Source organism: Mycobacterium sp. MUNTM1, from assembly GCF_054660795.1.
In genome coordinates, this window is the sequence record NZ_BAAGDE010000060.1 from 1 (window position 1) to 40430 (window position 40430).

General features: G+C 68.2%; 35 protein-coding genes, 1 pseudogene and 2 riboswitches. Of the genes and pseudogenes, 19 read left to right on the top strand and 17 right to left on the bottom strand.

What is annotated here, in order from left to right:
• The first annotated feature begins 246 nt into the window (after positions 1-246).
• From ACYQ8K_RS25295 to ACYQ8K_RS25305, 3 genes are all read left to right on the top strand, one after another.
• Positions 247-924 (top strand): SDR family oxidoreductase, encoded by a 678-nt coding sequence (locus ACYQ8K_RS25295; protein WP_459973367.1) that lies wholly within the window; start codon positions 247-249, stop codon positions 922-924.
• A gap of 52 nt (positions 925-976) precedes the next feature.
• Entirely contained in the window at positions 977-1894 is a 918-nt protein-coding gene (locus ACYQ8K_RS25300) for an LLM class F420-dependent oxidoreductase (protein ID WP_459973369.1), read from the top strand.
• A gap of 187 nt (positions 1895-2081) precedes the next feature.
• Positions 2082-3467: an NAD(P)/FAD-dependent oxidoreductase gene (locus ACYQ8K_RS25305; RefSeq protein ID WP_459973371.1), complete on the top strand. Its 1386-nt coding sequence runs from the start codon at positions 2082-2084 to the stop codon at positions 3465-3467.
• A gap of 71 nt (positions 3468-3538) precedes the next feature.
• Here ACYQ8K_RS25305 and ACYQ8K_RS25310 read toward each other — a convergent pair whose 3' ends face one another.
• Positions 3539-3967 carry a PaaI family thioesterase gene (locus ACYQ8K_RS25310; RefSeq protein WP_459973373.1) on the bottom strand — a complete coding sequence of 143 codons (429 nt, stop codon included), beginning with the start codon at positions 3965-3967 and terminating at the stop codon, positions 3539-3541.
• A 316-nt stretch (positions 3968-4283) separates the two neighbouring features.
• Here ACYQ8K_RS25310 and ACYQ8K_RS25315 point away from each other — a divergent pair, with 316 nt between their 5' ends.
• From ACYQ8K_RS25315 to mbtN, 7 genes and pseudogenes are all read left to right on the top strand, one after another.
• Positions 4284-4703, top strand: coding sequence for a BlaI/MecI/CopY family transcriptional regulator (locus tag ACYQ8K_RS25315; protein WP_007771350.1), 420 nt, complete (start codon positions 4284-4286; stop codon positions 4701-4703).
• 14 nt (positions 4704-4717) lie between these two features.
• A complete protein-coding gene (locus ACYQ8K_RS25320) occupies positions 4718-5668 on the top strand; it encodes a M56 family metallopeptidase (RefSeq protein ID WP_459973375.1) in 951 nt (316 codons plus the stop codon).
• Positions 5669-5769: 101 nt separating this feature from the next.
• Entirely contained in the window at positions 5770-7239 is a 1470-nt protein-coding gene (gndA, locus tag ACYQ8K_RS25325; RefSeq protein WP_459973376.1) for an NADP-dependent phosphogluconate dehydrogenase, read from the top strand.
• 52 nt (positions 7240-7291) lie between these two features.
• The gene (locus ACYQ8K_RS25330; RefSeq protein ID WP_459973378.1) at positions 7292-8728 is read left to right on the top strand and encodes a GuaB1 family IMP dehydrogenase-related protein; all 1437 of its coding nucleotides are present in this window, start codon (positions 7292-7294) and stop codon (positions 8726-8728) included.
• A 53-nt stretch (positions 8729-8781) separates the two neighbouring features.
• On the top strand, positions 8782-9057 hold the full coding sequence (locus ACYQ8K_RS25335) for an acyl carrier protein (RefSeq protein ID WP_459973379.1): 276 nt from the start codon (positions 8782-8784) through the stop codon (positions 9055-9057).
• A gap of 33 nt (positions 9058-9090) precedes the next feature.
• A pseudogene (locus ACYQ8K_RS25340) lies at positions 9091-9165 on the top strand (hypothetical protein); the annotation flags it as partial.
• Positions 9166-9180: 15 nt separating this feature from the next.
• On the top strand, positions 9181-10350 hold the full coding sequence (mbtN, locus tag ACYQ8K_RS25345; RefSeq protein ID WP_459973416.1) for a mycobactin biosynthesis acyl-ACP dehydrogenase MbtN: 1170 nt from the start codon (positions 9181-9183) through the stop codon (positions 10348-10350).
• Here the strand turns inward: mbtN and ACYQ8K_RS25350 are convergent.
• Positions 10317-10934 carry a GNAT family N-acetyltransferase gene (locus ACYQ8K_RS25350; RefSeq protein WP_459973380.1) on the bottom strand — a complete coding sequence of 206 codons (618 nt, stop codon included), beginning with the start codon at positions 10932-10934 and terminating at the stop codon, positions 10317-10319. The two genes, mbtN and ACYQ8K_RS25350, sit on opposite strands and share 34 nt — an antisense overlap.
• Before the next feature lie 320 nt (positions 10935-11254).
• Here ACYQ8K_RS25350 and ACYQ8K_RS25355 point away from each other — a divergent pair, with 320 nt between their 5' ends.
• The 7 genes from ACYQ8K_RS25355 (at position 11255) to ACYQ8K_RS25385 (ending at position 21343) form a co-directional block, all read left to right on the top strand.
• Positions 11255-12625 carry a hemolysin family protein gene (locus ACYQ8K_RS25355; protein ID WP_459973381.1) on the top strand — a complete coding sequence of 457 codons (1371 nt, stop codon included), beginning with the start codon at positions 11255-11257 and terminating at the stop codon, positions 12623-12625.
• Positions 12622-13662 carry a hemolysin family protein gene (locus ACYQ8K_RS25360; RefSeq protein WP_459973382.1) on the top strand — a complete coding sequence of 347 codons (1041 nt, stop codon included), beginning with the start codon at positions 12622-12624 and terminating at the stop codon, positions 13660-13662. Before ACYQ8K_RS25355 ends, ACYQ8K_RS25360 begins: the two co-directional genes overlap by 4 nt.
• A 281-nt stretch (positions 13663-13943) precedes the next feature.
• Entirely contained in the window at positions 13944-16148 is a 2205-nt protein-coding gene (locus tag ACYQ8K_RS25365; RefSeq protein ID WP_459973383.1) for a malate synthase G, read from the top strand.
• A gap of 97 nt (positions 16149-16245) precedes the next feature.
• Positions 16246-18399, top strand: coding sequence for a hypothetical protein (locus tag ACYQ8K_RS25370; RefSeq protein WP_459973385.1), 2154 nt, complete (start codon positions 16246-16248; stop codon positions 18397-18399).
• Between the two features lie 298 nt (positions 18400-18697).
• Entirely contained in the window at positions 18698-19588 is an 891-nt protein-coding gene (locus ACYQ8K_RS25375; protein ID WP_459973387.1) for an oxygenase MpaB family protein, read from the top strand.
• 32 nt (positions 19589-19620) lie between these two features.
• Entirely contained in the window at positions 19621-20586 is a 966-nt protein-coding gene (locus ACYQ8K_RS25380; protein ID WP_459973389.1) for an oxygenase MpaB family protein, read from the top strand.
• A 112-nt stretch (positions 20587-20698) separates the two neighbouring features.
• Complete coding sequence (locus ACYQ8K_RS25385; protein WP_459973391.1) at positions 20699-21343, top strand: TetR/AcrR family transcriptional regulator; 645 nt, start codon at positions 20699-20701, stop codon at positions 21341-21343.
• Between the two features lie 17 nt (positions 21344-21360).
• Here the strand turns inward: ACYQ8K_RS25385 and gcvP are convergent, their stop codons facing one another.
• The 12 genes from gcvP to ACYQ8K_RS25445 all read right to left on the bottom strand — a co-directional run bounded on the left by gcvP (position 21361) and on the right by ACYQ8K_RS25445 (position 34928).
• The gene (gcvP, locus tag ACYQ8K_RS25390; RefSeq protein ID WP_459973393.1) at positions 21361-24186 is read right to left on the bottom strand and encodes an aminomethyl-transferring glycine dehydrogenase; all 2826 of its coding nucleotides are present in this window, start codon (positions 24184-24186) and stop codon (positions 21361-21363) included.
• A gap of 52 nt (positions 24187-24238) precedes the next feature.
• Positions 24239-24364: riboswitch (glycine riboswitch) on the bottom strand.
• A riboswitch (glycine riboswitch) is annotated at positions 24365-24462 on the bottom strand.
• A 50-nt stretch (positions 24463-24512) separates the two neighbouring features.
• Complete coding sequence (locus ACYQ8K_RS25395) at positions 24513-25142, bottom strand: MerR family transcriptional regulator (protein ID WP_459973395.1); 630 nt, start codon at positions 25140-25142, stop codon at positions 24513-24515.
• Positions 25143-25408: 266 nt separating this feature from the next.
• Positions 25409-25903: a bifunctional nuclease family protein gene (locus tag ACYQ8K_RS25400; RefSeq protein ID WP_007771374.1), complete on the bottom strand. Its 495-nt coding sequence runs from the start codon at positions 25901-25903 to the stop codon at positions 25409-25411.
• A gap of 114 nt (positions 25904-26017) precedes the next feature.
• The gene (gene ftsR / locus ACYQ8K_RS25405) at positions 26018-26770 is read right to left on the bottom strand and encodes a transcriptional regulator FtsR (protein ID WP_459973396.1); all 753 of its coding nucleotides are present in this window, start codon (positions 26768-26770) and stop codon (positions 26018-26020) included.
• Complete coding sequence (garA, locus tag ACYQ8K_RS25410; protein WP_007771376.1) at positions 26770-27231, bottom strand: glycogen accumulation regulator GarA; 462 nt, start codon at positions 27229-27231, stop codon at positions 26770-26772. Before garA ends, ftsR begins: the two co-directional genes overlap by 1 nt.
• Positions 27232-27525: 294 nt before the next feature.
• Positions 27526-27924, bottom strand: a complete 399-nt coding sequence (gene gcvH / locus ACYQ8K_RS25415) for a glycine cleavage system protein GcvH (protein ID WP_459973398.1) — start codon at positions 27922-27924, stop codon at positions 27526-27528.
• Positions 27925-27952: 28 nt separating this feature from the next.
• Positions 27953-28717, bottom strand: coding sequence for a DUF881 domain-containing protein (locus tag ACYQ8K_RS25420; protein WP_459973418.1), 765 nt, complete (start codon positions 28715-28717; stop codon positions 27953-27955).
• 197 nt (positions 28718-28914) lie between these two features.
• Positions 28915-29247, bottom strand: a complete 333-nt coding sequence (locus ACYQ8K_RS25425) for a small basic family protein (RefSeq protein ID WP_064950365.1) — start codon at positions 29245-29247, stop codon at positions 28915-28917.
• Between the two features lie 55 nt (positions 29248-29302).
• Positions 29303-30229, bottom strand: coding sequence for a DUF881 domain-containing protein (locus ACYQ8K_RS25430; protein ID WP_459973400.1), 927 nt, complete (start codon positions 30227-30229; stop codon positions 29303-29305).
• Complete coding sequence (locus ACYQ8K_RS25435; protein WP_459973402.1) at positions 30222-30851, bottom strand: CDP-alcohol phosphatidyltransferase family protein; 630 nt, start codon at positions 30849-30851, stop codon at positions 30222-30224. The genes ACYQ8K_RS25430 and ACYQ8K_RS25435 overlap by 8 nt, the downstream gene beginning before the upstream one ends.
• Before the next feature lie 52 nt (positions 30852-30903).
• Positions 30904-33234, bottom strand: coding sequence for an accessory Sec system translocase SecA2 (gene secA2, locus ACYQ8K_RS25440; RefSeq protein WP_459973403.1), 2331 nt, complete (start codon positions 33232-33234; stop codon positions 30904-30906).
• A gap of 50 nt (positions 33235-33284) precedes the next feature.
• On the bottom strand, positions 33285-34928 hold the full coding sequence (locus ACYQ8K_RS25445; protein ID WP_459973405.1) for an acetolactate synthase: 1644 nt from the start codon (positions 34926-34928) through the stop codon (positions 33285-33287).
• Positions 34929-34998: 70 nt separating this feature from the next.
• Here ACYQ8K_RS25445 and ACYQ8K_RS25450 point away from each other — a divergent pair, with 70 nt between their 5' ends.
• The gene (locus tag ACYQ8K_RS25450; RefSeq protein WP_459973407.1) at positions 34999-36918 is read left to right on the top strand and encodes an ABC transporter ATP-binding protein/permease; all 1920 of its coding nucleotides are present in this window, start codon (positions 34999-35001) and stop codon (positions 36916-36918) included.
• Between the two features lie 3 nt (positions 36919-36921).
• Here ACYQ8K_RS25450 and ACYQ8K_RS25455 read toward each other — a convergent pair whose 3' ends face one another.
• From ACYQ8K_RS25455 to ACYQ8K_RS25465, 3 genes are all read right to left on the bottom strand, one after another.
• Positions 36922-38415, bottom strand: a complete 1494-nt coding sequence (locus ACYQ8K_RS25455; RefSeq protein WP_459973408.1) for an FAD-binding protein — start codon at positions 38413-38415, stop codon at positions 36922-36924.
• Between the two features lie 49 nt (positions 38416-38464).
• The gene (locus ACYQ8K_RS25460) at positions 38465-38962 is read right to left on the bottom strand and encodes a VOC family protein (protein WP_459973410.1); all 498 of its coding nucleotides are present in this window, start codon (positions 38960-38962) and stop codon (positions 38465-38467) included.
• Positions 38963-39091: 129 nt separating this feature from the next.
• Entirely contained in the window at positions 39092-39775 is a 684-nt protein-coding gene (locus tag ACYQ8K_RS25465) for a TetR/AcrR family transcriptional regulator (protein ID WP_459973412.1), read from the bottom strand.
• Positions 39776-39897: 122 nt separating this feature from the next.
• Between ACYQ8K_RS25465 and ACYQ8K_RS25470 the strand changes: the two genes are divergently transcribed.
• Positions 39898-40347, top strand: coding sequence for a nitroreductase/quinone reductase family protein (locus ACYQ8K_RS25470; RefSeq protein ID WP_459973414.1), 450 nt, complete (start codon positions 39898-39900; stop codon positions 40345-40347).
• Positions 40348-40430: the final 83 nt, after the last annotated feature.

Sequence of the window (40430 nt, forward strand, 5' to 3'; positions counted from 1 at the left end):
AACCACACCGATACCGGAGGTCCTCACCTACTTCCGCTCACCACGCCGTTCACAACCTGTCAAAGAGTTACACCTAGCCCGCCGACGATGCGGTCCGCTCGGCGGTTGAATCGCCGCAAGAAAGTGGCGGCCGAATAGTTACGCAACTGATCCGCGCGTCGCGCCGGCGAAAGTTTCGCCGACTAGCTACTGTCCAGTAACATATGTGGGAATTGATGCCATAACGCGCGTGAACACGAGGAGGTCATGGCAGTGGAGGTGCTGGTTACCGGCGGAGACACGGACCTGGGGCGCACGGTGGCCGAGAGCTTCCGCGATGACGGCCACAAAGTGACCCTCGTGGGCGCACGCAGGAGCGATCTGGAGATCGCCGCCAAGGAGCTCGAGGTCGAGGCGATCGTCTGCGACACGACCGATCCGGCCAGCCTCGAAGAGGCCCGTCCCCTGTTCCCGCATCATCTGGACACCATCGTGAACGTGCCGGCGCCCACCTGGGATGCCGGCGACCCGCGCACCTACTCCATCGCAGACACGGCGAACGCCTGGCGCAATGCCCTTGACGCGACGGTGCTTTCGGCGGTGTTGACCGTGCAGGCCGTGGGTGATCACCTGCGCTCGGGCGGCTCCATCATCAGTCTGGTGCCGGAGAACCCGCCGGCGGGCAGCGCCGACGCCGCCATCAAGGCCGCCCTGTCCAACTGGACCGCCGGGCAGGCGGGCATTTTCGGCACCCGCGGAATCACGGTCAACGTGGTGGCGAGCGGGCGCAGCGCCGAGGCCGGCTACGACGGGCTGTCCCGCACACCGGCGCCGGTGGCCACGGAGGCCGCCCGGTTGGCGCTGTTCCTGACCACGTCGGCGGCGCGGCACATCACCGGCCAGACGCTGCACGTGAGTCACGGCGCGCTGGCTCGTTTCGCCTGAGGCGTAGCGCGCACCCTTCTCCCGGGCGGGGCCGATCGCTACGGTAATTCTCGTGGCTATTCGACTCGGTCTGCAGATTCCCAACTTCTCCTACGGCACCGGGGTTGAGCAACTCTTCCCCACCGTCATTGCCCAGGCCCGCGAGGCCGAATCCGCCGGATTCGACTCGGTTTTCGTGATGGACCACTTCTACCAACTGCCGATGCTGGGATCGCCGGATCAGCCGATGCTGGAGGCTTACACCGCCCTGGGGGCGCTGGCCACCGCCACCGAGCGGGTGCAGCTGGGCACCTTGGTCACGGGCAACTCGTACCGCAACCCATCCCTGCTCGCGAAGACCATCACCACGCTCGACGTGGTGAGCCAGGGCCGGGCGATCCTGGGGATCGGGACCGGATGGTTCCAGCTCGAGCACGATCAGCTGGGCTTCGAATTCGGCACCTTCACCGACCGGTTCAACCGGCTCGACGAGGCCCTGCAGATCATCCTGCCGATGATCAAGGGCGAGCGGGCCACCTTCTCGGGCAAGTGGTACCGAGCCGATGAGGCATTCGCCAATCCCCGCTTCCGGGACCACATTCCGCTGATGATCGGCGGCAGCGGCGAGAAGAAGACGATCCCGCTCGCCGCACGGCATTTCGACCACCTCAACGTGATCGCGGGTTTCGACGAGCTGCCGCGCAAATTGGACGCGGTGCGCCGCGCCTGCGAAGAGGTGGGCCGCGATCCGGCCACCCTGGAAACCAGCACGCTGACCACGGTGCTGATCGACGACAACGCGAGCCTCGACCAGATTCCCGCCGAGATGACGCAACGCATGGTGGTCGGCACCCCGGATTCGGTCGCCGATCAGATCAAGACCAAGGTGATCGACGCGGGCATCGACGGCGTGATCATCAACCTGCCCTTCTACACGCCCGGCGTCATCGAGGCGGCCGGCGCGGCGCTGCGTCCGCTCGTGGGGCTGTAGGGATTTCGGCGCCTTTGCGGACCGGTCGGTTGGACATGACGAGTATCACGTTCGACGACCAGCAGTGATACTGACGATGTGTTTGATTACACATGTTGCCAGCTAGGTTTGCGGGTATTCGCCTGACTAGCGTGGTGGTTAATTGCAGTCGCGCGTCCAGAAGCCCCCCGTCAGGAGCAGCGGAAACATGAGCCCCCAGCCAGGTACCACAGCTGGACCGGAGCGCCGTCACCAGGTCGTCATCATCGGCTCCGGGTTCGGTGGACTGAACGCGGCGAAGAAACTCAAGCACGCCAACGTCGACATCAAACTGATCGCCCGGACGACCCACCACCTCTTCCAGCCGCTGCTGTACCAAGTGGCGACGGGCATTGTGTCCGAAGGCGATATCGCGCCGCCCACCCGGGTCGTACTGCGCAGGCAGCGCAACGTTCAGGTGCTGCTCGGCGACGTCACCCACATCGATTTGGAGGGCAAGTTCGTGGTGTCCGACCTGCTCGGGCACACCTACGACACCCCCTACGACAGCCTGATCATCGCCGCCGGCGCCGGCCAGTCGTATTTCGGCAACGACCATTTCGCCGAGTTCGCGCCCGGCATGAAGTCGATCGACGACGCCCTCGAGGTGCGGGGGCGCATCCTCAGCGCGTTCGAACAGGCCGAGCGGTCTCGCGATCCGGAGCGGCGAGCCAAGCTGCTGACGTTCACCGTGATCGGGGCCGGCCCCACCGGCGTCGAAATGGCCGGGCAGATAGCAGAATTGGCGAAGGACACGTTGAGGGGCTCGTTCCGGCACATCGACTCGACGAAGGCGCGGGTGATCCTGCTCGATGCCGCGCCCGCCGTGCTGCCGCCGTTCGGCGACAAGCTGGGTCAGCGCGCCGCGGCCCGGCTGGAGAAGATGGGCGTGGAGATTCAGCTGGGCGCGATGGTCACCGACGTGGACCGCAACGGCATCACCGTCAAGGATTCCGACGGCACCGTCCGGCGCATCGAGTCGGCCTGCAAGGTGTGGTCCGCCGGCGTGTCAGCCAGCCCGCTGGGCCGCGACCTCGCCGAGCAGTCGTCGGTCGAACTGGACCGGGCGGGCCGGGTCAAGGTGCTGCCCGACCTGTCGGTCCCCGGCCACCCGAACGTGTTCGTCATCGGCGACCTGGCCGCCGTGGAAGGCGTGCCAGGCGTGGCGCAGGGGGCGATTCAGGGCGCCAAGTACGTCGCGAGCGCCATCAAAGCCGAACTCGGCGGTGCCAACCCGGCCGACCGGGAGCCGTTCCAGTACTTCGACAAGGGCTCCATGGCGACGGTGTCGCGGTTCTCCGCGGTGGCCAAGATCGGCCCCCTCGAATTCAGCGGCCTGTTCGCCTGGTTCGCCTGGCTGGTGCTGCACCTGGTCTACCTGGTCGGGTTCAAGACCAAGATCAGCACGTTGCTGTCCTGGACGGTGACGTTCCTCAGCACCCGTCGCGGCCAGCTGACCATCACCGAGCAGCAGGCGTTCGCGCGGACGCGGCTCGAACAGTTGGCGGTGGTCGCCGCGGAGACCAAGCGGCCGGCGGCCAGGCGGGCCAGCTAGCCGATCGCCGCTGGCAACCTCCAATGGGGTTGCCGGACAACGCGTTTTATCGCGGGCCGGTCGAGCCTGGATCAGCCCTCGCGGATCTCGAGATTCTGCAGCCGCACCTGACCGCGGGCGACCACGCGGTCGTCGCTGTCGGTGATGGTGACCAACCACAACTGCTGGCTACGGCCGCGGTGGATCGGCTCGACGCGGCCGTACACCATGCCCGAGCCGATGGAACGCAGAAAGTCGGTGTTGTTGTTGACGCCCACCACGTTTCCGCCGCCGCGGGTGGCCAGCCACGTGTAGGCGGCCACGCTGGCCATGCTCTCGATCATCGAGCAGTAAACGCCACCGTGAACCAAACCCATCGGCTGCAGCAGTTTGGGCGTGACCTCCAGCTGAGCCCGGGCACCGTCCGGGCTGAGTTCGGTGAATTGCAGCCCGATCTCGCGGTCGAAGGGTGCGGCGAAGTCCGGCGGGAGGATCGTTTTCTGCGGCTCTGGCACGTCCATGTGTCTACACCATGGCCTCCGCGCGCCGTCGGGGCGGATTCTGGCCCAAAAAACGGCTGAGCCCCGTGCCTCGAAGGCACGGGGCTCGCCGATCGAGTAGACCGGGGGTCTCTGCAGCCCTCAGGACTCTCACTCGGTCCGTTATCGCTCGACTCGGTTAGCATAGGCAAGGCTGCCCTAACTTTGCAAGGGGTATTGTTTTTCTTGTTCGCGGCGGGGCGTGCGGTGGCCGGCACAGTGATTTGTCAGCCTTTCGTACGACCGTCGGTAGTAAGCCGGAGTACGCTTGATCCGACGCTCAGGAGATGAACGAACTATGGCCAAACTGACACGGCTGGGGGATCTGGAACGGGCCGTCATGGACCATCTGTGGTCCACGCCCGAGCCTCAGACGGTTCGCCAGGTCCATGAGGCGTTGTCAGCACAGCGCGACCTGGCCTACACCACGATCATGACCGTGCTGCAACGGCTGGCCAAGAAGAACCTGGTCTCTCAGATCCGCGACGACCGCGCCCACCGGTACGCACCGGTGCACGGTCGCGATGAACTTGTCGCCGGACTCATGGTGGACGCGCTGGCCCAGGCCGAGGATTCCGGTGGCCGTCAGGCCGCGCTGGTGCACTTCGTCGAACGCGTCGGCGCCGACGAGGCGGAGGCGCTACGGCGCGCACTCGCCGAACTGGAAGCCAATCAACGCAATAACTCGCCATCTGCTGGCGCTGCACCGGAGGGCTGAGGGACACTAACTGTGTGTCCGCGCTGGCTTTCACCATTCTCGCGGTGCTACTGACCGGCCCGGCGCCGGCGATGTTGGCACGCGCGCGCTGGCCGCTGCGCGCTCCTCGCGCCGCCATGGTGCTCTGGCAAGCCGTCGCGCTGGCCGCGGTGCTGTCGGCGTTCAGCGCCGGCATCGCGATCGCCACCCGGGTCCTGGTGCCCGGCCGCGATGGGCGCCCCACGACCAGCATCGTCGGCGCCGCCGACCGCCTGGGCTGGCCGCTGTGGACGGTCTACATCAGCGTCTTCGCCCTGACCGTGCTGGTCGGCGCGCGGTTGATGGTCGCGGTGGTGCGGGTGGCGATCGCCAACCGGAAACGACGGGCCCACCACCGCATGGTGGTCGACCTGGTCGGAGTCGGCCACGGCGCCGCGCTGTCCCAGCCCTGCGCCCGCACGCGCGATCTCCGTGTGCTGGACGTCCCGCAACCGCTCGCCTACTGCCTGCCCGGCGTGCGCAGCCGGGTGGTGGTCAGCGAGGGAACGCTGAGCACACTGGCCGACCCCGAGGTCGAGGCGATCCTCACCCACGAGCGCGCCCACCTGCGGGCGCGGCACGACCTGGTGCTGGAGGCCTTCACCGCCGTCCACGCGGCCTTCCCGCGGCTGGTCCGCAGCGCCAACGCGCTCGGCGCGGTCCAGCTCCTGGTCGAGCTGCTCGCCGACGATGCGGCGGTCCGCGCCGCGGGTCGCGCTCCCCTGGCCCGGGCGCTGGTCGCGTGCGCATCGGGGCGTGCCCCGTCGGGCGCGCTCGCGGCCGGCGGCCCCAGCACGGTGGTCCGGGTGCGCCGGCTGGGCGGGCGCGGCAACAGCCCGCTGCTTTCGGCTGCCGCATACCTGGCCGCGGCCGCGGTGTTCGTGGTGCCCACCATCGCGCTGGCCGTTCCGTGGCTCACCGAGCTGGAACGCTTGTTCAACCTCTGACGCAGCCGAGGGCCGATCACCCCGGGCGCGCGATTGTTCGCTGTGCCACAGTGTCACCGAAAGCTTTTGCCGAAAAGTTCTCCACATTGAGAGGCGAAAACATGAGTTCGTCGGATGCCCACTCCTGTTCCAAGACCGGCACCGCACAGATCGGCGTCACGGGCCTGGCCGTGATGGGTTCCAACCTCGCCCGCAACTTCGCCCGGCACGGCTACACCGTCGCGCTGCACAACCGCTCGATCGCCAAGACCGATGCGCTGCTCAACGAGCACGGCGGCGACGGCGACTTCGTCCGCTCCGAGACGATCGAGGAGTTTCTGGACGCGCTGGAGAAGCCGCGACGGGTGATCATCATGGTCAAGGCGGGCGAGCCCACCGATGCCGTCATCAACGAGCTCGCCGACGCCATGGAAGAAGGCGACATCATCATCGACGGCGGCAACGCGCTCTACACCGACACCATCCGCCGCGAGAAGGCGATCCGCGAACGCGGCCTGCACTTCGTCGGCGCCGGCATCTCCGGCGGTGAGGAGGGTGCGCTCAACGGCCCGTCGATCATGCCCGGCGGCCCGGCCGAGTCGTACAAGTCGCTGGGCCCGCTGCTCGAGGAGATCTCCGCGCACGTCGACGGCGTGCCGTGCTGCACCCACATCGGTCCCGACGGCGCCGGTCACTTCGTCAAGATGGTGCACAACGGCATCGAGTACTCCGACATGCAGCTGATCGGCGAGGCCTACCAGCTCTTGCGCGACGGCCTGGGCAAGACCGCTCCCGAGATCGCCGACGTGTTCGCCGAGTGGAACAAGGGCGACCTGGACAGCTTCCTGATCGAGATCACCGCGCAGGTGCTGCGCCAGACCGACGCCAAGACCGGCAAGCCGCTGGTCGACCTCATCCTCGACGAGGCCGAGCAGAAGGGCACGGGGCGCTGGACCGTGAAGTCGGCGCTCGATCTCGGTGTGCCGGTGACCGGCATCGCCGAGGCCGTGTTCGCCCGCGCGCTGTCCGGCTCGGTCGCCCAGCGCAAGGCCACCACCGGCCTGGCCTCCGGCTGGCTGGGTGAGAAGCCAAGCGACGCAACGCAGTTCATCGACGACGTGAGCAAGGCGCTGTACGCGTCGAAGATCATCGCCTACGCGCAGGGCTTCAACCAGATCCAGGCCGGCAGCGCCGAGTACGACTGGGGCATCACGCCCGGCGACATGGCCACCATCTGGCGGGGCGGCTGCATCATCCGGGCGAAGTTCCTCAACCGGATCAAGGAGGCGTTCGACGAGAATCCCGACCTGCCGACCCTGATCGTCGCCCCCTACTTCCGCAGCGCCATCGAGGAATCCATCGAAGGCTGGCGCCGGGTCGTGGTGAAGGCCACCGAGCTCGGCATCCCGATCCCCGGCTTCGCCTCCGCGCTGTCCTACTACGACGCGCTGCGCACCGAGCGACTGCCGGCGGCACTCACGCAGGGCTTGCGGGACTTCTTCGGCGCACACACCTACGGGCGCATCGATGACGACCCGGACAAGCGCTTCCACACACTGTGGAGCGGCGACCGCTCCGAGGTGCCTGCGTAGCCGGGCGACAACAGAGGGGCTGAAGGGGGCTTGAGTTGGTGGGGCGACGGCGGTGAGGTTTCTCGACGGGCACCGGCCCGCATACGACCTGACGTACAACGACGTGTTCGTGATGCCGAACCGGTCGGAGGTCGCGTCGCGCTTTGACGTCGACCTGTCCACCGGTGACGGCTCGGGCACCACGATCCCGGTCGTCGTCGCCAACATGACCGCGGTGGCGGGCCGGCGGATGGCCGAAACCGTCGCGCGGCGTGGCGGACTCGTCATCTTGCCGCAAGATCTGCCGATCACCGCGGTGCAGCAGACGGTCGAGTTCGTCAAGAGTCGCGACCTGGTGCTCGACACCCCGGTGGTGCTCGGCCCCGACGACTCGGTGTCCGACGCGACGGCGCTGATCCACAAACGTGCGCACGGTGTCGCGGTGGTCGCCTTCGAGGGCCGCCCACTGGGCCTGGTGAGCGAATCGTCGTGCCTGGGCGTGGATCGCTTCACCCGCGTGCGCGACGTCGCGATGACCGACTTCGTCACGGCCCCGGTGGGCACCGAGCCGCGCAAGGTGTTCGACCTGCTCGAGCAGTCGGCCATCGGTGTCGCGGTCGTGACGAACGCCGACGGCACGCTGGCCGGCGTGCTGACCCGCACCGGCGCCATCCGCGCGGGCCTGTACACCCCGGCCGTCGACGCGCGCGGCCGGCTGCGGATCGGCGCGGCCGTCGGCATCAACGGGGACGTCGGCGCCAAGGCGCGGTCGCTGGTCGAGGCCGGCGTCGACCTGCTGGTCATCGACACGGCGCACGGGCATCAGGTCAAGACGATCGAGGCGATCCGGACGGTCGCGGGGCTGCAGCTGGGTGTGCCGCTGGCGGCGGGCAACGTCGTCTCGGCGGAAGGCACCCGTGACCTGCTGGACGCCGGGGCGAACATCGTCAAGGTCGGCGTCGGACCGGGCGCGATGTGCACCACCCGGATGATGACCGGCGTCGGCCGCCCGCAATTCTCCGCCGTCGTCGAATGCGCCTCGGCAGCAAGGGAATCAGGCGGACATGTGTGGGCGGACGGCGGCATCCGCCATCCCCGCGACGTGGCGCTGGCGCTGGCCGCCGGCGCGTCCAACGTGATGATCGGGTCGTGGTTCGCCGGCACGTACGAGTCGCCCGGCGACCTGATGCGCGACCGCGACGACCAGCCCTATAAGGAGAGCTACGGCATGGCCTCCAAACGCGCCGTGGTGGCGCGCAGCGGGGCGGACACCCCGTTCGATCGGGCCCGCAAGGCGCTGTTCGAGGAAGGCATTTCGACATCCCGGATGGGGCTGGATCCGGCCCGCGGCGGCGTCGAGGACCTGCTCGATCACATCACCTCGGGCGTGCGCAGCACCTGCACGTACGTCGGCGCGGCCAACCTGGCGCAGCTGTACGACCGGGCCGTGGTCGGCGTGCAATCGACCGCCGGCTTCGCCGAGGGGCATCCGCTGCCGCAAGGTTGGTGACACACCGGGGTAAGGCTAGCCTTGCCTAAGTTTGGCTGCTAACGTTCTGCGCCATGACCTCCTCCTCACCCGCATCTTCGACTTCCCCTTCCCCGGTCGACGCCGAGCTGCTGAGCATCCTGCGCGACGAGCTCAACGTCGACCCGTCCCGCGTGACGCCCGATGCGCGCCTCGTCGACGACGTCGGGCTCGACTCGGTGGCCTTCGCCGTGGGCATGGTGGCGATCGAAGAGCGGCTGGGCGTCTCCCTGTCCGAAGAGGAGCTGTTGAACTGCGACACGGTCGGCGACCTGCAGGACGCGATCGCCGCCAAACCTCGCGATGAGTGAACTGGCCGCGGCGCTGACGGACGCGATGGCGCCGGGTCGCCGCCCCGAACGTCGTCGGGCAAACTCCGCCGGCTGGAAGTCCGGCGTTCCTTGGAGGCGATGGACTAAGTGACGACAACAGCGGTGACGGCCGAGACATCCGACACCACCCTCGATGACTACCGGGCGCTGCTCGGCGGCGCGTTCGACGACCAAGTCCTGGCGTGGACAGCCGAAGCCGAAGCGCAGCAACGCTTTCCGCGTGAGCTGATCGAGCACCTGGGCGCCCGCGGCGTGTTCAGCGAGAAGTGGGGTACCGGGCAGCTGCCCGACGTGGCCAAGCTGGTCGAGCTGGCGCTCGCGCTGGGCCGGCTGTCGTCGGCCGGCATCGGGGTCGGGGTCAGCCTGCACGACTCGGCCATCTGCGTGCTGCGCCGATTCGGCAAGTCGGATTACCTCAAGGACATCTGCGAGCGGGCGATCCGCGGCCAGGCCGTGCTGTGCATCGGGGCCTCCGAAGAGTCGGGCGGCTCGGACCTGCAGATCGCTCGCACCGAGATATCTTCTCGCGACGGCGGTTTCGCTGTGCGCGGGATCAAAAAGTTCGTGTCGCTGTCCCCCATCGCCGATCACATCATGGTGGTGGCGCGCAGCGTCGACCAGGACCCGACCAGTCAACACGGCAACGTCGCGCTGATCGCGGTGCCGACCGCCCAGGTCAGCGTGCAGCGGCCCTACACCAAGGTCGGCGCCGGTCCGCTGGACACCGCCGCCGTGCACATCGATACCTGGGTGCCCGCCGACGCCCTGGTCGCACGCGCCGGCACCGGGCTCGCCGCGATCAGCTGGGGCCTAGCGCATGAACGGACGTCGATCGCCGGGCAGATCGCCGCGTCGTGCCAGCGGGCGATCGGAATCACGCTCGCCCGCATGATGACTCGTCGGCAATTCGGCCACACGCTGTTCGAGCACCAGGCGCTGCGGCTGCGCATGGCGGATCTGCAGGCGCGGGTCGATCTGCTGCGACACGGGCTGAACGGCATTGCGGCCCAGGGCCGGCTAGACCTGCGGGCGGCCGCGGGCATCAAGGTGACCGCGGCCCGCCTCGGCGAGGAAGTGATCTCGGAGTGCATGCATATCTTCGGCGGGTCGGGGTACCTCGTCGACGAGACGCCGCTGGGGTCATGGTGGCGCGACATGAAGCTGGCCCGCATCGGCGGCGGCACCGACGAGGTGCTGTGGGAGTTGGTGGCCGCCGGGATGGCGCCCGATTACAGCGGCTACGAATCCGTGGTCGGCGCCTCGAGCGCGTAGAGCGCCATGCGCCGGTTCGCCGTGTCGTATTCGCCGAGGAACTTGCAGCCGGCGTATTCGCACAACCGGCGCGCGGTGGTGTTGCGGTGATCGGGGTCGAACATGATCCGCCGGCACCGCGGCTCCGTCGAGAAGACGCTGGCCACGATCCGGGGCAACAGCATCGGGCCCAGGCCGCGGTTCACCAGGTTCAGGTCGGCGATGGCGGCGTGCAGCCCCAGGTCGTAGGGCTCGGCATCGTAATAGCGGGATATCAGATCCTTTGCGCCCCAATAGAGTTCGAGGTAGGCACGCGGTATGCCTCGCATGCTGCCGAGCAGCGGCAGCGAGTACGTCCCGTCCAGCTGGGCGCCGAGGTGCTGGCGCCACCGCGGCGCAGGCCAGTCGTACTCCCACGCCTGCGCGAGGTGCGGGCGGTTCATCCACTCGGTCACCATGTCCGCGTCCTCGAGCCGCGCCACCCGCAAGTCGAACGGTGGGTCGAGGGTGGGAACCGGTGGGCGGGGAATGCGCGCCACCTTGTCGGGAATGTCGAAGCGTTCGCGCGGGAGGACCTGGATGGACGGCGTCTGAGCGTCGGGCATAGTGCGCAGAGCGTACCTGAGTAAGGGTAGCCATACTTTAGTTGGCCCGGGGCGGCGGTCGAATCCCACCAGCCACCGCGTCGCCGGGGTTCGGCGGCGCCGTGCGGCCGCGGCCCGGGCTAGCATATGACAGCAAAGACGGACGCAACCGCGACCGCTCAGCCACCAGGCAGCGAAAGGATCGACGTGCCGCAGGCACCCGTGCCAGCCATCGGCTTGCGGGCGCACGGGCCGTCAGCCGAAACGCTCGATGCGGAGCCTCCTTCCGCGCCGCCACCGCTCATCAAGCCCGTCCCCTCGCCCGGCCGGCGGCGTTGTTCATGAACGTCACCGTCACCGTGATCAGCGTTGTGGCGATCGCGGTGCTCATCTTCGGCAACGCCGTCTTCGTCGCCGCCGAGTTCTCGCTGACCACCCTGGACCGCAGCGCGGTCGAGGCCAACGCGCGTGGCGGCGGACGCCGCGACCGCTGGATCCGTCACGCGCACCACCGGCTGTCGTTTCAGCTCTCAGGCGCCCAGTTGGGCATCTCGATCACCACGCTGGCCGCCGGTTACCTGACCGATCCGATGGTGCAGGACTTGCCGCACCCCTGGCTGGACGCGATCGGCATCCCCGACAAGGTCGGCGACGCGATCATGGCCTTCCTGGTGCTGGTGATCGTGACGTCGGTGTCGATGGTGTTCGGCGAGCTCGTGCCCAAGTACCTGGCGGTCGCGCGTCCGCTGTCGGCGGCCCGCGCCGTCGTCGGCGCCCAGCTGTTGTTCTCGCTGCTGCTCACCCCCGCGATCCGGCTGACCAACGGGGCGGCCAACTGGATCGTGCGCCGGCTCGGCGTCGAGCCGGCCGAAGAGCTGCGCTCGGCCCGGTCCCCGCAGGAGCTGCTGTCGCTGGTGCGTTCGTCGGCGCGCAGCGGCGCCCTCGACGCCGCGACGGCGGCGCTGGTGCGGCGCTCGTTGCAGTTCGGCGCCCTGAGCGCCGAGGAGCTGATGACGCCCCGGTCCAAGATCGTGGCGCTGCAGACCGACGACACGGTCGCCGACCTGGTGACCGCGGCGGCCGAGTCCGGATTCTCCCGCTTCCCGATCGTCGACGGCGACCTCGACGAGACGGTCGGCATCGTGCACGTCAAGCAGGTGTTCGCCATCCCGCGCACCGAACGCGCCCGCACGCGACTGATCACCGTGGCCCAACCCGTTCCGAAGGTGCCCTCGACCCTGGACGGCGACGCGGTGATGGCCGAGATCCGGGCCAACAACCTGCAGACCGCGCTGGTCGTCGATGAGTACGGCGGCACCGCGGGCATGGTGACCGTCGAGGACCTGATCGAGGAAATCGTCGGCGATGTCCGCGACGAGCACGACGACGCGACCCCGGACGTCGTGCCCGCCGGCTCCGGCTGGCGGGTCTCGGGCCTGCTGCGCATCGACGAGGTGGCCGCCGCCACCGGCTTTCGGGCGCCCGAAGGCCCCTACGAGACCATCGGCGGGCTGGTGCTGCGCGAGATCGGTCACATCCCGGTGGCCGGCGACACGGTCAAGCTGCCCGCGCTGGACTCCGACGGCCTGCTGGACACGGGGACACGCTGGCAGGCGACGGTGATCCGGATGGATGGCCGCCGGATCGACCTGCTCGAGCTGATCGAACTGAGCAGTCACGGTGACCTCCCCGCGGCCGGGGTGCGGCGATGAGCGACACGATGGGCCTGCTGCTGGCCTGCCTGTTGATCGGGGTGAACGCGTTCTTCGTCGGGGCGGAGTTCTCGCTGATCTCGGCGCGGCGCGACCGCCTCGAGGCGCTGGCCGAACAAGGCAAGGCCGCCGCGGTCACGGTGATCCGCGCCGGAGAGCAGCTGCCGTCCATGCTGGCCGGTGCCCAGTTGGGCGTCACGGCCGCGTCTCTGCTGCTCGGGCGGATCGGCGAGTCGGCGGTGTCGAATTTGCTGCGAACGGCACTGGGGCTCACCGGAATCCACCCGGCGCTGCTGCACACGTTGTCGTTCGCGATCGCGCTGGCCATCGTGGTGACGCTGCACGTGCTGCTGGGCGAGATGGTGCCGAAGAACATCGCGCTGGCCGGCCCGGAACGCACCGCGATGCTGCTCGTCCCGCCGTATCTGGCCTACGTGCGGGCCGCGCGGCCGTTCATCGTGTTCTACAACAAGTGCGCCAACCTGGTGGTGCGCGCGTTCGGCGTCGAACCCAAGGACGAGCTGGAGATCACAGTCTCCCCCGTCGAGCTCAGCGAGATGATCGCCGAATCGGAGTCCGAGGGCTTGCTGGACCCCGAGGAACGCAGCCGGCTCACCCGGGCGCTGCAAATTCGTCACCGCGTGGTCGGTGACGTGGCCGTCCCCCTCTCCGGCGTGCATGCGGTGCCGGTCGCCGCGGCGGGCTCGGGCCCCACGGTCGGGGCGGTCGAGCAGGCCCTGGCCCAGACGGGTTACTCGCGGTTCCCGGTGGCCAGTGCCGGCGGCGCCTTCCTCGGATACCTGCACATCAAGGACGTGTTGACGCTCGGCGACGATCCGCAGACCGTGATCGATCTGGCGAAGGTGCGCCCGCTGCCGCGGCTGTCCCAATCGCTGCCGCTGGCCGACGCCCTGTCCCGGATGCGCCGCAGCAACAGCCACCTGGCGCTGGTGACCGACGAAGTCGGAGCGGTGGTGGCCATGGTGGCCATGGAAGACCTGGTTGAAGACCTCGTCGGCACCATGCGCGACGCGTAGTCACACCGGCCTGGCCGGAATGACTTCGCCCAGCCCGTATGATCTTCACGGCTACCAGTTAAGAAAGTGCTGGAAGGCGCAGCATCGTCGGCGCGCGGAACATGCGTTGCTGGAACCACTTCCGGGTGCTCGCCGCAGCGTTGTTCTTGGAGCCGTCAGCGCGGCCTGACCTGCTGTGGCGAGTCGGGCGAATAACGCTTACCAGGCTGCGCTCGGTAGGCTTGTGACATTGCCAATCCGGCCCGACGACGGTCCGGTGCGGCCCATGACGGAGGAGAATCATGACTGATCGCGTGTCGGCGGGGAACTTGCGCGTCGCCCGAGTGCTCTACGACTTCGTGAACAACGAGGCGTTGCCCGGCACCGACATCGACCCGGACAGCTTCTGGGCGGGCGTCGACAAGGTGGTCACCGACCTCACCCCCAAGAACCAGGACTTGCTGCGCCGCCGCGACGAGCTGCAGGCCCAGATCGACAAGTGGCACCGGAGCCGTGTCATCGCCCCGCTCGACGTCGACGAGTACCGCCAGTTCCTCACCGAAATCGGTTACCTGCAACCCGAACCCGCGGACTTCACCATCACCACCTCCGGTGTGGACGACGAGATCACCACGACCGCCGGCCCGCAGCTGGTGGTGCCGGTGCTCAACGCGCGGTTCGCGCTGAACGCCGCCAACGCCCGGTGGGGCTCGCTCTACGACGCCCTGTACGGCACCGACGTCATCCCCGAAGACGACGGCGCCGAGAAGGGGACGAGCTACAACAAGGTCCGCGGCGACAAGGTGATCGCCTACGCGCGCAAGTTCCTCGACGAGGCGGTGCCCCTGGAATCCGGGTCGTGGGCCGACGCGACGGGCCTGTCCGTCGATGACGGCCGGCTCGAGGTCGCGACCGCCGACGGCTCCGTCGGCCTGGCCGACCCGGAGAAGTTCGCCGGCTACACCGGCGAGCTCGGCTCCCCCAACTGGTCGGTGTTGCTGGTCAACCACGGCCTGCACATCGAGATCCTGATCGACCCCGAATCGCCGATCGGCAAGACCGACTCCGCGGGCATCAAGGACGTCGTCCTGGAATCGGCGATCACCACGATCATGGACTTCGAGGACTCGGTGGCCGCCGTCGACGCCGACGACAAGGTGCTCGGCTACCGCAACTGGCTCGGGCTGAACAAGGGCGACCTGTCCGAAGAGGTCTCCAAGGACGGCAAGAGCTTCACCCGGGTGCTCAACGAGGACCGCACCTACAGCACACCCGACGGCGAGGGCGAACTGGTCCTGCCCGGCCGCAGCCTGCTGTTCGTCCGCAACGTCGGTCACCTGATGACCAACGACGCGATCGTCAGGAGCGAAGGCGACGAAGAAATAGAGGTGTTCGAGGGCATCATGGACGCCCTGTTCACCGGCCTGACCGCGATCCACGGGCTCAAGACCGGTGACGCGAACGGCCCGCTGGCCAACAGCCGCACCGGGTCCATCTACATCGTCAAGCCCAAGATGCACGGGCCCGAGGAGGTCGCCTACACCTGCGAGCTGTTCAGCCGCGTCGAGGACGTCCTGGGCCTGCCGCAGGGCACCCTGAAGGTCGGCATCATGGACGAGGAGCGACGCACCACCGTCAACCTCAAGGCATGCATCAAGGCCGCGGCCGACCGGGTCGTGTTCATCAACACCGGCTTCCTGGACCGCACCGGCGACGAGATCCACACCTCGATGGAGGCCGGGCCGATGATCCGCAAGGGCGCGATGAAGAACAGCACCTGGATCAAAGCCTACGAGGACGCCAACGTCGACATCGGCCTGGCGGCCGGCTTCAAGGGCAAGGCCCAGATCGGCAAGGGCATGTGGGCGATGACCGAGCTGATGGCCGACATGGTCGAGCAGAAGATCGGCCAGCCGAAGGCGGGCGCGACCACCGCGTGGGTGCCCTCGCCGACCGCGGCCACCCTGCACGCGATGCACTACCACTACGTCGACGTGGGCGCCGTGCAGGAGGAACTGGCCGGCCAGAAGCGCACCAAGATCGAGGAGTTGCTGACCATCCCGCTGGCCAAGGAGCTGGCCTGGGCTCCCGAGGAGATCCGCGAAGAGGTCGACAACAATTGCCAGTCCATCCTGGGCTACGTGGTGCGCTGGGTCGCGCAGGGCGTCGGCTGCTCGAAGGTGCCCGACATTCACGACGTGGCGCTGATGGAAGACCGTGCCACGCTGCGGATTTCGAGCCAGCTGCTGGCCAACTGGCTGCGCCACGGCGTGATCACCGAGGAGGATGTGCGGGCCAGCCTGGAGCGGATGGCCCCGCTGGTCGACGAGCAGAACGCCAAGGACGCGGCGTACTTGCCGATGGCGCCGAACTTCGACGACAGCCTGGCCTTCCTCGCCGCACAGGATCTGATCCTGACCGGAACGCAGCAACCCAACGGTTACACCGAGCCGATCCTGCACCGCCGTCGGCGTGAGGCCAAGGCACACGCCGCGCAGTCGAATTGAGCCTGCGCTCAAATCGGGTTCGAACGTGTAATAGTGCCGGCGATGACTAAAATCGGCGCCGAGCTAATGGATCGACGGAAAGGCCGCGGGCACTGCTATGGGTAGGCACAGTGCGCCCGACCCTGACGACTTCCTCGACGAGCCACCTCGCCACGACGTCGTCGACGAGCCGTCCCGCGGTGACGAGGCGGGACACCGTTACCGGGACGTCGGCGACGACGAGGACGCCGACCTCTACTCGGACGACGATGACTATTCGGTCGCGGGTGACTATTCGGTCGCGGGTGACTACTCGGTCCCGGGTGACTACTCGGACGAGGGTTACTACGCCGACGAGCGTCGCCATCCAGACGACGGGGGCTTCGCTGCGGACGACGATCTCTACGCGGCCGAGGATTCCTACGTAGACAGCGCCGCCGACGACTACCCGGAGTTTCCGTCGCGGTCCGCTGCCACGTCGAGCCCGGAGCCGCCGGCCTCGCCGTCGCTCTTCCGGGGTGGGCATCGCGGGCTCGCCGATCGGCTGGGCGGTCATCGCAGCGAGGGCGGCCGCCGCGGCGTCAGCATCGGCGTGATCGTGGCCCTGGTCGCGGTCGTCGTCGTGGTGGGATCGGTGATCCTGTGGAGCTTCTTCGGTGACGCGCTGTCCAAGCGATCGCACACGGCGGCGGGCCGCTGCTCGGGCGGCCAGGAGACGGTGGCCGTCGTCGCAGACCCGTCGATCGCCGATTCCGTCCAGCAATCAGCGGAAAGCTACAACAAATCCGCCGGGCCGATCGGCGACCACTGCATGGTGGTGAGCGTCAAGCCGGCCAACTCCGACGCCGTGCTGAACGGCTTCATCGGCAAGTGGCCCGCGGACCTGGGCGGCCAGCCGGCGCTGTGGATTCCGGGTAGCTCGATCTCGGCCGCCCGGCTGGCCGGGGCGACGGCCCAGAAGACGGTCACCGAGAGCCATTCGCTGGTGACCTCGCCGGTGGTGCTGGCCATCCGCCCCCAACTCGCCCCGGCCCTGTCCAACCAGAACTGGGCGGCGCTGCCCGGGCTGCAAACCAACCCGAATGCGTTGGCCGGGTTGAACTTACCCGCGTGGGGGTCGCTGCGGCTGGCGTTGCCGATGAACGGCAACGGGGACGCATCGTTTCTGGCCGGAGAGGCGGTGGCGGCCGCGTCGGTACCGCCCGGCGCCCCGGTGACGCAGGGCACCGGCGCGGTGCGCAGCCTGCTGAGCGCACAACCCAAGCTGGCCGACAACTCGCTCAACGAGGCGATGAACGCGCTGCTGAAGCCCGGCGACCCCACCACCGCGCCCGTGCACGCTGTCATCACCACCGAGCAGCAGCTGTTCCAGCGTGGCCAATCCTTGCCAGACGCCAAGGGCGCCTTGGGGTTCTGGCTGCCACCCGGCTCTGCCGCGGTGGCCGACTACCCCACCGTGCTGCTCAGTGGTTCCTGGCTCAGCCGGGAACAGGCCTCGGCGGCCAGCGAGTTCTCGCGTTTCATGCACAAGTCCGATCAGCTGGCCAAGCTGGCGAAGGCCGGCTTCCGCGTCAACGGGGTCAAACCGCCCAGCAGTCCGGTCACCGACTTCCCGGCGCTGCCGGCCGCGCTGTCGGTGGGCGACGAGCCGATACGGGCCACCCTCGCCGAGGCGATGGCGAGCCCGTCGAGCGGACAGGCCACGACCGTCATGCTCGACCAGTCGATGCCCGGCCAGGAGGGCGGGAAGTCCCGGCTGGCCAACGTGGTCGGGGTGTTGCAGGACAAGATCAAGGCGCTGCCCGGCACGGCGGTGGTGGGGCTGTGGACGTTCGACGGCCACGAGGGCCGCTCCGAGGTGGCGAGCGGCCCGCTGTCCGACGCCGTCAACGGCCAGCCGCGTTCGGCTGCGCTGGCCGCCGCGCTGGACAAGCAGTACTCGTCGGGCGGCGGCGCGGTGTCCTTCACCACGCTGCGGATGCTCTACCAGGAAATGCAGGCCAACTACCATGCGGGACAGACGAATTCGATCCTGCTGATCACCTCGGGACCGCACACCGACCAGACGCTGGATGGGCCGGGGCTACAGGATTTCATCCGCAAGAGCGCCGATCCGGCCAAACCCATTGCGGTGAATGTCATCGACTTCGGCGCCGACCCGGACCGGACGACCTGGGAAGCGGTCGCCCAGCTCAGCGGCGGTGGCTATCAGAATCTCGCGACGTCGGCGTCCCCCGATCTCGCGTCGGCGGTCAACGCCTTTCTGAGCTGACGGCGCGAGTCGCCGCGGCCGTGCCGCGTGGCGCCCGGCGCGTTCGGTGATAGACGGATCGGTTCGGCTTACCGGCGATGGCGGCTCCGCCACGCGCCCGGCGCTCGCGAAATCTGCAGGTCGGACGCGGCGAAAGGCATGGCCGCCTTGCCGATCCCGACCGAATCTCTCGCCGTCTCTGTCAAATGATGACGGACTGTGCCACACTCGACGATAGAATTCGGCTGAGTTTCTATCAGGCGCGAGGCTCCGCGGACGCGCCCGAATTCGTTCGAGGTCGATCCAGGAAGGCGGCGACGTGGCCCATCCCCTACCCACCGATCCCGAGCTCCCGGCCGCCCCGCCGGATCGGCGGGCCCAGCGGGCGGACACCGATTCGGCCAACACGTCGTTTCTGGCCGAGGAGATGTCGCCCTGGCTGACCCCGGCCTATGGTGCGGCGAACGTGGTGATGCAGCTGGCGAATGCGGGCGTGGCCTACGGCGTGATGGAGAGCACGGTCGACAGCGGCAACCTGCACAAGCACCCCTTCAAACGGGCCCGCACCACGTTCACCTACATTGCGGTGGCCATCGCCGGAAATGCCAGCGATCGCAGGGTGTATCGGGAAGCGGTCAACGCCGCGCACGTCCCGGTGCGGTCCGGTCCGCACAGCCCGGTGCGCTACAACGCGTTCGACCCCGCGTTACAGCTCTGGGTGGCGTCCTGCATGGCCGCGGTCTTCGAGGACACCCGCAGGCTGCGGGGCGGTCGATCCCGCCACGACCGCGAAACGATTCACCGGGCCGCATCGGTGTTCGCCACCACACTGCAGGTGCCGCCCGACATGTGGCCCGCCGATCGGGCGGCCGCCGACCGCTACTGGCAGCAGCAGCTCGACCGGCTCGACTTCGACGAACGGATGCGCGTCTATCTGATCGGCATCGCGCGCCTGAACTTCCTGCCCGCCCCCATCCCGGCGCTGTTCGGCAGCTGGAACCTGTTCATGACCCTGGGCTATCTGCCCGCGCAACTGCGGGACAAGCTCGGGTTCGGCTGGTCGGACGCGCAGCAACGCCGGTTCGACCGCTGGCAGCGCGTTCTCGGGGTGCTGGACCTGTTCACGCCGCGGTTCTTGATGCGGCTGGGCGTTCATGCGGTGGTGTGGGACATGCGGTTGCGCCGCATCACCGGGGCGACCGTGGTGTGACCCGAACTCTCGCCTAGCAAAGGAGGAGCTGCATGACGACGTCGGCGAGTTTCCTGGGGGGCAGCGGACCCGGCGCCACGTTCAAACCTGATGCGACGCAACGTGAATTGGCGGACGACGTCCGGTGGTTCGCGGGCTCGCCCTTGGCGGCGGCATTCGGTCGGCTGGCCCTCGACCAGGTGGCGCACCGGGAGATCGCCGCGGCGGTGGACCGCAGCGGACGGTTCGCCGACAACTTCACCGACCGCGGCATCCGCAGCGCCGCGTTCACCGCCCTGGCCACCTTCGGCGACAGCTCCGACGTGCGGACGTCGCGGGCCGACCTCAAACGATTGCACCGCGATGTGCGGGGCACCGGCAAGGACTCGTTCAGCGACACCCGATACAGCGCATTGGATCCCGAGGTGTGGATCTGGGTGGCTGTGAGCGGGCTTAACCTCCTGTATCAGGCGTATCTGCGGGTGTGCGGTCGTCGGCTCACCGCCGCCGAGAAGGAGGTCGTCTACCAGACGCTGCGGGCGGAGCTGCAATTCCTGGAATTGCCCAGCAAGCAGGCGAAACTGCCGGCGACCCTGCACGACATGCTCGAGTACTACAACGCGGTCGCCGCAAAAGATCTGTCCGACAACGACTTTCTGCAATTCGCCAACCGCAGCTTCGTCGCGCCGCCGATCCCGAAGTTGTTGCTGCCCCGGCGGATCCGGCCACTGCTGCGGCTGGTATGGCCGGTGATGACGACGCTGGCGTCCCGGCCGGTGGTCGTCTGCTCGGCCGCGGTCGCCCATCCCACCATGCGCGGGCTGCTCGGCGTGCGGTGGGGCACGCGCGAGCAGCTCGAGTTCGCCGTCTACGTTGCCGCCTTGCAGCTGGGCTGGCGATGGTTGCCGCGCCGGCTCACGCTGGAGCCCCTGGCCTACAACCGGTACCAGTACGAGCGGCTGCGCGACCGCTACCGCTCGGTGCTGCTCGACTCGTTCGCCGCGCCGGGCCGCGCCTGACCCGCGCCAGAGGTCGACGCTGCGGCGCACCCGCAGGCATTGACCGCACCCGCGGGCGAATACGCTGATACCGCGCAGAAACGACGCGATATCCCGATCGGCTGGAGGCCAGATGGTAGACCCCGCGATGGTGCTGGGCCTGATGCCCGACGGTCTGGCCACCCTCGACCCGACGGCCCGGACCATCGTCACCGCGGCCCGCACCTGCTTCACCGAACGCGGATTCTCCAACACCACCATGCAGGACATCGCCGACACCGCCGGTGTCGGTGTCGCCACGGTCTACCGCCGGTTCCGGCACAAGCGAAACCTGGTGCGGCTCACCATCATGGACGAATCGCTGCGGCTGAGCACGCTGGTCTCCGAGGTCGCGGGCCGGGCGGCGACACCGGAGGAGGGGATCGCGGAAGTCTTCGCGGCCTTCGTCCACGAGGCCTCCGCGCCCAAGCTGCTCACCCGCAGCATCCGCGAATCACCCGCCGCCGGTGAACTTTCCGCCTACCTCACCGATGAGAACCTGATCGCCATGACCCGCGGCTACATCGCCACCTGGCTTCGTCGATGGCAGGAACGCGGCGAACTGGCCGCCGATCTCGACGCCGAGGTGGTCGGCGAAATGATCGGACGGCTGATCATCTCGCTGGTCAAGACGCCGAAATCGGTCATCCCGATCTACAACCTGAATCAGGCCCGCGACTTCGCCCGCCGCTACCTGGTGCCGCTGGTGGTGCAGGCCCCGGCGCCGGCGCCCGGCTGAAACTCGACGCGCGACCGTCAGGCGAAGGCCTCCACCGGCGGGCACGAGCAGACCAGATTGCGGTCGCCGTAGGCGCCATCGATGCGCCGCACCGGCGGCCACACCTTGGGCCGGAACTCCTTGCCCAGCGGATAGGCGGCCTGCTCCCGCGTGTACGGGTGATCCCAGTCGCTGACGACCAGGCATTCGGCCGTGTGCGGTGCGCCGCGCAACGGGTTGTCGTCGACGGTCCACTCCCCCGCGCCCACCCGGTCGATCTCGCGGCGGATGGCGATCATGGCGTCGCAGAAGGCGTCGACTTCGGTCAGGGTCTCGCTCTCGGTGGGTTCCACCATCAGCGTGCCGGCCACCGGGAAGCTCATGGTCGGCGCGTGAAAACCGTAGTCGGCCAACCGCTTTGCCACGTCGTCGACGGTGACACCGGTGGATTTGGTGATGCCGCGCAGATCCAGGATGCACTCGTGGGCGACCATGCCGTTCTCGCCGGTGTAGAGCACCGGGAAGTACTCGTCGAGGCGCCGGGCGATGTAGTTGGCCGACGCGATCGCGGTCAGCGATGCCGCACGCAGGCCGTCGGCGCCCATCATCCTGATGTAGGCCCAGCTGATCGGCAGGATTGAGGCCGACCCGTAGGGCGCCGCGGACACCGGGTGCCCCTGGGGCAGCTCGGGGGCGTGCGGGTGGCCAGGCAGGAACGGCGCCAGGTGCGAGCGCACGGCCACCGGCCCGACGCCCGGTCCGCCGCCGCCGTGCGGGATGCAGAACGTCTTATGCAGGTTCAGGTGGCTGACGTCGCCGCCGAACTTGCCCGGCCGCGCCAGACCGACCAGCGCGTTGAGGTTGGCGCCGTCGACGTACACCTGGCCGCCGGCGTCGTGCACGGCCGCGCAGATCTCGGCGATGTCGTGCTCATAGACGCCGTGCGTGGACGGATACGTGATCATCAGCGTCGACAGCCGGTCGCTGTGCTCGCCGACCTTGACGCGAAGGTCGTCGAGGTCCACGTCGCCGTTGGTGTGACAGGCCACCACGACCACCCGCATCCCGGCCAGCGCCGCCGACGCCGCGTTGGTGCCGTGCGCGCTGGACGGGATGAGGCAGATGTCGCGGTGCGGTTCCCCGCGGCTGGCGTGGTAGTCGTGAATGGCCAGCAGGCCGGCGTACTCGCCCTGCGAACCGGCGTTGGGTTGCAGCGAGACGGCGTCGTAGCCGGTGATCTGCACCAGCCAGGTCTCCAGGTCGGCGATCAGGCCGCGCAGCCCGGGGGTGTCGGACGCGGGCGCGAACGGGTGCTGGCGGGCGAACTCCGGCCAGGTGATCGGTTCCATCTCCGCGGCGGCGTTGAGCTTCATGGTGCAGGAGCCCAGCGGAATCATGCTGCGATCCAAGGCAATATCTTTGTCGGCCAGCGTGCGCAGGTAGCGCATCATCGCGGTCTCGGTGCGGTACTGGGTGAACGCGGGGTGGGTCAAGAACTCCGAGGTGCGGGTTGCGAGGCCGGCGCACATCGGCTGGGCGGCTTGCACGCCGAAGGCCTCGAGCACGGCGGCGACGTGCTCGTCGGTGGTGACCTCGTCGCAGGCCACCGACACGTGGTCGTCGTCGACCCGCCAGAGGTTGATGCCGTGGGCCTTGGCCGCGGCGATCACCTCGGCGGCGCGTCCGGGCACGCGGGCCAGCACGGTGTCGAAGTACGTGTCGTGCACCAACGCATCGCCGAGGGCGGCGGCGATCGCCTCGGCGTGACCGTGCACCCGGCGCGCGATCGCGGTCAGGCCCTCGGCGCCGTGGTAGCTGGCGTACATCGCGGCCATCACGGCCAGCAGCACCTGCGCGGTGCAGATGTTGCTGGTCGCCTTGTCGCGGCGGATGTGCTGCTCGCGCGTCTGCAACGCCAGCCGGTAGGCCGGTGACCCGTCGGCGTCCAGCGACACGCCCACCAGCCGGCCCGGCAGCTGACGCGCGTGGTTGGCGTGCACCGCCAGGTAGCCGGCGTGCGGCCCACCGAATCCCATTGGCACACCGAACCTTTGAGTGCTGCCGAAGGCGACGTCGGCGCCGATCTCACCGGGCGGCGTGATCAGCGTCATGGCGAGCAGGTCGGCGCCCACGGCGATCAGCGCGCCCCGGTCGTGCGCCTGCTCCACCAGGCCCGTCCAGTCGGTGACCCGGCCACTGGCCCCGGGCAGCTGGGCGATGACGCCGAAGAAATCGCCGTCCGGAAGACCACCGCGCAGGTCGGCGGTGACGATCTCGATGCCCAGCGGCTTGGCCCGGGTGGCCAGGATGGCCGCGGTCTGCGCGAAGACGTCGGCGTCCACCGCCAGGCGGTTGGCCTTCCCGCGCGCCGCGCGGTGCATCAACGTCATGGCCTCGGCCGCCGCGGTGCCCTCGTCGAGCATCGAGGCGTTGGCGACCTCGAGGCCGGTCAGGTCGGCGACCATCGTCTGGAAATTCAGCAGTGCCTCGAGGCGGCCCTGGCTGATCTCGGGCTGGTACGGCGTGTAGGCCGTGTACCAGGCGGGGTTCTCCAGGATGTTGCGCAGCAACACCGGCGGCGTGAGCGTGTCGTAGTAGCCCTGCCCGATCATCGACACGGCCACCGTGTTGGCCTCGGCCAACGCCCGCAGCTCGGAAAGCGCCTCGGTCTCGGTGGCGGCCGGCGGCAGCCGGTCGAGACCGGGCGCGGCGCCACCGTCGGTCAGCCGGTCCAGGATACCGGCCGGAAGCGCCTTGGCGGCCAGTTCGTCGAGCGAGTCGACGCCGATGACGGCGAGCATGGCCGCGACGGCCTGGCCGTCCGGGCCGATGTGCCGAGCCGCGAAAGTGTGTTGATCGGACACTGGAAACTCCTGAGTAGGCGGGCAGAGACATATCGAGGCAGAGGACTAACGGCCCTCTCCCTCTGTCTTCACCCGTTCGCCGGGCGCCTGAGAGATTCGGTGCCCGGTGCTGCCCGAGCGCCTTTCCCCATCGGCGGGCGCAGACCACGGGGGTCCTCGCCGCTTTCCAGAGGCATCATGATTTCGCGCGGTCCGGGTGCCTGAGAGGTTGACGGAGAGGTGTTGCTCCTTCGGCGCCCGTGGCTGGCAGCCACGGAACTCTCCCGCTCGAATGCGATGCGCAGCCCAGTTTACTCGGCCGCTCGGAGCCGGCGCGGGCGCGCCGCTCAGCCGATCTTGCGGTCGCGGTGCTTGCGCCGGGACGCCAGCTCGTCCTCGGGCTCGGCGATCGACTCGCCGCCGTCGGCCCGCTCGCCGGGGAAGTCCGCGATGACGCCGGTCAGCTCGCGCATGGCGCCCGACACGGCGATGCCGAAGACGCCCTGCCCGCCCTGCAGCAGGTCGACGACCTCTTCGGCCGACGTGCACTCGTAAACGGTGGTGCCGTCGGAGAACAGGGTGATGTTGGCCAGATCCTGGACACCGCGCTGACGCAGGTGATCGACCGCGACGCGGATGTTGTGCAACGAGATGCCGGTGTCCAGCAACCGCTTGACGATCTTGAGGACGAGGATGTCCTTGAACGAGTACAGCCGCTGGCTGCCGGAGCCGGCCGCGCTGCGGATCGACGGGACCACCAGCGAGGTGCGTGCCCAGTAGTCCAGCTGCCGGTACGTGATGCCGGCGATCTGGCAGGCGCTCGGACCGCGGTATCCGACCAGTTCGTCGGGCACGGAGTCGTCCGGGAAAAGTCCGGGCTGCACGGGTGCGCTGGCTACGGTGACGGGACGGTCACTGGCCGCCGGGTTACCGCTGTCGGCTAGGTTGAGCTGCTCTTGGCGTGGCTGCTCGCTCACGGTGGTTCCTCTCCGCGATCGCGCTCTCGTCGTTAGCTGCGTCTATGGCTGCATCGCAGCCACGTTTGCTCAGGCCCGAGTGCTTGTAGAGCTTACGCTGATAGCCGCCGCGCCTGTAGTCGCGATCAAAGTATGGCTGCCGCGTGGCCAAGTGCGCGGGCTATCCGACAGCGTGTCGACATCGCGGTGTGCTTTGAGATGCATCCGTGATGTCTCCGGCCAGGCTAAACGAGCCGGGCCCGCGGCCCCAACCGCTGGTGGGCGCGTCAGGTGGCCTTGAAATCGTCCGGGGACACGCTGTCGAGAAATTCTTTGAACTTCTCCACCTCGTCCTCCCGGACGGCGGTGCCACCTTCCTCGTCGCTCTCGTCGGGGATCAGCAGGCCGGCCTGGGCGAGCACGCCTTCCTCGACATAGATCGGAACGCCGACCCGCAGCGCGATCGCCACCGAGTCCGAGGGCCGCGCCGACACGGTGATGTTGCGGTCGAACACCAGGTCAGCGTAGAAAGTGCCCTCTTGCAGATCAACGATCCGGACCTCTTTCAGCGAATGCCCAAGCGCGGCAATGACATCCCTGATCAGATCGTGCGTCAACGGGCGCGGGGGCTCAACGCCTTGCTGCTCGAGAGCGATGGCGGCGGCCTCCGACTGACCGATCCAGATCGGAAGGTAACGGTCACCGTTGGTTTCGCGCAGTAACAGCACCGGCTGGTTCTGCGGCTGCTCTACGCGAATGCCGACAACACGAACTTCACCCATTTGTGTCTGCCCTCCGCATTAGTGGCGCCGGTTGGATTGGTAACCGCCAGTGGACGGCGAGGTCAAAAATCCGCCCTGCTGCCGAAAACCAAGCTGTCGACCGAAGTCTAGTCCTCAGCGATCCAGAACGTCGCGAACGGCGGATTTGATCAACGACGTGTGCAACGTGATAGCGAGCGCCGCGACCTCGCGCGCCAAATCGTCTGCGCGATCGCGGGCACCGGCCTTGCCGGCTTTGACTACCGGCCCGGCGATTTGGGCGATCAGGTCCGACTGGCGATCAGCGGCCGAGCGGAAGGCGCGCAGATGCCGCGGCTCGACACCGTAATCCGACAGCGCCCGCGCGCACTGCAGGATGACGACGGCGTGCTCGTCGAAAAAACCTGCGGGCCCGGTGGTGATGACCCCGGCCTTGAGGAGCGCGATCAGCAGGTCGTCGCCCACGCCCGCGCGGTTGAGCAGCTCTTCGCGGCTGAGCCGGACGTGACTGGGGGCCACCGCCGAGGTGTCAGAGCCCGCGTCCGCCCCGGCGCCTTCTCCGGCGCCCGCCACGGACACCAGGCGCGGCACGGAATACGGACCCTTGACGGGCGGCAGTTCACCGTCGGGCTGGGCGTCCAGTTGCGCCCTGATGACCTTAAGCGGCAGGTAGTGATCACGTTGCGCGGTAAGGATGAACCGCAACCGCGCGCAGTCATAGGCGGTGAACCTTCGATACCCCGACGCGGCCCGCTGCGGCGTCACCAGCCCCTCGGCCTCCAAGAAGCGGATCTTGGAGATGGTGACATCGGGGAAGTCCGGCCTCAGCAGTTCCAGGACCGCCCCAATCGACATCCCGGCCAGTGCCGAGCTATCGGGTGCGCTCACTAGCCTGAAGATCCTCCATCCTCACCCTGCTTGGGTCCGGTCAGAAACACCAAGCGGAACTTGCCGATCTGCACCTCGTCACCGTTGGCAAGCACCGCGGAATCCACGGGCTCACGATTGACGTAGGTGCCGTTGAGACTACCAACGTCGACCACGCTGAATTCGTTGTTTTCCAACCTGAATTCGGCGTGCCGGCGGCTGACGGTCACGTCGTCGAGGAAAATGTCGCTGTCGGGGTGCCGACCGGCGGACGTGGTGGGCTGGTCCAGCAAAAACCGCGAGCCCGCGTTCGGTCCACGCTTGACGACCAGCAACGCCGAGCCGGCCGGGAGTCCTTCGACTCCGGATACCGCGCTCTCGGTACCCGCCTGTGCGGGAGCGTCCAGCTCGTTGAGGAAGTCGGCACGGAAGACCGAAGTCGTCTCCACCGTGACTTCGTCCGAATTCTGGTCGTTGTCCATGTCCGTCACGCGCTGCTCCTCACTGGCTGCTGTGGCGTTGTCTGTCCGGGCCGCTCGGCCGGCTTGTGCACCAGGTTTGCTTGCCCGGTATGCCGTTTACTGCCGTTTCGTACGTTCAAGAGTTTTTCACGTGTCTTTCAGCGATCTTCGAGAGACTTCAAAGGTCGATGTGTCGACGGTACCGCGCACCGGCTTGCAATGCGCCCACCACCTGACGATCCGAAACCTCGATTTCCCCGCACCCTGGCTGCACCGCGCGCTGGCCGCGCGGGGCTGCAGGGACATTAGCAATCGTCATTCGGTGAGCGTTCCGCGGTAGGCCTCCGCGTCGAGCAGCGAAGAAATGGCCGACTCCAATTCGCCTGCGTCGGATACCTGCACATCCAGCAACCAACCGCCCCCGTACGGGTCGGAGTTCACCAGTTGCGGACTGCCGTCCAGATCGCCGTTGACGGCGGACACAGTGCCCGACACCGGGGCGTAGAGGTCCGACACCGATTTTGTCGATTCGACCTCGCCGAAGGATTCACCCGCGGTCAGTTCGGTGCCCACGTCGGGCAGCTGAACGAAAACGACATCGCCCAACGCCGACTGCGCAAAATCGGTGATGCCCACGCGCACGGTGTCATCCCCACTTCGACGAACCCATTCGTGTTCGGCGGTGTAGCGCAGATCGGGCGGGATATCGCTCACGGGTGATCCTGTTCTGTTCGGATGGTGCTCACTTGACGGGCTGAGCGTATTGGTGCGGTTTTGGTTGCCGCAAGGTGGTGACGTCCACTCGGTCGGCCTGCTGCACGGACATTCGCGCACCGACGCGCTTGACGGCGTCCTGCGCGCCGCCGGGAATGTTCATCGCCGCGGCCAGGGTGGGCGGATCGCCAATCGCCAGAATCGAATACGACGGCGACAGGGTTTTGGAGTCGATGATCAGCGACCCAGGCGTACCCACCACCCAGGTATCGACACCCACCCGCACCGATTGGTGTGCGTCGTTGACCTCGATGGCCTCGGCGCCGGCGGCGCGCAACTCGTTGATCACGTCGAGCATCGCCTCGGGCGAAACCCCGGGTCCGGGGTCCTCGATCGTGATGGTGACGCCGGGGCCGGTGGCGCCGACCGCGCCGACCAGAATGGACAGCGCCGCCAGCCTGGACTGCGCCGACTGGATGGCGGCCTGGTCGTTGTTGCCGGACGCCTGCAACGAATTCAGCGTGTTCTGTAGCTCGTTCACCTCGGTGTTGAGCGTGCCCTCGCGCTGCCGCAACGAATCCAGCAGCACCAAAAGGTCTGCGGGGCGGGCCGTCTCCAGCGCGTCACCCGATTCGGTCTGGCGGACCTGGGTGACGATCGCCAGCCCCAGCAGCAGGCACAGCATGGCGGCCAGCGTCCCGAACACCATCCGGGACCGGCCGCCGCGCACCATGCCGGACAGCCCGGTGCGGTGCAGCGGGCCGATCTCCGGACGGGGGCTTTTCGCGGCCAGTTCGTGACGGCCGCGCGGCGCGCCCTGTTCCGGCGTCGCACCGGGGCGACCGGCCCCGGTTGGCCCGTCGCCACTTTGGCCGCCGGCGGCGCGTCCGTCAGCGTTGCGATCTTCCGGATCCTGGCTCACGTTGACCTCACGTGGCTCACGGCGCCGCTCCTCCTCATCGCTTCGCTCTGCATCGTCGCCGGCGCGCCTCACGCCCCGAACAGCCGGCGGCGCAGCGCGGCGGCATTGCCGAAGATGCGGATGCCCAGCACGACGATGATGGCCGTGGACAACTGCGTACCCACGCCCAACTGGTCGCCCACGTAGACGATCAGGGCGGCCACGAAGACGTTGAACACGAAGGAGACAACGAAGACCTTCGGATCGAAAATCCGCTCCAGGTATGCCCGTAACCCGCCGAACACCGCGTCCAGCGCCGCGACGACGGCGATCGGCAGATAGGGCTGGACGACTTCGGGCACCGCGGGATGAAAAACCAGGCCGAGCACGATGCCGATCGCCAGGGCTGCGATACCGATCATGCTTGGTTTCCCGTCCGCGTCTCACACAGGGGAATCTGTCGGTTCAGGACTTCTCTCACTGTGGCCCAATCTGCTTGGCAAATTTGACATCTCGCGTCGATCCGGCGGGAAGCGTCAGTCCGTCGGCGACGTCCACGGTAACCACGACGCCGTAGGAGATCTGCAGCAGCCTCAGTCGCTGCATGCCCGGGCTGTTGTCGAAGACATCGCGCATCGCGCGCGGCGGCCCGATCGCCAGGACCGCGTACGGACTGCTGGTCGGGTTGTTGTCGACCAGGATCGCGCCGCCGGCCTGCCGGATGGTGACGTTCGGCCCGATCCGCACGCCGCCGACGGAAACCGCCTCGGCGCCGCTCGCCCACAACGAGTTGACCAGCAGCTGCAGATCGCGGTCCAGAATGATCTGCCGGCTGCCGCTGACCCGCTGCTTGGATACGTCGGAAAGGTTCGGGCTGGCACCGGGATCGGTCACGGTGACCTTCAGCCCGGGCCCGATGATCGCCGTGCTGGCCGCCGCCAGGCTGAGCGCGTCAAGACGTTTCAGCAGCCGCTGCCCCTCGGCGTCCTCGGCCAGGGCGTGCCGCTGCACGTCGTCGACGCGCCTCGCCAGCTCGCTGCGGCGCTGGTTCAGCTTGGCCGCGGAGCCCTCCGTCGAGCGCACATTGCCCAGCAGGAGCTCCTGCTCGGACCGCATACCGGGCGCCACCGAGCGAGCCTGGGCGACCGCGGCGGCGAAGACCGTCGCGATCAGCAGCGCCGCCACCGCCTGCCAGAGCCAACCGAACACGCGCTGACGTCCGTCGCGCGGCGCGTCGGCGGACCCGCGTTTGGCCGCCGCGGCGGCATAGCCGGGGTCGAGGTGCTCGGACAGCAGCGCGCGCAGCAGCGACGGCACCGGGATGTGTTTGGGCCGCGACGCCACATGCGCGCCGTGACCGGCGTTGGGGTCATAGCCGCCGAGCAGGCGGTCGACGTCAGCCATGGTCAGCCACCTTCGCCGCGGCCGACGGACGAGAAGCGCGGTCGACCTTGGGCATGCGTCGCAGCACCAGAATCATCTGCACCGCATATTGCACGAACGCCCACAGGTAGGCATACATGCCCCAGATCAAAAACGCCCACCCGCAGGCGCCGATGACGCGGCTCCACAGCGCGTCCCAGGTGCCCAGCAGCACCAGCGGAAAGCCGGACATCAGCGCGAACGTCGCGGCCTTGCCGATGTAGGTCACCGGCAACGCCGACAGCCCGCGGCTCCACAGCAGCGGCAGCGTGGCCGCCAACAGGCCGTCGCGCGCGAGCAGGACGACGACGAACCACCACGGCACGATTCCGCTGAACGCCAGCACGATCGGCACCGCCACCATGTAGAGGCGGTCCACCGCGGGGTCGAGCAGCACACCGAGCCGGGAGGACTGGTTCAGTAGCCGGGCGATCTTGCCGTCGGCCCAGTCCGAGGCGCCGCTGAACATCAGGATCGCGACGGCCCACCCGTTGGCGTGCGCGACCAGCAGGGCGTAGACGAACACCGGGATCAGCGCCAGGCGCACAGCGCTGAGCACGTTGGGCACCGTCAGCACCCGGTTGGGCGGAAGCACCGGCTCCATGTGCCGTGACATTAGCCCAACCGCGAGAGCGCGGCTGGCCACGCACGCGCGGTTAGCGGAAGACCCCGGGCAGGCTCAGGGTGGACAGCGTGTCGTCCGACAGCGGGTTGTCGTTGACCATGTACGTCCACGTCGAGGTCGGCCGCGCCAGCTTGGACAGGTCTAGTCCGGGCTCCTCGTCGAGCACGTTCGCGGTCTCGAATGTCTGCTGGGCGGCCTCGATCGCGTCCGCGGCCAGCGACGCGAACGCGTCGACCGCCAACCGGTGGAACTCGTCCAGCGGGTTCTGCCGGCCCAGCGCGCGCAGGTGGATGCTCTCGCGGATGTCGGCCAGATATGCCAGGTGGTCGGCCCAGCCGCGGTCGAGGTGGTAGAGCATGATCTGCCGGCAGATCGTCTCCAGGCGCTCTTCGGAGATTCCTTCGGTCTCGGCCAGCTCCTCGTAGCGCTTGGGCGCCAGCTCGGCGAGCTCCTCGCGCGCGGTTGGGTTGCGCAGCAACGTATTACGCCGATCGACGATGATGGCCCGCTGCTGGGCGATCAACTGGTTGTAGCGCCAGGTGTTCGCGTGCACGTCCAGCATCCGGCCCTCGGCCACGCGCTGCGCGTGGTCGAGCAGGCCCGCCGCCTTCGGGCTGACGATCCTGCCGTCCTCGTCGGTGTCCATTGGCAGCTTGTTGTGGTCGAGGTTGGCGGCGACGACATCGTCCTCCCAGCTGGAGAAGAAGACGGACGACCCCGGGTCGCCCTGACGGCCGGCGCGCCCGCGCAGCTGGTTGTCCAGGCGCTGGGTGTGGTGCCGCCCGGTCCCGACGACGTGCAGCCCGCCCAGCTCGGCGACCCGGTCGTGGTCGGCTTCGTCCGAGCCGCCGAGGCGGATGTCGGTCCCGCGCCCGGCCATCTGCGTCGAGACGGTGACCACGCCGAACTTGCCCGCCTCGGCGATCACCTGGGCTTCCTCGGCGTCGTTCTTGGCGTTCAGCACGACCGCGGGCACGCCGCGGCGCAGCAGCCGCTCGTGCAGGTCCTCGGATTCGGCCACGTCGCGGGTGCCCACCAGCACCGGCTGCCCGGTCTCGTTCACCTCGGCGATGTGCGCGACGATCGCGTCGTTCTTGGCGGCGGCGGTGATGTACACCCGGTCGGACTCGTCCTCGCGAATGTTGGGCTCATTCGGCGGAATTGGCGATACGCCGAGCTTGTAGAACTGGCGCAGCTGCTCGCCGGCGGCCAGCGCGGTGCCGGTCATGCCGCACACCGTCGCGTAGCGGTTGATCAGCGCCTGCACCGTGATGGTGTCCAGCACCTCGCCCGTCTCGGTGGTCTCGATGCCCTCCTTGGCCTCGACCGCGGCCTGCAGGCCGTCCGGCCAGCGCTGCAGCTGCGCGATTCGCCCGCGCGCGGCGTTGATCAGGTGCACCGCGTCGTCGCGGACGATGTAGTGCACGTCGCGCTGCAAAAGCACGTGCGCGTGCAGCGCGACGTTAATCTCGGTCAGGGTGGTGACGACGTGTTCCTCGGAGTAGAGGTCGATGTCGCCGAGCGCCTTTTCGACCTTGCGCGCACCCACCTCGGTCAGGTGCACGTTGCGGCTGTCGGCGTCGGTGTCGTAATCGGTGCCGGCCTCGAGCTGGCCGGCCAGCTCGATGATCTCCAGCCGCGGGGTCTCGCGGTGCGTGGTTCCGGCCAGCACCAGCGGGACCAGCGCCTCGTCGACCAGCACCGAGTCGGCCTCGTCGATCAGCGCCACATCCGGATTCGGCGATACCAGGTCGGCGACGTCGGTGACCAGCTGATCGCGCAGCACGTCGAACCCGATCTCGTTGACCGAGGCGTAGGTGACGTCGCAGCCGTACGCGGCCCGGCGTTCCTCGCTGGTGGACTCGGCGGTGATCCAGCCGACCGTCAGACCCATGGCCTCGATGACGGGGCCCATCCACTCCGCGTCGCGACGGGCCAGGTAGTCGTTGATGGTCACGACGTGCACGTGCCGCCCGGCCAGGGCGTATCCGGCCGCGGCGATCGCGCCCGCGAGCGTCTTGCCCTCACCGGTCGCCATCTCGATGACGTCGCCGGCCAGCATGCGCAGCGCGCCCAGCAGCTGCACATCGAACGGCCGCAACCCGCTGGCCCGCTCGCCCGCCTCGCGCGCGATGGCGAGGAACTGCGGGATGTCCTCGGAATCCGCCAGGTCCTCGAGGTTGAGCAGCCCGGCCGCCTTGCGCAGCTGCTCGTCGGTCAGCTTGGACGCCTCGTCGTCGTACTCCGACGAGGCGGTGACCTGGCTGAGGGAGCGGTTGCGGTCCTTTTCGGTGCTGGCGCCGAGCAGCTTCCAAAAGCGGCTGCTCAGCCGGCCGGGTTGAGCGCGGGTCGTCTTAGGCACAGGTCAACGGTACGTGACCCGCCCCCGGGCGCGAGCGGCTGCGGGCGGGCTCACGCGAGGTTCGAGCGGCGTGGATAGGCGACGTCGGGGTCGGTGAGCACATTGACGACAGCGGGCAGCCCGCTGGCGAAGGCGCGTTCCAGCGCGGGCCGCAGGTCGCCGGGCGCGGCGACCAGCTCGCCGTGGCCGCCCAGCGCGCGCGCCACCTCGTCGTAGCGGGTCCCCGGACGCAGCTCGGCCACCACCGAGTAGCCATAGAGAGCCTTCATCGGGTGGTGTTCGAGCCCCCAGATGCCGTTGTTGCCGATCACGGAGACGACCGGCACGTCGTGCCGGACCAAGGTGTCCCATTCCATGCCACTGAAGCCGAACGCGCCGTCGCCCTGCAACAGCACCACCTGACGGTCCGGGTGGGCGAGCTTGGCGGCCAGCGCGTAGCCGGGGCCCGACCCCAGGCAGCCGAAGGGGCCGCTGTCCAGCCAGCAGCCCGGTTGATAGCTGTCGATCACCCGCCCGGCGTAGGACCCGAAATCACCGGCGTCGATGACGATGATCGCGTCCCGATCCAGCATGGGTGTGAGCTCCGCGTACACCCGCATGGGGTGCAGGGGGCTGCGGTCTTCGGCCAGCTCGGCCTTCTCCTTGGCGCGCGAGGCGGTCTCGGCGGTGCGCAGTTCCCCGATCCAGTCCCGGTGGTCGGTCCCCGTGGCGGGGGCCAGGGCCGCGAGGATCGTCAACAGGTCGCCGTAGAGCTCAGCCTGCACCGGCCGCGGATGGCGGCGTTCCGGCTCGACCCGGTCCGCCACGATGAGTTGGGTCTGCTCCCCGAACACCGCGCCGAAGCCGAGCCGAAAATCCATCGGGACCCCGACGATCAGCGCAACGTCGGCCTCCCCCAACGCTTTTCCGCGAACCCGGGAGAACGCCAACGGATGATCGGCGGGAATGGCACCGCGGGCCATCCCGTTCATCAGCACCGGGATCTGGAGTTCCTCGGCCAGGCGCAGCAGCGCCGCTTCCCCGCGCCCCCACCAGACGTTGGTGCCCGCCATGATCACCGGCCGCTGCGCCGCGGACAGCAGCGCGGCGGCGCGGCTCAACGCCTGGCCGTCGGGTGCCGGACCCGGCGGCAGGTCGACGAGGGCGCCCGGCCGGCCGTCATCCTCGGACATGGAGAACGCGTGGTCCATCGGGAAGTCGACGAACCCCACCCCCGACGGAGCACCGACCGCCGCGCGCAGCGCGTCGTCGACGAGCCGGCCGGCGTCGTCGGCCGACTGTGCGGTGGCGGCGAAGCGGGCCAGCGGCGCCACGAACGGCACGTGGTCGATCTCCTGCAGCGAGCCCATGCCCCAGCGCTGCGCCGGCGCCCGTCCGCCCAGCACCACCAGCGGCGACTGGTTCTGCTGCGCGGCCGCCATCGCGCTCATCCCGTTGGTGATGCCCGGCCCCGCCGTCAGCGCGGCCACGCCCGGCGTCCGCGTCACCTTCGACCACCCCTCGGCGGCGAAGGTCGCCGTCTGCTCGTGACGGGTGTCGATCAGCCGGATACCCTCGTCGCGGCACCCGTCGTAGATGGAGAACAGGTGGCCGCCGGACAGCGTGAAGACGGTGTCGACGCCGCTGGCCCGCAGGCGCCGCGCGACGAGCCGGCCGGCATGTACGGTCTGGCTGGATGGAGCGTCGATGCTCATCTGCGCAGCCTATCGAGAATCGCTCGGGTAGCTTGCGGGGAAGTGCCGACCGCAGAAGGAGACGCCGAAATTGGACTCAAAGCTGTTCAAACCGTCCATCGATTGGTCGTCGGCATTTCAGGATTCACTGCGGTGGCTCGCCATCGCGTGGGTGATCGGTGCCATCTGTCTGCTGGCCGCGCTGGTCGCCGCCAGGTATCTGACCCCGTGGGGCCGCCAATTCTGGCGGATCACGCGCGGCTACTTCGTCGGACCGACCAGCGTCAAGGCGTGGCTAGGGCTCGGTGTGCTGCTGCTGCTGGTGCTCTTCTCGGTCCGGCTCAACGTGCTGTTCAGCTATCAGAGCAACGACATGTACACGGCGTTGCAGGTGGCACTTAAAGGGCTCGCCACGGGTAATGACGAGGTCAAACGCTCCGGGATCCACAACTTTTGGGTCTCACTCGGGATCTTCATCCTGCTGGCGGCCATCTTCATCGCCCGGGTGATCCTCGACATCTACCTGACGCAGCGGTTCATCATTGCCTGGCGCATGTGGCTGACGGGCCATCTCACCGACGACTGGCTGGCAGGCCGCGCGTATTACCGGGACCTGTTCATCGACAACACCATTGACAACCCCGACCAGCGCATCCAGCAGGATGTCGACATCTTCACCGCGGGAGTCGGCGGCACCCCGAACATCCCGTCCAACGGGACGACCAACACCCTGCTGTTCGGCGCCGTCAACGCGGTGGCATCGGTGATCTCGTTCGCCGCGATTCTGTGGAATTTGTCCGGGAACTTCGATCTCTTCGGCGTGAACGTGCCGCGTGCGATGTTCTGGACCGTCCTGATCTATGTCTTGATCGTGACGGTGGTCGCGATTTGGCTTGGGCGCCCTCTGATTTGGCTGAGCTTCAACAACGAGAAACTCAACGCCGCATTCCGTTACGCCCTGGTACGGTTGCGCGACGCCGCGGAGGCGGTGGGCTTCTACCGCGGCGAGCGCGTCGAACGTGACCAATTGTGGCGGCGCTTCACGCCGGTGATCGACAACTACCGCAGGTTCGTCCGCCGGACCATCATCTTCAACGGATGGAACTGGTCGGCGACGCAGACCATCATCCCGCTGCCATTGGCGATTCAGGCGCCGCGCCTGTTCGCCGGGGAGATCGCCTTCGGAGATGTCACTCAGACCGCGCAGGCTTTCGGCAACATCAATGACTCGCTGTCGTTCTTCCGCAACAACTACGACGCGTTCGCGGCCTTTCGCGCGGCGATCATCCGGCTGCACGGGCTGGTGGACGCCAACAGCAAGGGTCGCGCGCTGCCGGCCATTCTCGTCAAGCCCAGCGAAGAGTCGGCGGTCGAACTGCGCGGCATCGAGGTGCGCACTCCGGAGGGCGACCAGCTGGTCGACTCGCTGGACATCCAGCTCGACCACGGCGACACGCTGGTGATCACCGGCCGCTCCGGGGCCGGCAAGACGACGCTGCTGCGCAGCCTGGCCGAACTGTGGCCCTACGCCTCGGGGACCCTGTGCCGACCCGACGGCGACAACGCGACGATGTTCCTGTCCCAGCTGCCGTATGTGCCGCTCGGCAATCTGCGCACCGTGGTGGCCTATCCGAATTCGCCGGACAACATTTCCGACGAGCAGCTGCACGACGTGCTCACCAAGGTGGCGCTGGCGCCGCTGATCAACCGGCTGGACGAAGACCACGATTGGGCCAAGGTGCTGTCGCCGGGCGAGCAGCAGCGCGTCGCGTTCGCGCGCATCCTGCTCACCAAGCCGAAGGCGGTGTTCCTCGACGAGGCCACCTCCGCGCTGGACGAAGGCCTGGAATTCGCGCTGTATCAGTTGATTCGGTCCGAGTTGCCGGAGTGCGTCATGGTCAGCGTGAGCCACCGGCCCACCGTCGAACAGCACCACGAACAGCAGCTGCACCTGCTCGGCGGCGGCCCCTGGCAACTGGGCCCGGTCGAGAAGGAACCCGCGCAGGTCTAGCGGCTACGCTCCCCCGGCCCGCCGGGCCGCGTGCGCTCCGGCGCGGCGGCCGAAGAACGACCCCTCGCCCAGCTGCGTCCCGCTGGCGTAGCCCTTGCCGTCCTGGGCGAGGTTGGATGCGCACGCGCCCGCGGCGTACAGACCGGGCACCACGCTGCCGTCGGCCCGCTGGACCTCGCCGTCGACCGTCACCGCGAGGCCGCCGATGGTGAATCCCGAGTACATCGCCCGTCCCAGCGACAGGTCGAACACCGCCCACGGGCCATTGTCTTGTGGCGCAAGGAATTCCGGCTGCTTGTGGAAATCGGGATCCTCGCCCGCGGCGGCGTTCTTGTTGTAGCGATCCAGCGTGGCCGCCAGGTTGCCCTCCGGAATGCCAAGCGCCGCTTCCATTTCCGCGATCGTCTCGTAACCGTCGAGGAACCGGATCAGCGGCATGGCCGGCATCTCGGTGTGCGCCTCGTCGACGATGAGGTACGCCGTCTGCTCGGGCTGCTCCAGCACGAAAGCCGAAGTGCGCGAGTGGTAGGAGTCCTCGGTCACGAACCGCTGGCCCTTTTTGTTGACGATCACACCGGTCAGCAGGACCTCGGGAGGATAGGCCGCCGCGGTGATGAACAGCTCGTCCATGTACTTGGTCGCGCCGCCGACCGACACGCCCATCCGGATGCCCAGCCCGTCGTCGTTGGGATTGCCCAGGATATAGGGCGCCACCATGCCGTGATGCTTGGTGCGCCGCTCCTGGCCCAGGGCGGGTGTGTGCTCGGCGACCATCTCCGGGTTCATCGCGAATCCGCCCGCCGCGATGATGACGGACTTGGCCCTGATGGCACCGGTTTCGGTGAAATGCTTCCATGCGACGCCGACCACGGCGCCGTCGTCGCCGGTGACCAGGTTGGTGACCCCGGTCTCGTAGCGGATCTGCACGCCCAGGGCGTCGGCGCGCTTGAGCAGCAGGTCGACGACCATGCTGGCGCCGCCCAATTCGCCGGGCACCGGCACCGAATGCCCGCGCGGTGCCGGTTTGGCCCGCTCGCAGAAGGGCCAAACCTTCTCATTGCCGGTGTAGCTCAGCCCCTCGGTGCCCGGCGGGACGACGACCTTGCCCGGGTAATAGCTGCGCTCGAACTGAAAACCCAGGTCTTCCAGCCAATTGAAATGCTCGACGCTGCCCTCGCAGTAGGCGCGGATCTTGTCGAGCTCGGGTTCACGCGACACCTCGACCAGGTACTTGTACATCTCCTCGACGGAGTCGTCTTGACCGGTTGCCTGCTGCACCGCGGTCCCGCCGCCGAGGTAAAAGTGACCTCCGGCAAGCGAAGTCGTGCCGCCCGCCGCCGCCGCGCGTTCGAGCACCAGCACTCGCGCGCCGGCCGCCGCAGCGCTCACCGCGGCGCAGCCGCCGGCGATACCGAACCCGATCACCACGACGTCGACGTCGTCCGACCACGCGGTCACGCCGTCCGCACTGACTGTTGCCGGTATCTCCGTGCTCATTGGCGCCGCTCCTTCTCATCGCCGGTTTCCGCATCGTCGCCGACGCGGCTCACCGCTGTTCCTGTTTGATGTAGTCGTAAAACGCCCTCATTTCGGGCGAGACGTACGCAAGCTCCACATACGGCACGCCCCCCTGCGGCGCCGACAGGTAGACGAAGTGGATGCCGCCGGGCATCACGCCTCGCTGCACAACCGCGGCGCCCCGCGCGGCCTCGGTCACCGCCGCCTCCAGTCGTTCGGGGCTTTCGACCTCCATGCAGATGTGGTGCAAACCCGGCCCGGATTCGGACAAAAAGTCACTATAGATGTTCTCGCCGCGGACCGGTTGGATCAGCTCCAATTGCATGTCGCCGAGGTAGCTCAACGAGATGCCGGCAAAGAAGTCGGCGGGCCGGCCGTGGTAGCTGCACGCGTCCGGAGCAAAGTGCACATCGGGGATGCGCACCCACTTCCGCACCCCTAACAGGCCGGTGAGGGCCGTTTCGGTGGCATCGAGGTCGGCGGTGACCCAGGCGATTTGCGTCGGTGACTGAACGGGAAGCGTCATCGCCTCGCAGAATAGTCCAGCCGTGGGGCGGCCAGAAAGGGGCCGAGAAACTTTGCCATGGCGGGCCCGCCCGGCCGCTGAATCGCCGGGTGAACACGTTCTAATTCACTCGCCTGGAGCCGCGGACCGTCAGTGCTGGGTGAGGACGTCCACCAGCAGCCGCAGCTGGACGTCGAAGACGGTTTCCGGGTCGGTCAGCGTGTCGGCGCCGTACTGCCCGAACACTTCGAGGCTGATGGCCCCCAGCACCCCGGCCCACAACAAGAAGCACTTGGCCAGCACCCGGTCATCACCGGGGAACCCGAACTCGTGCCGAATCCGTTCGAAGTCGGATGACATCGGTTGCGGGGCAAGATCATTCGTCAGCCGAATATCGCCGGTGGCGATGCCGGCCGCCACCGCGTCGAACAACGCCGCGACCACCCGGGTTCCTACCGCGACCGTGCGCTCGGGCGGCGCGTGATATCCGGGGACGGGGCTGCCGTACAGCAGGGCCCAGCACGCCGGGTGCGCGACGGCCCAGCTCCGGGCGGCCCGCGCGATGGCAACGACGTCGTCGCTCCACAGGTCCCCGACCGTCTGGCGGGCGCGATCCACGGCGTCGGCCAGGTCGGAATAGGCGTCCACCAGCAGCAGGGTCAGCAGTTCGTCGCGGCTGGACACGTAGCGGTACACCGCCGAGGAGACCATGCCGAGGTCGCGGGCTATCGCCCGCACCGACAATCCGGCCGCGCCGCGCTCCGCCAGCTGTCGGTGGCCGAGCTCGACGATGCGCGCCTCGATCTGCTCGCGCGATTCCTGGCGTTTGCCCACGCGGCCAGTCTGGCACAACCGAGAACACCGCTCTTGCTTTCCGTGCCTGGTTGTGGCAGCGTGTTCAAATCAGAGAGCGCCGCTCTCACAAGTTCGACCAGGATTCGCTGAGAGGCCGCACCATGTCCACCACCCGCTATGAAGAACCGAACCGGGTCGCCCGCGCCGCCAACGCGCTCATCCGCTGGCTTGCCGAGGCGGGAATCAGCATCGCCGGGACTCGGGCGCTGCGGGTCCGCGGCCGCAAAACCGGGAAGCAACGTGCGGTCGTGATCAACCTGCTGACCGTCGACGGCGTGGACTATCTGGTCTCGCCGCGCGGCAATACCCAGTGGGCACGCAATGTCCGGGCCGCGTCCGTCGTCGAGGTGGGTCCGCGCTGGCACCGGCGCAGCGTACGGGCCGACGAGGTCGACGACGCGGGCAAGCCCGAGCTGCTGCGGCGCTACCTGGCCAGGTGGTATTGGCAGGTCAAGGGCTACGTCGCCGGGTTGACCCCGGACAGCACCGACGAACAGTTCCGCGCCGCCGCACCGTCGATTCCGGTGTTCGCGCTGACCCCGGTGAGCTGACCACCCCTAGTTGTTCTTCACTGGCAGGTTGTGAACGCGTAGGCGGTCGATGGGTGTTTTTCCGCCGATGCCGGTGTGGGGTC

Coding starts and splice junctions, on each gene's coding strand:
- ACYQ8K_RS25455 (WP_459973408.1), bottom strand. CDS start 38,415: ATGAGCACGGAGATACCGGCAACAGTCAGTGCGGACGGCGTGACCGCG.
- ACYQ8K_RS25385 (WP_459973391.1), top strand. CDS start 20,699: ATGGTAGACCCCGCGATGGTGCTGGGCCTGATGCCCGACGGTCTGGCC.
- ACYQ8K_RS25400 (WP_007771374.1), bottom strand. CDS start 25,903: ATGGGTGAAGTTCGTGTTGTCGGCATTCGCGTAGAGCAGCCGCAGAAC.
- ACYQ8K_RS25360 (WP_459973382.1), top strand. CDS start 12,622: ATGAGCGACACGATGGGCCTGCTGCTGGCCTGCCTGTTGATCGGGGTG.
- garA (WP_007771376.1), bottom strand. CDS start 27,231: ATGGACAACGACCAGAATTCGGACGAAGTCACGGTGGAGACGACTTCG.
- ACYQ8K_RS25445 (WP_459973405.1), bottom strand. CDS start 34,928: ATGAGCATCGACGCTCCATCCAGCCAGACCGTACATGCCGGCCGGCTC.
- ACYQ8K_RS25370 (WP_459973385.1), top strand. CDS start 16,246: ATGGGTAGGCACAGTGCGCCCGACCCTGACGACTTCCTCGACGAGCCA.
- ACYQ8K_RS25430 (WP_459973400.1), bottom strand. CDS start 30,229: ATGGCTGACGTCGACCGCCTGCTCGGCGGCTATGACCCCAACGCCGGT.
- gndA (WP_459973376.1), top strand. CDS start 5,770: ATGAGTTCGTCGGATGCCCACTCCTGTTCCAAGACCGGCACCGCACAG.
- ACYQ8K_RS25435 (WP_459973402.1), bottom strand. CDS start 30,851: ATGGAGCCGGTGCTTCCGCCCAACCGGGTGCTGACGGTGCCCAACGTG.
- ACYQ8K_RS25350 (WP_459973380.1), bottom strand. CDS start 10,934: ATGCCCGACGCTCAGACGCCGTCCATCCAGGTCCTCCCGCGCGAACGC.
- ACYQ8K_RS25310 (WP_459973373.1), bottom strand. CDS start 3,967: ATGGACGTGCCAGAGCCGCAGAAAACGATCCTCCCGCCGGACTTCGCC.
- ACYQ8K_RS25305 (WP_459973371.1), top strand. CDS start 2,082: ATGAGCCCCCAGCCAGGTACCACAGCTGGACCGGAGCGCCGTCACCAG.
- ACYQ8K_RS25335 (WP_459973379.1), top strand. CDS start 8,782: ATGACCTCCTCCTCACCCGCATCTTCGACTTCCCCTTCCCCGGTCGAC.
- ACYQ8K_RS25355 (WP_459973381.1), top strand. CDS start 11,255: ATGAACGTCACCGTCACCGTGATCAGCGTTGTGGCGATCGCGGTGCTC.
- ACYQ8K_RS25460 (WP_459973410.1), bottom strand. CDS start 38,962: ATGACGCTTCCCGTTCAGTCACCGACGCAAATCGCCTGGGTCACCGCC.
- ACYQ8K_RS25380 (WP_459973389.1), top strand. CDS start 19,621: ATGACGACGTCGGCGAGTTTCCTGGGGGGCAGCGGACCCGGCGCCACG.
- ACYQ8K_RS25295 (WP_459973367.1), top strand. CDS start 247: ATGGCAGTGGAGGTGCTGGTTACCGGCGGAGACACGGACCTGGGGCGC.
- ACYQ8K_RS25315 (WP_007771350.1), top strand. CDS start 4,284: ATGGCCAAACTGACACGGCTGGGGGATCTGGAACGGGCCGTCATGGAC.
- ACYQ8K_RS25365 (WP_459973383.1), top strand. CDS start 13,944: ATGACTGATCGCGTGTCGGCGGGGAACTTGCGCGTCGCCCGAGTGCTC.
- ACYQ8K_RS25425 (WP_064950365.1), bottom strand. CDS start 29,247: ATGATCGGTATCGCAGCCCTGGCGATCGGCATCGTGCTCGGCCTGGTT.
- ACYQ8K_RS25470 (WP_459973414.1), top strand. CDS start 39,898: ATGTCCACCACCCGCTATGAAGAACCGAACCGGGTCGCCCGCGCCGCC.